This is a genomic window from Nonomuraea jiangxiensis, assembly GCF_900099965.1.
Taxonomy (GTDB): domain Bacteria; phylum Actinomycetota; class Actinomycetes; order Streptosporangiales; family Streptosporangiaceae; genus Nonomuraea; species Nonomuraea jiangxiensis.
This window is the reverse complement of the sequence record NZ_FNDJ01000035.1, coordinates 1-54,403: the sequence shown is the minus strand read 5'-3', so window position 1 is coordinate 54,403 and position 54,403 is coordinate 1. Positions and strand designations below refer to the sequence as shown.

At 68.6% G+C, this 54,403-nt stretch carries 55 protein-coding genes and 4 pseudogenes (1 of these 59 cut by a window edge); 27 read left to right on the top strand and 32 right to left on the bottom strand.

Annotation, left to right across the window (positions count from 1 at the left end; all coding sequences use genetic code 11):
• Positions 1-1,494: the 3' portion of an alkaline phosphatase D family protein gene (locus BLS95_RS46575; protein WP_090946040.1), read on the top strand. Its footprint begins 33 nt before the window's first position; 1,494 of the gene's 1,527 nt are visible here — the last part of the coding sequence; its start codon lies off the left edge, out of view; it ends in the stop codon at positions 1,492-1,494.
• 117 nt (positions 1,495-1,611) lie between these two features.
• Here BLS95_RS46575 and BLS95_RS60065 read toward each other — a convergent pair.
• The 3 genes and pseudogenes from BLS95_RS60065 to BLS95_RS46565 form a co-directional block, all read right to left on the bottom strand.
• A pseudogene (locus BLS95_RS60065) lies at positions 1,612-1,734 on the bottom strand (LysR substrate-binding domain-containing protein); the annotation flags it as partial.
• A 23-nt stretch (positions 1,735-1,757) separates the two neighbouring features.
• Positions 1,758-1,991 (bottom strand): LysR family transcriptional regulator, encoded by a 234-nt coding sequence (locus BLS95_RS46570; RefSeq protein WP_090946039.1) that lies wholly within the window; start codon positions 1,989-1,991, stop codon positions 1,758-1,760.
• A gap of 138 nt (positions 1,992-2,129) precedes the next feature.
• The gene (locus BLS95_RS46565; RefSeq protein WP_090946038.1) at positions 2,130-2,945 is read right to left on the bottom strand and encodes a tRNA(His) guanylyltransferase Thg1 family protein; all 816 of its coding nucleotides are present in this window, start codon (positions 2,943-2,945) and stop codon (positions 2,130-2,132) included.
• A 662-nt stretch (positions 2,946-3,607) separates the two neighbouring features.
• Here BLS95_RS46565 and BLS95_RS46560 point away from each other — a divergent pair.
• The 3 genes from BLS95_RS46560 to BLS95_RS46550 all read left to right on the top strand — a co-directional run bounded on the left by BLS95_RS46560 (position 3,608) and on the right by BLS95_RS46550 (position 5,694).
• The gene (locus tag BLS95_RS46560; protein ID WP_090946037.1) at positions 3,608-4,171 is read left to right on the top strand and encodes a dihydrofolate reductase family protein; all 564 of its coding nucleotides are present in this window, start codon (positions 3,608-3,610) and stop codon (positions 4,169-4,171) included.
• 143 nt (positions 4,172-4,314) lie between these two features.
• Positions 4,315-5,085: a class I SAM-dependent methyltransferase gene (locus BLS95_RS46555; RefSeq protein WP_218136325.1), complete on the top strand. Its 771-nt coding sequence runs from the start codon at positions 4,315-4,317 to the stop codon at positions 5,083-5,085.
• A gap of 24 nt (positions 5,086-5,109) precedes the next feature.
• On the top strand, positions 5,110-5,694 hold the full coding sequence (locus tag BLS95_RS46550; protein ID WP_218136324.1) for an IS5 family transposase: 585 nt from the start codon (positions 5,110-5,112) through the stop codon (positions 5,692-5,694).
• Positions 5,695-5,806: 112 nt separating this feature from the next.
• On the opposite strand, the gene BLS95_RS46545 is transcribed toward BLS95_RS46550, so the two are convergent.
• The 4 genes from BLS95_RS46545 to BLS95_RS55015 form a co-directional block, all read right to left on the bottom strand.
• Positions 5,807-6,145: a VOC family protein gene (locus tag BLS95_RS46545; protein WP_245765702.1), complete on the bottom strand. Its 339-nt coding sequence runs from the start codon at positions 6,143-6,145 to the stop codon at positions 5,807-5,809.
• Positions 6,146-6,413: 268 nt separating this feature from the next.
• Entirely contained in the window at positions 6,414-6,572 is a 159-nt protein-coding gene (locus BLS95_RS56365; RefSeq protein WP_176993752.1) for a hypothetical protein, read from the bottom strand.
• A 328-nt stretch (positions 6,573-6,900) separates the two neighbouring features.
• The gene (locus tag BLS95_RS46540) at positions 6,901-7,563 is read right to left on the bottom strand and encodes a DUF4097 family beta strand repeat-containing protein (RefSeq protein WP_090946087.1); all 663 of its coding nucleotides are present in this window, start codon (positions 7,561-7,563) and stop codon (positions 6,901-6,903) included.
• Positions 7,564-7,834: 271 nt separating this feature from the next.
• The gene (locus BLS95_RS55015; protein ID WP_143044191.1) at positions 7,835-8,029 is read right to left on the bottom strand and encodes a hypothetical protein; all 195 of its coding nucleotides are present in this window, start codon (positions 8,027-8,029) and stop codon (positions 7,835-7,837) included.
• Positions 8,030-8,041: 12 nt separating this feature from the next.
• On the opposite strand from BLS95_RS55015, the gene BLS95_RS46535 reads away from it, so the two are divergent.
• From BLS95_RS46535 to BLS95_RS46520, 4 genes are all read left to right on the top strand, one after another.
• Positions 8,042-8,491 (top strand): SRPBCC family protein, encoded by a 450-nt coding sequence (locus tag BLS95_RS46535; RefSeq protein ID WP_090946036.1) that lies wholly within the window; start codon positions 8,042-8,044, stop codon positions 8,489-8,491.
• Positions 8,488-8,826, top strand: a complete 339-nt coding sequence (locus BLS95_RS46530; RefSeq protein ID WP_090946035.1) for an ArsR/SmtB family transcription factor — start codon at positions 8,488-8,490, stop codon at positions 8,824-8,826. The genes BLS95_RS46535 and BLS95_RS46530 overlap by 4 nt, the downstream gene beginning before the upstream one ends.
• A 227-nt stretch (positions 8,827-9,053) precedes the next feature.
• On the top strand, positions 9,054-9,866 hold the full coding sequence (locus BLS95_RS46525; protein WP_090946034.1) for an SDR family NAD(P)-dependent oxidoreductase: 813 nt from the start codon (positions 9,054-9,056) through the stop codon (positions 9,864-9,866).
• Positions 9,867-9,873: 7 nt separating this feature from the next.
• The gene (locus tag BLS95_RS46520; protein WP_090946033.1) at positions 9,874-10,635 is read left to right on the top strand and encodes an isocitrate lyase/PEP mutase family protein; all 762 of its coding nucleotides are present in this window, start codon (positions 9,874-9,876) and stop codon (positions 10,633-10,635) included.
• Between the two features lie 159 nt (positions 10,636-10,794).
• Here BLS95_RS46520 and BLS95_RS55010 read toward each other — a convergent pair whose 3' ends face one another.
• The 4 genes from BLS95_RS55010 to BLS95_RS46500 all read right to left on the bottom strand — a co-directional run bounded on the left by BLS95_RS55010 (position 10,795) and on the right by BLS95_RS46500 (position 18,896).
• On the bottom strand, positions 10,795-11,013 hold the full coding sequence (locus BLS95_RS55010; RefSeq protein WP_143044190.1) for a hypothetical protein: 219 nt from the start codon (positions 11,011-11,013) through the stop codon (positions 10,795-10,797).
• A gap of 41 nt (positions 11,014-11,054) precedes the next feature.
• Complete coding sequence (locus tag BLS95_RS46515; RefSeq protein WP_218136323.1) at positions 11,055-12,353, bottom strand: M1 family metallopeptidase; 1,299 nt, start codon at positions 12,351-12,353, stop codon at positions 11,055-11,057.
• Between the two features lie 8 nt (positions 12,354-12,361).
• The gene (locus tag BLS95_RS46510) at positions 12,362-16,288 is read right to left on the bottom strand and encodes a Pls/PosA family non-ribosomal peptide synthetase (protein WP_218136322.1); all 3,927 of its coding nucleotides are present in this window, start codon (positions 16,286-16,288) and stop codon (positions 12,362-12,364) included.
• 1,423 nt (positions 16,289-17,711) lie between these two features.
• Positions 17,712-18,896: a polysaccharide deacetylase family protein gene (locus BLS95_RS46500; RefSeq protein WP_143044189.1), complete on the bottom strand. Its 1,185-nt coding sequence runs from the start codon at positions 18,894-18,896 to the stop codon at positions 17,712-17,714.
• 538 nt (positions 18,897-19,434) lie between these two features.
• On the opposite strand from BLS95_RS46500, the gene BLS95_RS46495 reads away from it, so the two are divergent.
• Positions 19,435-20,178, top strand: a complete 744-nt coding sequence (locus tag BLS95_RS46495) for a DUF6461 domain-containing protein (RefSeq protein ID WP_143044188.1) — start codon at positions 19,435-19,437, stop codon at positions 20,176-20,178.
• Positions 20,179-20,609: 431 nt separating this feature from the next.
• Here the strand turns inward: BLS95_RS46495 and BLS95_RS46490 are convergent, their stop codons facing one another.
• The gene (locus tag BLS95_RS46490; protein WP_245765708.1) at positions 20,610-20,969 is read right to left on the bottom strand and encodes an STAS domain-containing protein; all 360 of its coding nucleotides are present in this window, start codon (positions 20,967-20,969) and stop codon (positions 20,610-20,612) included.
• A gap of 31 nt (positions 20,970-21,000) precedes the next feature.
• Entirely contained in the window at positions 21,001-21,498 is a 498-nt protein-coding gene (locus BLS95_RS46485; protein WP_090946027.1) for a proteasome activator, read from the bottom strand.
• Positions 21,499-22,017: 519 nt separating this feature from the next.
• Here BLS95_RS46485 and BLS95_RS46480 point away from each other — a divergent pair.
• Both BLS95_RS46480 and BLS95_RS46475 read left to right on the top strand, forming a co-directional pair.
• A complete protein-coding gene (locus tag BLS95_RS46480) occupies positions 22,018-22,455 on the top strand; it encodes an Hsp20/alpha crystallin family protein (RefSeq protein WP_090946026.1) in 438 nt (145 codons plus the stop codon).
• An 85-nt stretch (positions 22,456-22,540) separates the two neighbouring features.
• A complete protein-coding gene (locus BLS95_RS46475) occupies positions 22,541-22,873 on the top strand; it encodes a MerR family transcriptional regulator (protein WP_090946025.1) in 333 nt (110 codons plus the stop codon).
• 81 nt (positions 22,874-22,954) lie between these two features.
• Here BLS95_RS46475 and BLS95_RS56360 read toward each other — a convergent pair whose 3' ends face one another.
• The 3 genes from BLS95_RS56360 to BLS95_RS46465 form a co-directional block, all read right to left on the bottom strand.
• Entirely contained in the window at positions 22,955-23,272 is a 318-nt protein-coding gene (locus tag BLS95_RS56360; RefSeq protein WP_176993751.1) for a hypothetical protein, read from the bottom strand.
• A gap of 466 nt (positions 23,273-23,738) precedes the next feature.
• A complete protein-coding gene (locus tag BLS95_RS46470; RefSeq protein WP_090946024.1) occupies positions 23,739-26,153 on the bottom strand; it encodes an ABC transporter permease in 2,415 nt (804 codons plus the stop codon).
• Positions 26,153-26,845, bottom strand: a complete 693-nt coding sequence (locus BLS95_RS46465; RefSeq protein WP_090946023.1) for an ABC transporter ATP-binding protein — start codon at positions 26,843-26,845, stop codon at positions 26,153-26,155. Before BLS95_RS46465 ends, BLS95_RS46470 begins: the two co-directional genes overlap by 1 nt.
• A gap of 87 nt (positions 26,846-26,932) precedes the next feature.
• Between BLS95_RS46465 and BLS95_RS46460 the strand changes: the two genes are divergently transcribed.
• On the top strand, positions 26,933-27,628 hold the full coding sequence (locus BLS95_RS46460; RefSeq protein WP_090946022.1) for a response regulator transcription factor: 696 nt from the start codon (positions 26,933-26,935) through the stop codon (positions 27,626-27,628).
• A gap of 10 nt (positions 27,629-27,638) precedes the next feature.
• A complete protein-coding gene (locus BLS95_RS46455; RefSeq protein WP_281250122.1) occupies positions 27,639-28,706 on the top strand; it encodes a sensor histidine kinase in 1,068 nt (355 codons plus the stop codon).
• Between the two features lie 86 nt (positions 28,707-28,792).
• Here the strand turns inward: BLS95_RS46455 and BLS95_RS60060 are convergent.
• The 3 genes and pseudogenes from BLS95_RS60060 to BLS95_RS46440 all read right to left on the bottom strand — a co-directional run.
• Positions 28,793-28,900: pseudogene (locus BLS95_RS60060) on the bottom strand (phosphotransferase); the annotation flags it as partial.
• Between the two features lie 202 nt (positions 28,901-29,102).
• On the bottom strand, positions 29,103-30,218 hold the full coding sequence (locus BLS95_RS46445; RefSeq protein WP_090946020.1) for a sensor histidine kinase: 1,116 nt from the start codon (positions 30,216-30,218) through the stop codon (positions 29,103-29,105).
• Complete coding sequence (locus BLS95_RS46440; RefSeq protein ID WP_090946019.1) at positions 30,215-30,877, bottom strand: response regulator transcription factor; 663 nt, start codon at positions 30,875-30,877, stop codon at positions 30,215-30,217. Before BLS95_RS46440 ends, BLS95_RS46445 begins: the two co-directional genes overlap by 4 nt.
• A 151-nt stretch (positions 30,878-31,028) precedes the next feature.
• Here BLS95_RS46440 and BLS95_RS46435 point away from each other — a divergent pair, with 151 nt between their 5' ends.
• Positions 31,029-32,549, top strand: a complete 1,521-nt coding sequence (locus BLS95_RS46435; protein ID WP_090946018.1) for a DUF1349 domain-containing protein — start codon at positions 31,029-31,031, stop codon at positions 32,547-32,549.
• Positions 32,550-32,840: 291 nt separating this feature from the next.
• Here BLS95_RS46435 and BLS95_RS46430 read toward each other — a convergent pair whose 3' ends face one another.
• Positions 32,841-33,275, bottom strand: a complete 435-nt coding sequence (locus BLS95_RS46430; RefSeq protein ID WP_090946017.1) for a MerR family transcriptional regulator — start codon at positions 33,273-33,275, stop codon at positions 32,841-32,843.
• Positions 33,276-33,369: 94 nt separating this feature from the next.
• Between BLS95_RS46430 and BLS95_RS46425 the strand changes: the two genes are divergently transcribed.
• On the top strand, positions 33,370-34,284 hold the full coding sequence (locus BLS95_RS46425; RefSeq protein WP_245765700.1) for an NmrA family NAD(P)-binding protein: 915 nt from the start codon (positions 33,370-33,372) through the stop codon (positions 34,282-34,284).
• 191 nt (positions 34,285-34,475) lie between these two features.
• On the opposite strand, the pseudogene BLS95_RS59670 reads toward BLS95_RS46425, so the two are convergent.
• Positions 34,476-35,001: pseudogene (locus BLS95_RS59670) on the bottom strand (transposase); the annotation flags it as partial.
• On the opposite strand from BLS95_RS59670, the gene BLS95_RS59665 reads away from it, so the two are divergent.
• The gene (locus BLS95_RS59665) at positions 34,997-35,164 is read left to right on the top strand and encodes a hypothetical protein (protein WP_342742833.1); all 168 of its coding nucleotides are present in this window, start codon (positions 34,997-34,999) and stop codon (positions 35,162-35,164) included. The pseudogene BLS95_RS59670 and the gene BLS95_RS59665 overlap by 5 nt on opposite strands.
• Before the next feature lie 9 nt (positions 35,165-35,173).
• Here the strand turns inward: BLS95_RS59665 and BLS95_RS46410 are convergent, their stop codons facing one another.
• Positions 35,174-36,001, bottom strand: coding sequence for a MarR family winged helix-turn-helix transcriptional regulator (locus BLS95_RS46410; RefSeq protein WP_218136320.1), 828 nt, complete (start codon positions 35,999-36,001; stop codon positions 35,174-35,176).
• A gap of 458 nt (positions 36,002-36,459) precedes the next feature.
• Here BLS95_RS46410 and BLS95_RS55000 point away from each other — a divergent pair, with 458 nt between their 5' ends.
• Complete coding sequence (locus BLS95_RS55000) at positions 36,460-37,086, top strand: hypothetical protein (RefSeq protein WP_143044187.1); 627 nt, start codon at positions 36,460-36,462, stop codon at positions 37,084-37,086.
• A gap of 507 nt (positions 37,087-37,593) precedes the next feature.
• On the opposite strand, the gene BLS95_RS46395 is transcribed toward BLS95_RS55000, so the two are convergent.
• Complete coding sequence (locus BLS95_RS46395; protein ID WP_245765698.1) at positions 37,594-38,817, bottom strand: MFS transporter; 1,224 nt, start codon at positions 38,815-38,817, stop codon at positions 37,594-37,596.
• A 50-nt stretch (positions 38,818-38,867) separates the two neighbouring features.
• Between BLS95_RS46395 and BLS95_RS46390 the strand changes: the two genes are divergently transcribed.
• Complete coding sequence (locus BLS95_RS46390) at positions 38,868-39,923, top strand: LacI family DNA-binding transcriptional regulator (RefSeq protein ID WP_090946013.1); 1,056 nt, start codon at positions 38,868-38,870, stop codon at positions 39,921-39,923.
• A 641-nt stretch (positions 39,924-40,564) separates the two neighbouring features.
• Here BLS95_RS46390 and BLS95_RS46385 read toward each other — a convergent pair.
• The gene (locus BLS95_RS46385; RefSeq protein WP_090946012.1) at positions 40,565-41,563 is read right to left on the bottom strand and encodes an NADPH:quinone oxidoreductase family protein; all 999 of its coding nucleotides are present in this window, start codon (positions 41,561-41,563) and stop codon (positions 40,565-40,567) included.
• Between the two features lie 109 nt (positions 41,564-41,672).
• Here BLS95_RS46385 and BLS95_RS46380 point away from each other — a divergent pair, with 109 nt between their 5' ends.
• From BLS95_RS46380 to BLS95_RS46365, 3 genes are all read left to right on the top strand, one after another.
• A complete protein-coding gene (locus BLS95_RS46380) occupies positions 41,673-42,290 on the top strand; it encodes a TetR/AcrR family transcriptional regulator (RefSeq protein ID WP_090946011.1) in 618 nt (205 codons plus the stop codon).
• 759 nt (positions 42,291-43,049) lie between these two features.
• Positions 43,050-43,970: an aminoglycoside phosphotransferase/kinase family protein gene (locus tag BLS95_RS46370; protein ID WP_090946009.1), complete on the top strand. Its 921-nt coding sequence runs from the start codon at positions 43,050-43,052 to the stop codon at positions 43,968-43,970.
• Positions 43,971-44,138: 168 nt separating this feature from the next.
• Positions 44,139-44,351, top strand: a complete 213-nt coding sequence (locus BLS95_RS46365; protein ID WP_218136319.1) for a MerR family transcriptional regulator — start codon at positions 44,139-44,141, stop codon at positions 44,349-44,351.
• A 138-nt stretch (positions 44,352-44,489) separates the two neighbouring features.
• On the opposite strand, the gene BLS95_RS46360 is transcribed toward BLS95_RS46365, so the two are convergent.
• Both BLS95_RS46360 and BLS95_RS46355 read right to left on the bottom strand, forming a co-directional pair.
• Positions 44,490-44,909: a hypothetical protein gene (locus BLS95_RS46360; RefSeq protein ID WP_218136318.1), complete on the bottom strand. Its 420-nt coding sequence runs from the start codon at positions 44,907-44,909 to the stop codon at positions 44,490-44,492.
• 282 nt (positions 44,910-45,191) lie between these two features.
• Entirely contained in the window at positions 45,192-46,139 is a 948-nt protein-coding gene (locus BLS95_RS46355; RefSeq protein WP_090946008.1) for a quinone oxidoreductase family protein, read from the bottom strand.
• A 92-nt stretch (positions 46,140-46,231) separates the two neighbouring features.
• Here BLS95_RS46355 and BLS95_RS46350 point away from each other — a divergent pair, with 92 nt between their 5' ends.
• Positions 46,232-46,711 carry a MarR family winged helix-turn-helix transcriptional regulator gene (locus tag BLS95_RS46350; RefSeq protein WP_090946082.1) on the top strand — a complete coding sequence of 160 codons (480 nt, stop codon included), beginning with the start codon at positions 46,232-46,234 and terminating at the stop codon, positions 46,709-46,711.
• 322 nt (positions 46,712-47,033) lie between these two features.
• On the opposite strand, the pseudogene BLS95_RS46345 reads toward BLS95_RS46350, so the two are convergent.
• The 3 genes and pseudogenes from BLS95_RS46345 to BLS95_RS46335 all read right to left on the bottom strand — a co-directional run bounded on the left by BLS95_RS46345 (position 47,034) and on the right by BLS95_RS46335 (position 49,023).
• Positions 47,034-47,564, bottom strand: a pseudogene (locus tag BLS95_RS46345) (DinB family protein).
• Positions 47,565-47,679: 115 nt separating this feature from the next.
• Positions 47,680-47,916, bottom strand: a complete 237-nt coding sequence (locus tag BLS95_RS46340) for an amidohydrolase family protein (protein ID WP_090946007.1) — start codon at positions 47,914-47,916, stop codon at positions 47,680-47,682.
• A 129-nt stretch (positions 47,917-48,045) separates the two neighbouring features.
• Positions 48,046-49,023 carry a phosphotransferase family protein gene (locus tag BLS95_RS46335; protein ID WP_090946006.1) on the bottom strand — a complete coding sequence of 326 codons (978 nt, stop codon included), beginning with the start codon at positions 49,021-49,023 and terminating at the stop codon, positions 48,046-48,048.
• Between the two features lie 839 nt (positions 49,024-49,862).
• Between BLS95_RS46335 and BLS95_RS46325 the strand changes: the two genes are divergently transcribed.
• The 4 genes from BLS95_RS46325 to BLS95_RS56355 all read left to right on the top strand — a co-directional run bounded on the left by BLS95_RS46325 (position 49,863) and on the right by BLS95_RS56355 (position 51,158).
• Complete coding sequence (locus BLS95_RS46325; RefSeq protein ID WP_090946004.1) at positions 49,863-50,282, top strand: hypothetical protein; 420 nt, start codon at positions 49,863-49,865, stop codon at positions 50,280-50,282.
• Positions 50,279-50,473, top strand: a complete 195-nt coding sequence (locus BLS95_RS46320) for a helix-turn-helix transcriptional regulator (protein WP_090946003.1) — start codon at positions 50,279-50,281, stop codon at positions 50,471-50,473. The genes BLS95_RS46325 and BLS95_RS46320 overlap by 4 nt, the downstream gene beginning before the upstream one ends.
• 293 nt (positions 50,474-50,766) lie before the next feature.
• Positions 50,767-50,949 (top strand): hypothetical protein, encoded by a 183-nt coding sequence (locus BLS95_RS46315; protein ID WP_090946002.1) that lies wholly within the window; start codon positions 50,767-50,769, stop codon positions 50,947-50,949.
• Between the two features lie 71 nt (positions 50,950-51,020).
• Positions 51,021-51,158: a hypothetical protein gene (locus tag BLS95_RS56355; RefSeq protein WP_176993750.1), complete on the top strand. Its 138-nt coding sequence runs from the start codon at positions 51,021-51,023 to the stop codon at positions 51,156-51,158.
• Positions 51,159-51,267: 109 nt separating this feature from the next.
• Here the strand turns inward: BLS95_RS56355 and BLS95_RS46310 are convergent, their stop codons facing one another.
• The gene (locus BLS95_RS46310) at positions 51,268-52,473 is read right to left on the bottom strand and encodes an MFS transporter (RefSeq protein ID WP_176993749.1); all 1,206 of its coding nucleotides are present in this window, start codon (positions 52,471-52,473) and stop codon (positions 51,268-51,270) included.
• Positions 52,474-52,489: 16 nt separating this feature from the next.
• Positions 52,490-53,377 carry an MBL fold metallo-hydrolase gene (locus BLS95_RS46305; protein WP_090946000.1) on the bottom strand — a complete coding sequence of 296 codons (888 nt, stop codon included), beginning with the start codon at positions 53,375-53,377 and terminating at the stop codon, positions 52,490-52,492.
• 152 nt (positions 53,378-53,529) lie between these two features.
• On the opposite strand from BLS95_RS46305, the gene BLS95_RS46300 reads away from it, so the two are divergent.
• Complete coding sequence (locus tag BLS95_RS46300) at positions 53,530-53,967, top strand: MarR family winged helix-turn-helix transcriptional regulator (protein WP_245765696.1); 438 nt, start codon at positions 53,530-53,532, stop codon at positions 53,965-53,967.
• Between the two features lie 118 nt (positions 53,968-54,085).
• On the opposite strand, the gene BLS95_RS46295 is transcribed toward BLS95_RS46300, so the two are convergent.
• Positions 54,086-54,403, bottom strand: a 318-nt coding sequence (locus BLS95_RS46295) for an integrase core domain-containing protein (RefSeq protein ID WP_143044186.1), incomplete at its 5' end; no start/stop codon positions are given.

Genomic DNA, 54,403 nt, shown 5'->3' with positions numbered 1-54,403 from the left:
AACGCCCGAGGTGCCGCGATCGCCGCAGGTGGTCTGGCCGTCGGCGCCCTGTGGCAGGCGGCCCCGGCCTCCGCCGCCACGTTGCCGTCCACCCCGTTCACCGTCGGTGTCGCCTCCGGTGACGCGCTGCCGGGCGCCGTCGTGATCTGGACGCGTCTGACCACCCAGCCGACCGAGGCCGGGCTGGGCATGAACGGGCAGGGCCCGATCCCGGTCGAGTGGACGGTCGCCGAAACGCAGGAGGACCTGGACACCCGCCCGCTTACCTCCGGGGTGTTCGTGGCCGAGCCGCAGTACGCCTGGGCCGTACACGTCGATGTCACCGGCCTGAAGCCCGGGACCGTGTACCACTACCGGTTCCGCGTCGGTGACTGGGTCAGCCCGGTCGGCCGCACCCTCACCGCTCCGGCCGCGCAAACGGACGACACCGTACGCTTCGCCGTGCTGAGCTGTCAGAACATGGCCAAGCCCGGCAGCGGCATCTTCTACTTCAACGGCATCGCCGACCTCGCCACCCGCGACGACGTCAACTTCGTGGTGCACCTCGGCGACTACATCTACGACTTCGGCCGGCCGGGCCACCTCCCGCCCCGGCAGATCGTGTCACTGTCGGACTACCGGATCCGGTACGGACAGTACAAGTCGCGCCTGGCCCTGCTGGACATGCACGCGCGGTTCCCCACCTACACGGTGCCCGACGACCACGAGTTCTGGAACGACGTACAGGGCCGTGCCCCCGGCATGACCGTCGCGGAGCGGGCCCAGCTCGCGGCGGCGTTGCAGGCGTACTGGGAGAACATGCCGCTGCGCGGCGGCCCGCCGGTGCTGGACACCGCGTCCGGGCTGATGCAGCTGACACTCCACCGACGCATCAGGTGGGGAACGAACCTGGACCTGCTGCTCACCGACGGGCGGCAGTACCGGGCGCCCGCCACGATCCTCGGGCGGGAGCAACTGGACTGGCTGCTCGACAAGGTCGCCACCTCGAACACCACGTGGACGGCGATCGGATCCGGCCAGCCGCTCTCCTGGTTCCCGAACGGAGGCGGCGGCTGGTCGGCCTACGACGCCGACCGCAGCACGTTGACCGATGCCCTCGCGGGGCGCCTGGCCTCCCGCACGCAGCGCCCGTTCAACCCGGTGGTGGTGAGCGGGGACATCCATCGCGGGATCGTCACGCACGTGCGCCGGCGCCGCAACGCGACGTCCGAGCTCGTCGCCACGGAATTCGTCGGCCCTCCGGTGACCAGCACCGGCGACACCGACTACGACCGCGGCGCGGACACCGGCGCCTACCGCGCCTCGTACGCCTACCTCCAGGACGGCACCCTGAACGCCTACCGCGGCTACCTGCTCTGCGCGGCCACATCGGCGAACTGGACATCGACGTATGTGCTCGGCAACCAGGTGGATCTCCCCAACGGCACGGTCAGCACGGGCGACCGCTGGCGGCTGGACGCCGGCGCCAAGGTCGGATCGGTGCGCCGGCTCTGACACCATGCCGTCCTGCCCCCGCTTCGTGGCAAGACGGGGGCACCCGGTCCACATCTCATCGTCACCCCGGAGGTGCCGGGGCCGCCTCGGCGAGCACCGACAGGACGGCCGACACCGCCGGAGACCGAGCCGCCCGGCCGACAACTCGGCGGCGACGGCGGCCCTGGGGAGCAGGGTGAGCCCGAGCCCGGCCTCGACGCACCGCTTGACGGTCTCCCCGCTGCCGAACCTCGGCGGCACGGCCCCGGGCGAGGCGGCGGCGATCAGCGCGGCAGCTCCGTCGTGCCCGTGGCACGTCCGCTGTCGGCGGCGATCTCGGCGAACATCCGCTCCTCCAGGTCGAGGAGCTCCTGCGCACGGCCGGCGAGCGGCGCCCCGGCCCGCGTGGGGGTGGTCCCGGTCGGGATCCTCTCCAGCAGCCGGGTGCCGGCGAAGCGGAAGTGCTTGCGCAGTTCGGCGACGAACCCGCCGAACCAGCGGCGCCAGAGCCTGATCATCGGCCGCACCTTGGGCGCTTCCCGTAGTTCGCGCACCGCTCCGGCTTGGGCTTGACGGTCATCGAGCCGGGCGCGCTGGCCGGTTCGGGCGCCGGCCACCGCACGTTCGGGATCTCGCCGGACTGCATCTTCGATTCTTCACGATGCCTCCATGCCGGCCGTCAGAGATGGCATGGCCGGGATGACGGACGCCAGCCACCCGTCAGAGGTCGCGGTGAAGTGCGGCGCAGCCTCCGAGGCCCACCGTGAGCGCACGGCCCGCGACGTGATTTGCTGGTCAACGTTGCGCTCGGTCCAGGTGGCGTCCCGCTCCTCGGCGTACCGGACGCACACCCGGCCGCGCTTGGCCCCATCGGGGTAGTCGTTCCAGTTGATGCGGTGCTGCGACCACAACATTTCCTGCATGTCGCCCGTGGACTTGCCGTGGAGCTGCTTGTGGGAGAACTTCGCCTGGGCGGCCATGGTGATGGAGTTGCGGACGCAGTCCCGCTGCCTCCAGAGGTAGTAGTTCGCGACCTCCACGACGTCCGGGATGGTGAAGACGCGGGCATCGAACGTGGCGTAGCCGTCCGCGGAGGACGGCTCGAAGCGCATCCCGTACGACCTGTTGAACGCCACTGTCGCGGTTGAGGCAGCGATGGACACGACCTTCTGGATCACGCCGCCGAACCATGGCTGCGTGCCGTGCGACTCGAAGTCCGTCAGCAGCACCGAGCACTCATCCGACTGGGCGAAGGCGAATACGGCTCCCGACATCTCCGCGCACAGGGCCTCCGCCACGGCGTCCATCGCGCGCATCACCGCCCCGTCGAACGGCCGCTCAGCGTGCCTCAGAAAGCTGTGGAACGCCCGGCCGTCCACCCGCACCACGGCGTATGTACGGCGCGGAAGCAACGTGCGCGTGACCACCTCGTACGCCTTCATCCGGTCACCCAAGGCCGTCTTGTCGCTCACGATGCCTCCCGGTTCTCGTAGTAGTGCGTCAACCTGCCGTCGGCCCAAACGAGCACGGCACTGCCGTCCAGCCGATTCTTCTCAATGTGAGCCCTCGGGCGCTCGCCGTTTTCGTCCAGGCAGGTCGGGTTCCTGCAGCGGACGCGGCCGGACTGCTGCGCCGGCCGGATGGAGAAGGTGTACCACGGTGACCGGGACCCTGCCCTGCGTTGCGAGCGCGGCGTCGGCGAGCAACGGCACGCTCGGCCAGCCGCCGTGCCCAGTCCGGCTGCCCTGGCCTTTCCCGCGGGTCACCGCTGCCGGGCGTCTCGGGCCGCTTGTCGGTGCTCATCTGGGTGCCGGGCGATGACCTCGATGTTGGCGTCCGGCAGCGCCACGCCGTGCACCCCGGCACCGAGATCGGTGCTCAGGTCGATCAGCTCGGGTAGCGCCGGCCCGGCGGCGGCCTGAGCGGCTTCCAGCCGGGCGGCGGTGACGGCCGCCTCCAGCGTTGCGTCGGTGGCCCGGCCGGTTTGGGCCTGGGCCCGTCAGGCAGGCACCGGCTGGTGTTCTCGCGGCGGACTGGCGTGGTGGTGAACCGGCCCTCGGTATGGCCTGACCGATGATTTTTCCGCGCCATGCTGGTCTGTACGCCGACTACCGACTCACAGGAGGCTGACGCCATGCGGAAACTGACCTTCGCCATGAACCTGAGCCTGGACGGCTACGTCGCCGCGCCCGGCGACGACCTCGGCTGGAGCGTACCGAGCGACGAGCTGTTCCAGTGGTGGTCCGACCGGGTGGGGGCGACCGGCCTGGCGCTGTACGGGCGCAAACTGTGGGAGACGATGAGCCCCCACTGGCCGACCGCCGACCAGAAGCCTGGCGCCACACCGGCGGAGATCGAGTACGCCCGCCGCTGGCGGGACATGCCGAAGGTGGTGTTCTCCTCGACGACCATCACGGTCGACTGGAACACCCGCCTGGTCACCGGCGACGCGGTCACCGAGATCACCCGGCTCAAGGCCGAGGACGGTGGCCCCATGGACATCGGCGGCGCCACACTCGCCGCAGCGGCCATGCGGGCCGGGCTGATCGACGAGTACGTGCTGGTCACCGCACCGGTCTTGCTGGGCAGCGGCATGCCGTTCTTTACGGCCCTGGACAACTGGGTGAACCTGACCCTGATGGAGACCCGGACGTTCCCCGACGGCGTACTCCTGACCAGGTACGAGACCAGGCGCTGAGTACCCGACCTCGGATCGGCCCGTGCTTCGGGCCACTTGACCAGCGTCAGGGGGCGGGCTCATCCGGCGTTCGCGAGCCGATTGAAGTGCTCAGCCACGGCAAACGAGCCGTATGTCTGTGCCACCGAGGCTCCTGGTCCACAATGGCCCGCATGCCTACCATGCCCGAAGATCACGTTGAGACCGCACAGCCCTCCCCGTTCAATGCCTACGACATGATCGCCGAGGGGTACTCGACCGAGAACGAGACGAGCCTCCTGAACGCGTACTACGAGCGGCCCGCGATGCTCGAGCTCGCCGGGGACGTGACCGGTCGGCGGATCCTCGACGCCGGCTGCGGCTCGGGTCCCCTCTTCTCCGCGCTGCGCGATCGAGGCGCCATTGTCACCGGCATCGACGCGAGTGCCGGGATGCTGGAGCTGGCCCGGCAGAGGCTGGGCGCCGACGCGGATCTGCGGGTCGCCGACATGGCTGGCCCACTGCCCTTCCCCGACGAGGCGTTTGACGACGTCACCGCCTCCCTGGTGCTGCACTACCTGGAAGACTGGGGACCGACACTGGCCGAGCTGAGACGCGTGCTGAAGCCTGGTGGCAGACTCCTCGTCTCGGTCGACCATCCTTTCTCCATCGCTCTCTTTCAGCACATGGCCGGGGAAAAGCCCAAGTACTTCGAGACCCGCAGCCGGACCGACGAATGGACGATGCATGGGCAGACCGCTCAGATGAGGTTCTGGGACCGGCCGCTGCACGCGATGACCGAAGCCTTCACCGCGGCGGGCTTTCGCATCAGCGTCATCAGCGAACCGCCGTTTGTGCCGGAAGCCCGCGAACTGTTCCCCGAGGAGCTCCGCGAGATCGAGCCCACCCGCACGAGGTTCCTGTGCTTCTTGTTCTTCGTTCTCGAAGCCAGCTAGGCGCCCCCGTAACGATCAATTGTCATGGCTAGCGCTTCAGTGGGCGAGTCCTGCCAACGCCGCCGGAGCGAGGAAAAGGGGGACCTGCAGAAGGAGCCGCCCGGCGGTGTCGCAGTCGAGCCCGACGACCACGGCCTCGGGCGCTCGCGCGGCGGCCTGACCACCAAGCTGCACCTCGCCGTCGAGCAGGGGCAAAAGCCCATGTCCATCGTGATCACCGCCGGACAGCGCGGGGACTCCCCGCAGTTCGAGGTTGTCCTGGGCCGCATCAGGGTACCCCGGCTGGGGTCCGGCAGACCGCGCACCCGGCCGAGGCGGGTGCGCGCTGATAAGGCGTACGCCTCCCGGAAGAACCGCGCCTATCTGCCCAGACGTGGCATTCGCTGCACCATCCCGGACAAGGCCGACCAGGCCCGCAACCGAAGGAAACGCGGCTCCCGCGGCGACCGTCCACCGAAGTTCGACCCGGAGGACTACAAGGCTCGGCACGCGGTAGAGTGCGGCATCAATCGCCTCAAAAGGCACCGTGCCGTGGCCACGAGGTACGACAAGCTCGCGGTCCGCTACGAGGCACCCGCCCTGGTAGCGGCCATCAACGAGTGGCTGTGACCAGCACATCTGACGCCATGCCCTCTCCGAGGCGGCCAGCAGCTGATGAACCGCTCGTCCAAGCCTTAGCGCTACGGCGTCTGACGGGGGATACCTGTCAACGCCGGTGATGTCAGGAAGACGTCAGGCAGAAGGGGTGGCCAGCCGGATCCAGGAGTACCCGCCAGCGTCCGTCGCCGGGCTGATGGTCCGGTTTGGTCGCGCCGAGTTCCAGGGCCAGCACTTCCATCGCATCGAGGTCGTCAGCGCGGAAATCCAGGTGGACTTGTTGTGGCACGTCCTGACCCGGCCACTGCGGAGCCCGGTATCCGTCAACCCTCTGGAACCCCAGATCACAGCCGGAGTCGTCCGTCAGAGCGACGAACTCGTCCGTACTGAATAGTTCGCGCATCCCGGTCAGTGCACCGTAGAAGCCCGCCAGCGTCTGCGGGTCGGCACAGTCCAGAGTCACCCCTCGCAGTACAGCGCCTGGCACCATTCGCTCCTTCGCGTCCGCGCGTCTGTCTCCGTGAGCCGCCGCTGCACGAGATCACCGGCCACAGCCACACCGTACTCGCCACATCCACCGCTGAAGTAGCGGTTTACCCCTGCCTCAGAGCAACGGGTGGCTGCGACCGGCGCTTTCGATACACGCCCTAAGCCACAACCGCCGGGTACGAATTGCCTGCGGCGGCGTCATCGCCCGCCTCTGGGGCCCGGCCGGAAAGTCCGCCATCGTGTCACGTCCCCGCCAGCGCGCCGGCGGCGGCCAGGTGGACGCGCCAGGCGCTCACCTCGCAGGCGATGACCGCGGACAGCCAGTGGTGCCCGAGCCCTTCGCTGAGCCAGGCCAGGAATCGGTGCAGGTGCCGGGTGATCGCCTCGGCGCGCGTGGCCATCGCTCTCCCTTCACGGCGAGGGTCGCTGGCCAGGTCGAGGGATCGAAGCCTGTCCCCGATCCGTGGCCCACACGCCGGTCGGCCGGGCAGTGTAGCCGCCACCGCCCTCCGGGTATGACCACCCACCAACAAGCCGCCTGGGCCCGGGCACGCCCTCCTCGCTCTGATCTGTGAGAACAGGCCAAGAACCCCAGATAACGATCGCGAGGCCCGAACTTGCGCAGGCTGAGCCGACGGTTCACGATTACGTCTTGACCTGCGACTTCTCTCACCACCGCCGCGTACCGGCCGCGATCTTGCGACTTCACCTCCCATCGGAGGCTGCGGGTCACAGGCTGCGCGCGGTGATGTCGCCGTTGGAGGTGGTGGCGTGGATGTCGAGTTCGGTGGCGCCGTCGTTCTTGAGGGCGTTGGTGATGCGGCCGTGGCTGGTGCCGGCGTCCAAGGCGGCCGAGACTCCGGCGGTGGCGGCGATCGAGATGTCGCCGGACTGAGTGCTGAGCACCACCTTGCCGCCCGTGGCCTCGGCGATTCGGATGTCACCCCGTGCGGTGCTGATCTCCGCGGGCCCGCCCAGGCGGCCGACCTCAACGTCGCCGTCGGTCGCGGTGAGACGCAGGCTCGCGGTCTCGTCAAGCTTGATCTGGCGGTACGCACCTTCGAAGGCGACGTCGCCGAGGCGGCCGACGGTCCGGAGTTCGGCGCCGGCCGTCTTGCCCTCGACCTGGGAACCGGCGGGCAGCTCGACCGTCACCTCGATGGATCCGGACGGGCCGAGATACTGGTTCTTCACCGGAGCCTCGATCCGCAGGACGCCGTCGGCGTACTCGACCGTGGTCTCCTTGGCTGCCGTCACGTCACGGCCCTTCGAGGCGTTCGCGGGCCGAACCTCGACCACGGTGTCAGCCCGCTCGGCGGCTGTGATCTGGACGCGCCCCGCGGGGATGTTCAGGACGACGGAGATCGGGGCGAGGGTGTCGAACTTCTGCATTGTGTGCTCCTTGTGCTGCGTTGTTTGGATCTTGCGGGATCCGTCCCGGCGCGAGATCGAGGTGATCTCGGTCCGGCCCAGTTCGCGGCCCCGAGGCCGCATCGCTGAACCGTTCATGCATCAACCATCGCCGACCGTTCTGATGCAGGACTGTCACCGCCCTTACGCCGTCGCTGACATACGGCGGGGAAGTAGCCAACCGCGCGTAGTGACGGCAGCCGACGAAAGTGGTGCTTGGCCCCAGAGGCGAAGCCGGCGAAGTTGTCGCCTGTCAATGCGGATCTTGATCCAATGCCGCGCATTCACACCCACCGGTCGACCGGCCGGGCTTCCACACCATGCCGCTGCGCATCGAGAGGGGATCAGCGATCTGTCCCCCTGCCTCGACCTCAGGGTCAATACGCAACACGAGGTTGCGGATCGTCGGCGCGACCGCTAACGTCATGCGCAACCGAAAGTTGCTCATTGGAGGTCGGCAGTGGAGTTCGGAACGTTGGAGCGCGAGATTCGCGTCGACGCAGCCCCGGAGATCGTGTTCGATGTGGTGAGTCGTCCCGAGCACATCAAGATGTGGTGGCCCGATGACGCGTCGTTCGAGCCTGCGCCAGGCGCGGTCGGCGAAGTGGTGTGGGGCGACCGCGCCGTGGTCGAACCGATCATGGTGGTCGACGTGGATCCACCCCGCAGGTTCGCGTTCCGGTGGATCGCTCCTGACGGTCAGCTGCCCGATACGGACAACTCTCTCCTGGTTACCATCGAGCTCGAGCCCTCCGGTGACGGCACGATTCTGCGCCTGACCGAGAGCGGCTGGCGGGAGAAGGGCTGGGAAGCCGCTGTGCTCGAGGAGTCCTTCCACGATCACGAGCGCGGCTGGGACATGTTCCTGCCCAGACTGCGGAGCTACGCCGCTTCCGTGGTGGCGCGATGACCGTCGCCGTCGACGACGAACTCTGGTCGGCGATCGGCGACCCGATCAGGCGCCGCCTGCTCGACCTGCTGCTCGCGGAAGGAGTCGGTACGCCGACCAGCCTGAGCGATCGACTCCCGATCTCGCGCCAAGCGGTCGCCAAGCATCTGGCCGTTCTCGATCGCGCAGGCCTCGTCCACGCGACACCGATAGGCCGCGAGCGCCGCTACGAAGTTGACGAGGCACAGCTCGCCCGCGCCGTCCGGCAACTGAATGAAGTCGGCAAGACCTGGGATGCACGACTGAACCGCATCAAGCGCATCGCAGAACAGATCCAGCGCCAGAAACACGGCTGACCAGCAGTCTCCCCTCTGGTGCTCCACCTCCTGTCGGCACCTTCACCGCCTCGCCCACGGCGATCACCGGCCTGATCATTGCGGTGACCACCCTCCCGGTCACCTGGCCCGCCGGCTTCCTGAAGCCTCCGGTAATCGCGGACGCGGACAGAACCCGCAGCGGGGACGGTATGACCATCGAGCCTGCGTAATCATCCGGAAAAATCAATCACCCTTGGAGAACTCCTATGAGTGGACTACTACTTGGCGACAAGAACGCTGTGATCTATGGAGGCGGGGGCGCCATCGGCGGCGCAATCGCACGGGTATTCGCCCGGGAAGGCGCGAGGGTCTTCATCGCCGGGCGGACGCAGGCGAAGCTCGACGCCGTCGCGCGTGACATCGCCGCCACGGGCGGAACAGTCGAGACCGCGCAGGTTGACGTTCTCGATCAACAGGCCGTCGACAAGCACGCCGATGAGATCGCGGCGACGGCCGGCGGCATCGACATCGCCCTCAACGCCGTGAGCGTCATGCACGACCAGGGAACCTTTCTGGCGGACCTCTCGCTGGAGGAATTCATGCGACCGATTGACGGCTTTCTGCGGACGCTGTTCATCACCAGCAAGGCCGTGGCACGGCACATGGGTCACGAGCGCCCTGGCGTCATCCTGACTTTGTCCGAGCCGGGTTCCAAACTGGCTGTCGGCGGCATCCTGGGGCACAGCGTGAGCGCGGCCGGCAAGGAGGCCTTCTCGCGGGTCCTGGCCGCGGAGCTGGCACCCCGCAACATCCGCGTCATCGGCATCCGTCCACACGCTGTCGTGGACGCGCCGGCCGCGGGTTCCTACACCAAGGACCTCTTCAAGCAAACCGCGGCAGCGGCCGGGCAGTCGGTCCAGGAATTGCTCGACGGCGGAGGGATGGCGCAGGGAACGCTTCTGAAGAGGCTGCCTACGCTCTCTGAAATCGCGGAGACGGCCGCGTTCCTGGCTTCAGATCGTGTTGGAGCCATGACCGGAACCATCGCCAATCTGTCCGCCGGCGCACTTGTCGACTGAGGCCGCCATGTCCGATCAGGCCGGCAAGGCCGAACTGCTTCGTTCCCTGCACGTCCCGGGCGCTCCGCTGGTGCTGCCGAACGCCTGGGACGTGGGCAGCGCCCGCGCCGTCGTCGACGCGGGCTTCCCGGTGGTCGCGACCGCGAGCAACGCGATCGCCGCCGCTCTGGGCTACGACGACGGTGAGGGTGCCCCGAGCGGGGAGATGATGTTCGTCGCCCGACGCATCGCAGCCTCCGTCGACGTACCGGTCACCGTCGACGCCGAGGCCGGCTATGGGATGACACCAGAGAAACTGGTCGAACTGCTGGGCGAGATCGGAGCCGTCGGCTGTAACATCGAGGACAGTGATCACGCCAACGGCGGCCTGATCGACGTCGATGTCCGCGCCACCTACATCGCGCAGATGCGCGCAGCCGCCGACCGCATCGGGGTGCCACTGGTCATCAATGCCCGCATCGACTCCTTCTTCCCCACCTCGCAGCTGGCCGAGAATCAGAAGCGCGCCGATGCGATCAGCAGGGCTGAGGCGTACAGGTCGGCCGGCGCAGATTGCGTGTTCCCTCCCGGAGCCGGGCCGGACGACCTCCGGGCCATCATCGCCGAGGTCGGCACGCCCGTGAACGCGGGTTTTCCGCTGAAACGCGGGTCATTGGACGAGCTACGTGCCATCGGTGTGGCCCGAATCTCCGTGGGCCCCCAGCTGTACCGCAGCGCACTCGACCACCTGCGGACCACTCTCCAGCCTCTCTCCGAGGTACAGAAGTAACGGACCAACTCTGCCCAGGCTGAGCCGACGGTTTACAGCGGAGTCCAGATACCGGAATGGTCAGGGGTAGACCCCTTTCCGCCCCCATGGGCGGTGTCTCCTGTGGTGGTGGAGCCCAGGACGTGCGCCCCGCGAATGACCGTGACCGCCCTCTGGTGATCATCCATTACGGCCCGCCGCTCGCCGGTCTGCCTTGGGCAATCGCGGCAGGAGTGCCACGAAGAAAATGCTGATGGGCCCTAGAGAAAGCGAGAGCATTCCCCAGGCGAGCCAGTTCTGTCCCTTGCGATGAGCCAGCCAGGTACTGAAGGTGGCCAGCCCTACAGACAACGCCGTCGTGAGGAGGCCGCCCAGGTAGGCGTACATCAGCGCGTACATGTGGAGAAGGCTCTCACGTACGTCCTCGTCCGCGACTGGCGTCAGTGGTCCGGCGGCGCGGCCGGCCGGGGCATCGGCTTGCCGTACAACCAGGCGGACAGCAGCGGCCCGATCGGTCGCGAGGTGTGCCGCTGGACGTGCCCCGCGAACTGCGCGGTGGTGACGCTCCCGTGCCGGTGCTCGGCCGTCCAGGCCCGCAGCGCGGGGAAGAAGGCCTGGTCGCCCACGGCCCGGCGCAACGCGTGCAGAGTCAGCGCCCCCCTCTTGTAGACACGATCGTCGAACAGCGCCGCAGGGCCGGGGTCGGCCAGGACGAAGTCCTGCGGCAGCAGCGCCAGCCGGCGGTGCCAGCGCTCGACGTGGTCGCCCGCGGACGGGCCGCCCGACGCCTCCGACCAGAGCCACTCGGCGTAGGTGGCGAAGCCCTCCTGCAACCAGATGTCGCGCCAGCAGGCCACGGTAAGGCTGTTGCCGAACCACTGGTGCGCCAGCTCGTGCGCGACCAGGCGTTCGAACCCGCGCGCGCCGTCGACATGGTTCCGGCCGAAGATCGACATGCCCTGGGCCTCGACCGGGATGTCCAGGTCGTCGTCGGCCACCACGACGGTGTAGCCCGTGAACGGATAGGCCCCGAACAGGTCGGTGAACAGCTCCATCATCTCGCCCTGCCGGCCGAAGTCGTGCCGTACGCGCGTGGCCAGCCGCGCCGGGTGGGCCACCTCGATCCCGGCGACCTCGGCGAGGCGGTAGCGCCCGATCTGCACGCTTGCCAGGTAGCTCGCCATGGGCTCGGGCTGGTCGTAGATCCACGTCGTGCTCCCCGCCGAGCGGCGCCTGGTCACGAGCACGCCGTTCGCGATCACCTGGTACGGCGAGGCGGTGGTCACGGAGATCCGGTAGGACGCCTTGTCGCCGGGCCGGTCGTTGCACGGGAACCAGGAGGGCGCGCCGATCGGCTGACCGGCCACGAGCGCGCCGTCGGTCAGTTCCTCCCAACCCAGGCCGCCCCACGGGCTCGGCACCGGCAGGGGGTTGCCCGAATAGCGCACCTCGACCCCGGCCTGCCCTCCCGCGGGCAGCGACCTGGGCAGGGTCACTCGCAGTTTGCCCTGGCCGTGTACGTATCGGGCGGGAACGCCGTCCACGGTGACGCCCGAGACCCGGAACTTGCCAAGGTCGAGATCGAGGACGCCCAGGGGTTCGGCGGCGGACACCGTCAGCCGGGCCGTGCCGGCGAGCCGGTTGGCCGGGACCCGGTAGTCCAGCGTCAGGTCGTAGTGGGAGACGCCGTACCGGCGGTCGCCGTGTTCGGGGAAGTACGGTGTCATCACAGGGGCCATCGCGGATGTCATCGCCAGGCCGCGATGGGGTTGCCGAACCACCGGCTGTGGCCGGGCACGCTCTCGCCGCGCATGACCAGTGAAGCGGGACCGATCGTGGTGTCGGTGCCCACTCGCGCGGCCGGCAGCACCACACCGTGCGGGCCCAGCGTGGCGCCGGCATCGAGCGTCACGGTGTCCATGCTCATGACCCGGTCGTGGAACAGATGTGTCTGCAGGACGCAGCCCCGGTTGACGCACGCGCCGTCGCCGAGTGTCACCAGATCCGCCTCGGGCAGCCAGTACGTGTCACACGTGACCCCATGACCAATGCGTGCCCCGAGCGAGCGCAGCCACACGTTCAGGGCCGCCGTCCCGAGCCACGGCTGCGCGAACCAGGGCGCCGCCAGCATCTCGACGAAGTTGTCCACCAGCTCGTTGCGCCACACGAACGAACTCCACAGGGGGCGGCTACCAGCCCTGATCCGGCCGACCAGGGCCCACTTGGCGGCCGTCGTGACCGCCGCCGCGAGCACACCCGCGGCCAGCATGACCACGCCGCCCAGCGCGGCCGCCACGGCGAAGCCATGCCGGACCGCGAGCGTCTCGAACACGGCGGCCACCAGGAGGGCCAGCGCGACCGCGCACATGGCGGGCACCACCCGGAACACCTCGACGAGCGCCCGAGCCGCCTTGTACCGCGCCGGCGGGTCGTAGGTGCGGCTCCGGTCACCCTCTTCCGCGGTACGGCGCAGCTTCATGGGCGGCATGCCCACGTACGACGAGCCGGACTTGGCCTTCTTCGGCGTCGCCGACAGCACCCCCACCAGGCCGTCCTTGGGCACCTTACGGCCGGGCGCGGTCATCCCGGAGTTGCCGAGGAAGGCGCGTTTGCCGATCCGCGCGGACGCCAGGCGCATCCAGCCGCCGTCGAGCTCGTAAGGGGCGACCATCGTGTCGTCGGCGAGGAAGGCGCCGTCGCCGACCGAGGTCATCGTGGGCAGCGCGAGCACCGTGGACAACTCGGCGCCGCGGCCCACTTTCATGCCGAGCGCCCGCAACCACACGGGGGTCAGGACGCTGGCGTACAGGGGGAACAACCAGACGCGGGCCGAGGCCATCAGCCGGCCCGTCGCCCACGCCTGCCACGCCTGGCGGCTGTGCACCGGGTGGTGGCCGGGGTGCAGGCCCAGGCTCAGTAGTCGCACGCTCACCAGCGTGACCAGGGCGAAGGCGGCCATGCCCGTGATCGTCGCGGGCGGCACTCCGGGCAGCGCGGCGACGAGTGCCTCGCCGACCGTGCGAGCGTCCCGGGTGAACACGGCCAGGACCGCCAGGCCGACCCCGGCGGCGGCCGCCGGGAGCGAGCCGAGCAGGATGGCGCTCACGCCGTACAGGGCGGCCCAGGACCGGGAGCGGGCGGCCCGCTCCCGGGGCCGCGTCCTGCGTGACTTGCCCTGCCTGAACGCCGGCGCCCCGGCCCAGAGTGTCCCCGCGGGCACCGTGCCGGTCACCGCCGATCCCGGGGCTATCTGGGCGTTCTTTCCGATGCGTACCCCCAGCAGCAGCGTCGAGCGGGATCCCACGGTGGCGCCGGCGCCGATCCGGATCTCGCCGATGTGCAGGCGGTCACCGTCGAACCAGTGGCCGCCGAGGTCGACTTCCTGCTCGACCGAGGCACCTCGGCCCAGTTTGAGCAGGCCCGTGATGGGCGGGGGCGAGTGCAGATCGGCGTCCGCGCCCACCTGGGCGCCGAGCAGGCGGGCGTACCACACCATCCAGGGGGCGCCGGCCAGGTCGGGAACGCCCAGCCTGCCCGCGAACTGCTCGGCGAACCACAGTCTCAGGTGGACGCCGCCGCCGCGCGGGTGGCTGCCCGGCCGCACGCCGCGCAGCAGCAGGCGGGCCACTGCCGCGGACAGCCCCATCCGCCCCATGGGGGTGACGAAGATCAGCCCGCCCAGGGCGACCCACCGCCAGGACAGAGCAGGCGCCCATGGCGGCGCGAGCAGGTTGCCGAGCGCGGCCAGCAGCACGATCCAGCGCATCGCGCCGACGGTGAGCAGTGGGAGCAGCAGCAGCGACTGTGCCAGCGCGGCCCGCCGAGGCATCGGTGTCATGGGGGGCCGGGCGGGCTCGGGCTCGCCCCCGGCGGTCAGAAGCCGTGCCAGCCCGGCGAACGTCGGCTGCGCGTACACATCGCCCACCGACAGGTCCGGATGGTCGGGGCGTAAGACGGACACCAGCCGGGCCGCGGCCAGGGAGGTGCCTCCGTCCTTGAAGAAGTCGGCGCCGGGCCCTTCCGGCGCCACCCCGAGGATGGCGCTCCACTTCTCGGCCAGCAGCGCCTCGGCCGGGGTCAGTGCGGCCACGGGCCCGAGGCCGGACGGCGTTGTGAACGCCGCGGCGGACCCCACGGCGGACATGGTGGTGGATGCCGCGGCGGACAGGCCGGGCTCGGTCGGTGGCCAGGGCAGCGCGGCCCGGTCGATCTTGCCGGACGTCCTGGTCGGAAGCGAGTCGACCGACGTCAGGCGGGGCACCAGCGCGGCAGGCACTAAGTCGGCGAGCAGTTCGCGCGCCTCGCCGGCGTCGAAGCCGGGCCCGGTGACGACGTAGCCGACGAGCACCTGATGCCCGCCGCCGGTGGTGCGGACGGCGGCGGCCGCGCCAGTGACACCGGGCAGCGCCTGCAACGCGGCGTCCACCTCGCCCAGCTCGATCCGGCGCCCGCCGAGCTTCACCTGGTCGTCGGCCCGGCCGGCGAAGATGAGGCCCTCGGGGTCGGCGCGTACCAGGTCGCCGCTGCGGTAGGCGCGTCCCCAGCCGAGCGAGGGGAGCGGCGCGTACTTCTCGGCGTCCTTCACCGGGTCCAGGTAGCGGGCCAGGCCCACACCCCCGATGATCAGCTCGCCGGTCTCTCCCATGGCCACCGGCTCGCCCGACTCGCCGATGACCGCCAGGTCCCACCCGTCGAGGGGCAACCCGATGCGTACGGGCTCCTCGCCCGTCAGACGTGCCGCGGACGCCACCACCGTCGCCTCGGTGGGTCCATAGGTATTCCACACCTCCCGGCCGGGCACGGCCAGCCGCCGGGCCAGCTCCGGCGGGCACGCCTCCCCGCCGAAGATGAGCAGCCGGACCCCGTCGAGGTGCTCCACGGGCCAGAGCGCGGCCAGCGTCGGTACGGTCGAAACCGCCGTGATGCGCTGGGCGGCCAGCCAGGGCCCCAAGTCCATCCCTGTCCGCACCAGCGCGCGGGGCGCGGGCACCAGGCAGGCACCGTGCCGCCAGGCCAGCCACATCTCCTCGCACGAGGCGTCGAAGGCCACGGAGAGCCCGGCCAGCACCCGGTCTCCCGGGCCCAGCGGACGCTCCCGTAAGAAGAGCCTCGCTTCGGCGTCGACGAACGCGGCCGCCGACCGGTGCGTCACCGCGACACCCTTCGGCCTGCCGGTGGACCCGGACGTGAAGATGATCCACGCGTCGTTCTCGGGCGCGGGCGGCGTGGCGGTCTCCTCCGCGCCGCCGGCCGCCGTGTCGCCGCGGACTGTCAGCTTGTCGGTGATGACAGCGTCGACCCCGGCTTCGGCGAAGACCAACTCCGCCCGCTCGTCCGGGTCGTCGGCGTCGACCGGCACGTACGCGGCCCCGACCGCGAGCACGGCGAGGATGGAGACGTACAACTCGGCCGTCCCCGACGCCACGCGCACGCCCACCCGGGCCCCGCGGCCGATCCCGGCCTGCGTGAGCTCGGCGGCGACCCGATCGATCTCGGCCCGCAACGAGCGATAGTCGAGACACACGGTGCCGTCATCCAGCGCGGGCGCCGCCGGGTACCGGCGCGTGGTCTCATCCAGAATGTCGGGCAACGTGCGAGGTGGCGGCGCCAGCGGGCCCGCAGGGTAGATCGCGGACTCCGTCCTGGGGAGTAGTTCGGCCGAATCGCTACGCAAAGGCTGCTCCTTGGTTTCGGGCAGGCGGTGTCCCTGCGAGGCTTGTGCCGCAGCACCCGACTCATCCGCCGCCGTCGTGACGTTCGCGCCACCCCGAGCCCAACGGCCGCGGCGGCCGATACTATTCCGCCCGGCCGTTCGCCCTCCCTCACCGCGATCCACGGGCGCCGGGCAATTCCGTCAGCGGCAGCCGTGAGATCGACGATGACGGCCTGGGGCCGGTAGAGGCAGGAGATCGTGTGCGCGGTGTCAGCTGTGGGAGATCGGCTACGCCCTAAGGACGGGCCCGATCGAGGTCGAACGTCACGCCGGCCAGCCGGATCGTGCGCACCTTCGGGTCCTTGAGCAGCTCCCGAGCTGAGCTGATCCACATAGCCGTAGGGGAGCCCGGCCTCGGCCGCCTTGCGCAGCCGATTCAGGAACAGGTCGAAGGAGCGCAGGTTCTGCCCGCCGACCTGAGCACGCTGGTCGGTGGTGGAGTTCGAGCAGCCGCTCGGCGAGGCCGGTTACCGCTCCTGCGCCGAACGGATCGTGTACGAGCGCAGACCCGGCTCCCTCCCGATCACCTGGGGCTTCGCAACAGCCTCCAACTTGACAGAGAAGACCTGGTTGAGATCGGCGGCCTCGACATCCGCGCCCAACCTCTGGGATCCCGCCAGCTGGTCCGCTCGCCTGTCCATGCAGTTGGAGAGAGATTGGGCTGGGAGCAAAGGACCTTCGGCGCAATTGTCGGTCGCGTCCGGCATAGTACCGCCGGGGCAGGCCGTCATCCCCAACAGCGCGGCCAGTCCTGCCGTTCGTGCTGCTGTCGCAGCGTGCGGCGTCGGTACGGTGCGGCGAGCGGCGGGTGACCGCTCGCACGATGACATGGAAAGGGCCTTATGACACCCGCTCAGCCGCTTCTGTGCCCCAGTTGCCAAGGGGTCATCGTCGGCGGTTCCTCCGAAACCTTCACCCCGTTGCGAGGCCGCATGATCGTTACCAACGGGTTTTGTCCAGGCAACTGCTCCAGCGAACACAAGCCAGACGCCAAGGACCACTCTCAGGCCACGTCGCCTTCTCCTCAGCGACGGACCGCGGCACCCTCCTGACCAACTCGACCGCACACCGGCGGTCCGCCCCCGACGGACCGCCGCAAGGGCAAACCCCGGGCATGAGCACGATCAGCCAAGCGCTGATTGAGCTCGCGGTCCTGCCACAGGCGGAAGGCGGCCAAGGTAGGCAGCGGCAGTCGGGGATCAATAGCGGAAACTGCTCCGCTCGTACCCAGCTCACGCATGGCCCTGAGTCAAGCACTACATCATGGACATGATCTTCATGACAGATGCCGGTGGGTCCGCCGTACTCACGCGGCTGGGCCGGACGGCGGAGCATGGCCCCGTCGCCCCGGTCACCTTCGGCGTCGTGGTTCTTACCGCCCGCGTCAGTCGAGGATCACGTACGGCTCCGGCGGCTCGCCGGGGAAGATCAGCGGCGCATACGGCACCGGGTTCTCGACCACCGGGATCGGCCGCTTCGTCGGTACCAGCCGGTCCGCCACCACGTCGCCGTGGCGATCGACGGTGCCGAAGCAGTAGCCCCGTTCGCGCGCGGCGTCGATGAGCAGCGCCAGCCCGCCGTTCGTGCCGGGACCGGCCGGGCTGTCGTACGGGCCGTCGTGCAGCGAGATGATCGCGCCCGGGTACAGCTGCTCGACGATCGCGTCGCTGATCTCCTGCGCCGTGCGCTCCGGCACCCAGTCGTCGGTGCCGATGCGGGTCATGTAGGCCGTGTATCCCATGTCCGCGATGATCTGCCGGACCTGCGCGTTCGCGGCGCCGAACGGCGGGCGGATGCCCTGGAACGAGATCGGCGCGCCGACACTGGCGAACGCGGCCTGCGCGGCCAGGATCTCGCGGCGGACCCCGTCCGGCCCTTCGCTCGTCAGCACCTGATTGAGGTTCGCGTGGCTGTAGGTGTGGTTGAGCAGCTCATGCCCCTCGGCGAGCTGGAACCTGGCGAACTGCGGGTTGGCCAGGACCCGGGTGCCGGTATCCATGAACACGCCGGTCACCTGCTTCTCGCGGAGGATCCGCAGCGTCTCGGTCCGGTAGTGCGACGGGCCGTCGTCGAACTGGATGGCCAGCCGCCGGTCGCAGGTGTTCGGGATGGATTCGTCGCGCGGGCCGCCGACGTGGGTGCGAGCGGCGGCCAGGACGATGCGGGCCCGGTCCCGGGCGCTGAGCCGACCGGCGGTGACGAACTCGTCGGCGGCCGCGCGCACCGCGAACACGAAGCCGGCGTGGCTGCTGAACGGCTCCCGCTTCCAGACACGGTCCAGCAGGGTGCAGCCGTCGGGGCCCCCGGGGTTGGGGATGCCGGTATCGACGCGCGGCGGGCCGAACCAGACCGTGGTCTCGGTGGACCAGCCGTTCGGGCAGGCGTCGGTCCCGGTCTCGGTTTCAGTCCTGGTTCCAGCCTCTGCCCCGGCCTCGGCCTCGGCCGATCCGGGTGGCCCGGCCGCCGGGTCCGCGGCGGGCGCGGCAGCCGCCGTACCTGCCAGCGCGGCGACGGCCAGCACCGCCAGCGCCGCAGCCGTCGCCAATCGTCCTGCCACCGTCTTGGCCATGGCCACTCCCTGGGGTCGAGGGCATGCCGAGCGCGAGATCTGCTCAGGACGAAGTGAAACGTCCGGCAGACCGCTGACCTCTGTGAAGCTACCTGCGACAGATCATCATCGGAACCCCTAAATGGAGGGCGGTGGACAACTTTCTCATCATGGTGATCCTGAACTCATGGCCGGCCAGGCCGCGACGGCGGCGGCCAGTGTTCCGGCGACCGGCGCGCGAGGGCCTAAATTGCTGGCCCTTACTTGAGGCGACCCGGCCTCGGTGACGGCCCGCCAGCGCCGGGGCGGCCGGCGTCTCCGGCCCGCGAGCCCATCCCGCCGCCCAGCACCAACGCCGCCGGATCGACGATCGCACTGACCGCCCGCGGCAGCAAGCTGGTGGAGTCACCTATTCGACTATCGCGAGTTCTCGATGCCGAGGGCTGTGGTAGTGACTTTCGTGATGTCGGCGGCAACAAGCCGGGCTCTCGGGCAGCTGGTGCGCGCGGATGGGCGAAGTGGGCCCAACTATGTCGGTAGGGCCTGCCAAGATCGCGACATGACAATCGATGCGCTGACGCCGTTCCGCTGGCTGCAACCGCCGTACGGCGATCGGGGCGACCTGCTCGGCGAGATCTACTGCGTGACCTTGCTGCGCGGGCTCGACCCGGACGAGGTGCTGCGCCGGTTCGGCGCCCGCACGAGCACGCAGATGAGCTTCGCCGACCTGGAGCTGGCGGTTTCCGACTTCACGGTGGCGACCGAGGGTGGCCGGGGAGGTGGTTATGTCGCAGTGGTCGCGACCAGCGATGGGTGCGCGGCGGTGGAGCTGTGTGGCTGGTCGGGGACGGGCAACCCGATGCTGGAGCGTCTGTCGGCCGGCACCGACGTGGTGTCCGTCCTGCGGCATAACTATGCCTGCGACTACTTTCATTACGCCGCGGACGGCATGGTGCTCACGGCTTTCGACCCGACTTTTCCCGAGCGTCGCTCCGGTGCCGACACCGACCGCCTCGCCAGCCTCATGCGCGAGTTCGGCCTGCCTCTCGAGGAGAGCTCAGATGAGGACTGGGACCAACGCTACGACGACCTGCCCGGACATGACCTCGCGCGGATGTTCGCGATGGCGGCCCGCCTCACCGGCGTGACGTTCACCGCCGACCTGCTGGACGGACCACTCCTGGTGGGCGCGATCGCCGACCTGCCACCGCCAAAAGAGCCTCAGCCCGGGAAGAGCCTCGGCGATTTACTCGAGCAGCTGAAAGCGGCAAGCGGCCCTGAGTCTGATCACGGCGCCGCTTAACCCCCATGCGCCTGCGGTACTGACTGGTGGGCTCGCCTATTCAGCTGTCATAAGTTGTCGTTCCTGTAAGGCCTTATGGTGACGTTCCGTGTTCCCCGGCGGCGTAGCGGTTCCACCGTCCGCCACCTTCTCGAAAGAGGCGGGCGGTGGTCTTGTCGCGGTAGTTGAACGCGTCGGCAACGACCGGGGCAGGCATCTCCAGGAGTTGTCGACCGACCCTGCCCGACGCGACTCTGCCCGGCAGCCGGGGGGTCGCCACCAATCAGGGCGATACCGGGCAAATGAAACATCGCATCACTGGACAGAGGGCGCCTGCCACTCCCTGACTGCCCGATCGCCGTCACCGGCTCCTACGATCACTCGGTACGGATCCGGGACCTGCAGGTTTCCTTCCTGGTCGAGTTCGGAGCTCGGCGGTTGCCGATATTCGTTCACCGCCTGTTCCGCTTGTTGCGGATGAGGAGCAGCCTGTCCAGATCGGTGATCTTCAATAGTCTGGCCACCGGCCCGTCGGGATCGACCTCTACGGTCAGGCGGCCCCGGGCTTGGTGAATCCGCCGCCACATCGCGATCATGACCCGCAGTCCTGAAGCGTCACAGAAACGCAGCCGGGTCAGGTCGAGGATCACCGCGGATGGGTGGACGCCGTCCATAGCGCGTTCCGCAGCGTTCTTCAGCAGGGGAGCGGTGCTGATGTCCAGTTCGCCGACGGCCTGCACGACGACGTCGGGACCGCGCGAGACGATCTGGACATCGAGCAGCGGCGAAGCGGATGGCCTTGGCGACTCCATGATCACCTCCCTTCAGCGCCCTGGGTGTTTGTCAGCGCGTCCGGGTTGGCGCGCCCGGGGCCCGTGTCCCTCGGCTTTGGGCGGCGTGAGGATGATCTGCTGATGAAGCGGCCGCCGCGTCACGTCCGGCCCTCCACGGGCGCCTGTCGATCGTTGTCTTGCGGTGACCCGGCAGGTCGATGGACGCGGCACTGGCGTTCAGCTGACGCCCGGTATCGGCCATGACGCTCTCGAGCCACCCTTTCAGTTGCGCGTGGGCGATACGCAACTCGGCGGTCGTCGGTGGCGCGACCTGGTTGTCCAAGCGCATGCGAAGAGCGGTCAGCTCTGCGTGCAGCTCAGGACGCAGCAGGTCGGCCAGCTCGTCGATGAGCTGGTGATGCAGGCGCAGCATTCGGGCGCGGGCCCCCTGGTTCAGTTCCACATAGCGCAACTCGGCGGCCATGGTGGAGGCCATCGCGGCAAGGCGTACTAGCTTGCCCGACGTGGGCACGCCTTGAACCGGGGCGTGGCCTTGGTCGATGTTCATCGTCGAGTCCTCCTGCCTGTGCCGTGATGGGAGTTCTCGTCTCGATTTGCTAGACGGTCGGCTCCGCGACCGGCGGCAGGTGATTCCGACGCCGGGACCTTCCGTGCAGGGACACCTGCTGGACACATGCTGCACGCACGTATCGCGCGAGCGGAGGAGCGCTCGTTCCGCCTGTGTATGGGTGGGGTGTGCGCCACTCCAGCAAGGCCGACCGGTCGTTTCCGATGTTCGAAAGCGCTACCAGGACAGCATCGCCGACAAGTTTGCTATAGCTCACAGCGCAGATATTTGTCAACTCGACCATTGGAGGTGAGCCTGAGAGGGTTGGGGCTGACCAGCGAAGGTCCCGTCGCTGTAGCTATGCCGCCCGACCGTCCGAGTCTGAGCAGCGCACGATCAAGGGTGCACGGCTTGACGACAAGCGCAGGAATGTTGTAACTGTAGTTGTAGGTTCTCTAGTGCGAAGGGAAGGCATTCCGGGCACCCAAGAGTCCCGGAGATCTTCGGAGGTGAAGCGCGATGCTGCTGACGGCGATCGACCCGTTTATCCAGGAGTTCGAGCGTCAGTTCGACAGGCTCACCCGCCAGGCCGCGGGGCAGGGCGGCGACGCGTTGATGCCGATGGACGGCATCCGCCGCGCCGACGACGTGGTACTGCGGTTCGACCTGCCGGGCATCGATCCCGGCTCCATCGAGGTCACCGTCGACCGCGGCGTCCTGTCGGTGACCGCCCGGCGCGAGGAGGAATTCGGCGAGAACGAACGCGTGTTCGTCCGCGAGCGGGTGATGGGCGCCTTTACCCGCCGGGTCTACCTGTCCGAGCACCTCGACCCTGACGCGATCGAGGCCGGCTACGACAACGGCGTACTCACGGTCCGCATCCCAGTCCTCGAGCGCGCCAAGCCACGCAAGGTGGCCATCCAGCGCTCCGGGCAGCAGAAGGCGATCAAGAGCTGACCGCCCCGCAATGATACTCGGCCCCTGCCCGGCGCAGCCGGGCAGGCGGCCGCGCCCACGGACAATCCGGGCGCCAGGAGGCTATATGAAACTGCCGATGGACGACGAACACGCCGCCCTGTTCACCGTCGGCCAAGTCGCCTCGATGCTCGACGTCCAGCAGTCGTTCCTCCGACGCATCGACAACAACCACATCATCTCCCCGCAGCGCTCCGCGGGCGGACAGCGCCGCTACAGCCGCCACGAGATCGTCCGCCTCCAGCAGGTGGTTTCGATGATGAATGAGGGCATGACCCTGCCAGCCATCCGCCGCATCATCGAACTGCAGCACGAACTCACCGAGATCACCCGCCAACGCGACGAACTCGCCCGGCGCCTGGCCGACCTGCAGCCCACGTCTGACGACAAGCCCTCCTGAGCCATAGCGACGGTCTTGGCTTGTCATTCAGGTTCTGAGCTTCATGCGTGCCCTGTTCGGCGCGGCCGACCTTGGCATTGCTCAGGTCGGCCGCGTCAGCCGGCCGGTCACGTCCTCGACTTCCACGGTGGCGCGGGCCGGGCCGGTCCGTATGCTGAGCGTGCCGGCCGCGTCGCCGTGATCGGGAATGTTGGTGACGGCCTCGCTGACCGCCAGCACCGGACCCTCTAAGGGGTGGCGGACGCATTTTCTGCGGATATGGTCCTGAGCTGCGGTTACGTGTCCGCGCTGAGGTGTCGGTAGATGGTGGGGCGGGTGACGCCGAACTCGTCGGCCGGGCGAGATGCGCGACAGGATCTCGTCCGGTACGTCACGGCCTTGGGAGCGCAGCTCCAGCATCGCCCTGGAATAATATTCTGTCGCCCACGCGACCCGGTGGCGGTCTTCGGCCAGGTCGAGGGCCAGGTCGAGGATGAAGGAGCGTTCGGTGTGCTCACCGGCCGCGATGCCCTACCGGACACGGCACACGGAGACCCCTGTTCGGTCGGGTGTCCTTGGTCGCGTTCGTCAAACGTCCGTTGGATGAACACCTGAACGTCTCCACCGATCCGCCCCGCGGTGTCTTTCTGCCGTACTCCGGCCGACCCCCTACTTGTGGGCGACTGGCCCATGACAGTGACGGCCCGAGCCGGTCTTCAGAGGTCGCTGCCGGGTGGGGAGGACTCCAACGTCACGTGGGCCAGGACGGGACTCTCTGATCAAGAACGGACTCGTCTATGCACCCGAGCATGGACACGTCGCGTACACGGTTCCGTGCATGGCCGGGGGCCTTCATCAGCCGCCGGCCAAGCGATTGAGGAAGGTATCAGTCGAGGGATAGCCCTGCGGCCGGAGTCACCCGGGCGGCCCTGCGTGCCGGGAGAACAGCGGCGAGGAGTCCGGCCAGGGCGGCGACGAGGACGACGACGCCGAGTGATGGCCAGGGGACCTGCATGCTCGCGTCCTTGAGAGCCGGCTTCACGACCGTCTCGTAGCCGGCCCAGGCGAACCCGACGCCGATCACGGTGCCGAGCAGGGTGGCCACCACCGACAGCAGCATTGCCTCAGTCGCCAGCATCCGCCGTAGCTGCCTGCGGGTGAGCCCGAGCGCGCGCAGCATCGCGTGTTCGCGGGCGCGTTCGAGGACGGAGAGCCCCAGGGTGTTCGCGATCCCGATCAGGGCGATCACCACGGCGATTCCGAGCAGGCCGAGCACCGACCAGGTGAGGATTCGCAGCAGTTGGTCCTCCGTCGCCCGGGCCTGCAGGTTGTCGTGGATCTCCGCGCCGGCCGCATTCGCCAGCCCGGCCAGATCGCCGACGAGCTCGAGCGGGTCGGCGCCTGCGGAGGCGCGGACCCAGATGACGTGCGGTTCGGGGGCGTCGGTGAGCTGTGCCAGGGTCGCGGGCGCGACCACGCCCGCCTGGCCCCAGCCGGTGCCGGCGGCGACCTGCAACTGGGCTCGCCGGTCGCCGACGCGCACCGTGACCCGGTCACCGGGCCGCAAGCTCAGGTTCTTGTCAAAGGCCGCATAATCGAGTCTGATCTTCCCCGGCTCCACCCGGGCGAACGACCCACCGTCGCGGGCCACCCGCTCCGCGTCCGGCGCGGTGACGACCAGGATCGGTTCGTCGAGCCCCGCCACCTGAGCCATGGCGCCCTCCACCGGTATGGCCTGCTCCACACCGGGAGTACGACGTACCTGGTCGAGGAGGTCGGTGGTGACCGGCGTCTCGGGCGAGGTGAGCGCGACATCGATGGGGTGATCCCTGTCGCGTTCCTCGTCCACGGCCGCACGTGTCGTGGCCGATCCGGTGAGCACTGCGGTCGTCAGGGTGACGCAGACCAGCAGGGAGGCGGTGGTGGCGGCGGTCCGGCGGGGGTTGCGCACGGCGTTCTTGGTTGCCAGCCGCCCGGCGGGGCCGAGCAGCGCGCCGGTGATCCGGACCAGACGGGGAACGAGCGCCGGCCCGAACAGGAGCACACCGGCGAACACCGATCCGCCGCCGGCCAGCATGAGCACCGTACTGTCCTGGACCATTGCCACCCCGAGCAGTGCCAGCCCGGTGACCAGGAGGAGTGCGGCGAGCGCCAGCCGTACCCGGCCGGTGGCCGTGTGTCCGTCGACCGCGGTATCCGGGCGCAGTGCCGCCAGCGGGCTCACCCGGACCACACGCCGGGTCGGCAACAAGGAGGCGAGCAGGGTGACGACCAGGCCGACGGTGAACCCGCCCACCAGCCAGGGCGTGGGCAGTTCGGCGGCGCCCATCGGGGTGGTGGGTGCGAGGGTGTTGATCAGGGGGATCAGCGCGTAGCCGAGGCCGACGCCGACCAGTGTCCCGGTCAGCGACGCGAGCACGCCGACGGCGGCCGCCTCGCGGCGTACCGAATCCATCACCTGCCGCCGGGTCGCGCCGACGCAGCGCAGCAGTGCGAAGTCGCGCAGGCGTTGCGCGAACAGGACGGAGAACGTGTTCGCGACGACCAGGACCGAGACGAAGACCGCGATGGCGGCGAACACCAGCAGTATCAATGCGATCATGTCCGCGTGGTTGCTGAGCTTGGCCTGGCCGTTCCTGACGTACTCCTCCGGCGAGTACAGCGCGGCGCCCTCCGGGAGCTGGCCCACCTTCCCGCGTACCGCCACCCTGCTCACGTGGAAGGAGGGTTGGTCGCGCCAGTGCAGGAACTGCGGCCAGGTGACGTACACCGAGGCCTGGGCCGTGGGAGAGGGCGACTCCACGAGGCCGACCACTTCTAGGTCGGTCGCGGTGGCGCCCTCGCCGAGCCGAATCCGGTCGCCGATCGCGATTTCCCTGGCCTGGGCGTCCCACACGTGCACCGCCGCCTCGCCCGTGCGTTCCGGGAAGCGGCCTGAGATGAGCTTCTGCCAGCGCATCTCCTCCGCAGGGGCGATCGGCCCCACGGTCATCTCGGAGGCCGGCCTGTCGCCCGTGCGCGTCGGCAGCAGGACCAGGCCGAGCCCGGATGCGTTCTTGCCAAGGCGCTCGACGATCTCGATCGCGACTGACGTGTCCAGGGTGTCGTCCACATGGACGGCGTCGACCACGTGGTCGGCGTTGCGGAACGGCGCCCCGGCGTTCTCCATGAATCCGGCGCGTGCCCCGGACGTGATCACGCCGATCACGACGACGAAGGCGACCGAGACGATGACCGCGATCGCCGCTGCGACGTACCTGCGGGTGTGGGTGCGCAGCGACGCGAGGAAGACGGTGCGCATCAGGCGATCCGCCCGTCCTGCATGGTGACCACGTCGTCGGCGTAGGTCGCCGCGTCCCGCTCGTGGGTGACCATCACGATGGTCTGGCCGAGCTCGCGCGCCGACCGGCGCAGGTGATTCAGCACCTCCGCCGACGTGGTGCTGTCCAGGTTTCCGGTGGGCTCGTCGGCGAACAGCAGGTCCGGCTGGGTGATCAGGGCCCGGGCGATCGCAACCCGCTGCTGCTGGCCGCCGGACAGTTCTGCGGGCCGGTGACCGAGTCTGTCTGCCACGCCGAGGATATCGGCGAGCATGTGCGCGCGCTCCCGCGCCGCGTCGTCGGTCCGGCGACCGCCCAGCTCGAGCGGGAGAACGATGTTCTCGCCCGCGGTGAGCATCGGCAGCAGGTTGAACGACTGGAACACGAAACCGATGTGCTCGCGGCGGAAGATCGTGAGCGCGTCGTCGTCGAGTGATCCGAGGTCGGTGCCGGCCACGGTGACGGTGCCGCCGCTGGCATGGTCGAGTCCGGCCAGGCAGTGCATCAGCGTGGACTTGCCCGACCCACTCGGCCCCATGATCGCGGTGAACCTCCCTCGGTGGAGGTCGAGGTCGATGCCGCGCAGGGCGTGCACCTGGGCATCGCCTTGGCCGTAGGTCTTGGTCAGGTCCCGCGCGCTGGCGGCCACGGTCGCCTGAGTGGTGGTCCTCATGACGCCAGTCAAGGCAGCGTGGCGTTGTCAGCACGTATGTGGTTTTCGATATGCCGACGATATGCTCCGGCTCCTAGCATCAAGAGCATGCGTGTGTTGATCGTCGAGGACGAACCCTACCTGGCAGAAGCCATCCGTGATGGCCTACGCCTGGCAGCGATCGCCGCCGACATCGCAGGTGACGGTGACACCGCGTCGGAACTGCTGAGCATCAACGCCTACGACATCGCCGTCCTCGACCGCGACATCCCCGGCCCCTCCGGCGACGAGATCGCCGAACGCATCGTCGCCTCCGGCAGTGGCCTGCCTATCCTCATGCTCACCGCTGCCGACCGGCTCGACGACAAGGCCTCCGGGTTCGAACTCGGCGCCGACGACTACCTCACGAAGCCCTTCGAACTCCGAGAACTCGTGCTCCGTCTCAGAGCACTCGACCGCAGGCGCGCCCACAACCGACCACCCGTGCGAGAGATCGCAGGGCTGCGTCTGGATCCGTTCCGCCGCGAGGTCTACCGCGACGGCCGCTATGTCGCGCTCACCCGGAAACAGTTCGCCGTGCTCGAAGTCCTCGTCGCTGCCGAGGGTGGTGTCGTCAGCGCCGAAGAACTCTTAGAGCAAGCGTGGGATGAGAACGCCGACCCCTTCACCAATGCCGTGCGCATCACTGTCTCGGCACTGCGCAAACGGCTCGGCGAACCCGGGATCATCGCCACCGTGGCCGGCGTCGGCTACCGCATCGACACAGCACCCGGCACGGGACGTGGGGGAGGGAACCGTGGATAGGGCGCCTGGTTTGAGCGTTCGTCTCAAACTTGCCCTCAGCTATGCCGGGTTCGTCACGCTTGCAGGTGCCTTGGTACTCGCGGTCGTGTGGGTGTTTCTTCGGCGTTATTTGTCCGACGGTGTGATCTTCACCTTCAGTCGTTTTGTTCCCGACCGGCCCGACCCGCTGCACGCCTTCGCTCCGGTGGCAGCCGCAGTGTTCGCGTTCCTGCTGGTGTTCGGTGTCGCGGGAGGGTGGATTCTCGCCAGTCGCATGCTCACCCCTCTGACTCGCATCACAGACGCCACACGCAGGGCCGCGAACGGATCACTATCCCACCGAATCCGGCTACGGGGCCGCAGAGATGAGTTCCGCGAACTCGCCGACGCCTTCGACACCATGCTCCTACGGCTCGAATCACACGTCGCCGAACAGCAGAGATTCGCAGCCAACGCCTCCCACGAACTGCGCACCCCACTGGCGATCACGCAGACGCTTCTCGACGTGGCCCGCAACGATCTGAACCGCGACACCGGCGAACTTGTCGACCGCCTCCACGCCGTCAACACCCGAGCGATCGACCTCACTGAAGCATTGCTCCTGCTCAGCCGCGCCGACCAACGGTCCTACGCCCGAGTACACGTCGACCTGTCCCTGATAGCGGAAGAAGCCACTGAAACGCTCCTGCCCCTCGCAGAAAAACGCGGCCTCACCATCGAGACCTCCGGCGACATCACCCCCGCCATCGGTTCACATGCGCTCCTGCTGCAGATGACTACGAACCTCGTGCACAACGCGATCGTCCACAACCTCCCTGAACAGGGCACTGTGTGGGTCACGACCACCGTTCACCCCGAGACTGTGGTGCTCACTGTCGAGAACACCGGCGAGAGGCTCGCCCCACCATTGGTTTCCACGCTTGTCGAGCCGTTTCAGCGCGGCACCGAACGCATACGCGCCGACCACGCAGGTGTCGGCCTCGGCCTGGCAATCGTCAAGAGCATCGCCCAAGCACACGACGGAACCCTCACCCTCACCCCCCGCCCCGCGGGCGGGCTCCGCGTCACGGTGCAACTACCCGCGGCACCACCTCGGTAGGTCTCCTCGTCGATGGCGCGGAGGACGTCCCAGCCGTGCCAGGTCGCGATGAGTGCCGCGTCGATCGCCGGGTCGGAAAGGATCGCCATGTCCCAGTCGAGGACGCCGGTCAGCTTGCCGTCCTTGCCGAAGTGGGCGTTGCCGGCGCCGAGGTCGCCGTGGACGAGCCTGCCCGGGACCTCCTCGAGCGCCAGCAGCGCGTCCAGCCACTGGCGGACTCCGTCACGCCACCTCGACCGCAGGTGTGGAACGATCTGGTCGTTCAGGATGTCGGTGAGAAGTAGCAGCGTCCAGAAAACGGCTTCTTACTCTTCGCGATCAAACAGGCACCTATATGGAGGATGTCGGCGTGCTGCTCGTGTGGGGTTCGCACTTCCTGTACGCCGACCCTTGGTGCTAGGGACGGTCGGATGAGATTCGGTGCGCGAACCGCACGGTGATGGACAAGCCGCCTTCTGGGCGTGCGCTGGTGGTGAGGGTGGCGTGGTGAGCCTGCGTGACGGCATTGACGATGGCGAGACCGAGGCCGTAGCCACGGTGCCGGCCGTTACGATCGGGCGCCAGTTTCTGGAAAGGGTGAAAGAGGCGCTGGATCTGGCCGTCGGGGATGACGGGCCCGCTGTTGGTTACCGTGAGGACTGCCTGCGTGCCGGAGGCCTGCGTAGTGATCTTTACGTGCCCGTCCGCATGGTTGTGGCGGATGGCGTTGTCGATGAGGTTGGCGACGAGGCTTTCGATCAGTCTCGCGTCGCCGGCGGTGGCTGCGGGCGTCAGGTGTTCGACGAGGTCGACTCCTGCCTCCGTTGCTGGGCCGCGGCGCGTGGCAAGCACTCCTTCGACGACGCGGGCGAGGTCGAAGATGTCCCAGCGGGCGACGCCGCGGTCGCTGGTGGCCAGCGTGAGCAACGCTTCGACGAGCCGCTCCTGGTGTTCGCCCAGAGCGAGGGCCTCCTGGCAGGCCGTGCGCAGGGCATCGGCGTCGGCATCTGGGTCGGCTAGGGCGACTTCAAGAAGGGTGCGCAGGCCGGCGAGAGGAGTGCGCAGTTCGTGAGAGGCGTTGGCGACGAAGTGGCGCTGGGCATCGAAGGAAGCCTGAAGGCGGGCGAACAGGTCGTCGAGGGTGTGACCGAGCTCGGTCAGTTCGTCCGCAGGCTCGCCGAGGTCGAGGCGCCGGTGGAGATCTTCGGAAGAGATGATTCTGGCGGTGGCGGTGATGGCGCGCAGCGGGCGCAGGAACCGGCCCGCGACGAACCAGCCCAGAGCCAGCGCGACGGGAATCAGGACGATCAGAGCGACGGCGGAGCCGGCGAGGAGTTGGGGCAGGCTGATCCCGGGCCCGGTTTGAGTGATCGCTCTCGCTGAGGGGCGGCCCTTGGGTATGGCCGCATCGATGTTGGCGAGCGGGACGGCGACGAGGGCGAGCACGAAGAGCCCGGCGGCGTAGAAGCCCGCTGCGTAGGCGAGCGCAAGCCGCGTCTGCAGAGATCTTCTGGCGAGCCGCTGGAAGGTCATGACAGTCCGATGCGGTAGCCGCCTTGACGGACGGTCTCGATCACGGGCGGGTCGCCGAGCTTGCCCCGCAACCGGTGCACGGTGTGCTTGACGGCACTGCTGAACGGATCGGCGGCCTCGTCCCAGACACGTTCGAGCAGTTCCTCAGCGGAGATGACCAGGCCGGGCCTGGCGAGCAGGCATTCGAGCAGGGCGAACTCCCTGGGGCTCAGCTCAAGGCGCCGCCCGGCCCGCAACGCGACACGACGGGCCGGATCAAGGGTGATGTCCCCGCAGGCCAGGGTGGGCGGTAGCGGCGGGGTGGCGCGGCGGGCCAGGGCACGGACGCGGGCGACCAGTTCGGCGAACGCGAACGGCTTGGGCAGGTAATCGTCGGCGCCGAGACTGAGTCCGTCGACGCGGTCCTTGATCGTGCCGGAGGCGGTGAGCATCAGGACGCGGGTCTCACAGCGGCCGTGGGCCAGCCACCGGCAGATCTCGTCTCCGTGGACGCCGGGCAGGTCGCGGTCGAGGATCACCACGTCGTAGCGGATGGCGGCCAGGCGGTCGAGGGCGGCGGTCCCGTCCAGGACGACGTCGACGGCCATGCCCTCCCGGCGCAGCCCATTCCCGATGGAGCGGGCGAGGACCTCGAAGTCCTCGACGACGAGGACCCTCACCCCCGCTGCCCGCCAGTCGTCGTGCGGGCGGGGCGGCTGGATTGGCCGCTGGGTCGAGGTGCCATGTCTCAACGATGCCAGATCCCCGGTCGCAGCCGGGTCGCAGCGGCTGCGACCCGGCTGCGACCGGGTGCCGCGTACAACCGTCGGAATGAGTTCGTCAACGCCTTACCGATCCAGTCAACAGGCCGAGCAGGACCGTTTTCCTCAGTTGCTGTACGCGGAGTGGACCAGGTTTCGTACCGTGCGCGGCTGGGCGCTCGCCATGGCGGCCTCCGTGCTGGTCACCGTGTCACTCGGACTGCTGATCGCCGGGAGCGCCCGCAGCACCTGCGTGACCGGGAAGGGAGAGGGCCCCTGCCCCGCTCCCTTGGTGGGGCCCGATGGCACGGCGGTCAGGGACAAGTACTACTTCGTGCATCAGCCGCTCAAGGGGAACGGCAGCATCACCGCCCGTGTGTCGGACCTGACCGGGCAGGTGCGGTTGCCGGACGCCGTACCCGGGGTGCGCAACGTCAAGGAGGGAGTGGTGCCATGGGCGAAGGCCGGGCTACTGGTCAGGCAGAGCCTCAGGCAGGGCACACCGTACGCCGCCGTCATGCTCACCGGAGCTCACGGCGTGCGAATGCAGTACAACTTCACCCACGACGTGCCCGGCGGTCCACACAATGGCCCGCAGTGGCTGCGGCTGACCAGATCGGGCGACACCATCACCGGCTACGAGTCAGACGACGGCAAGACGTGGACCGAGGTCGGCACGGTCAAGCTGACCGGGCTGCCAGAGACGGTTCAGATCGGGCTGTTCGCCACCTCACCAGGCGCCCTGTGGGACATGGCGCGAGCCTTCGCCCAGGTCACCGCCACCTTCGACCAGATCACGCTGCAGGGCGCGAACGGTTCGTGGCGCCGCGACGATGTCGGCGTCGTTATGGAGTCCGACGGTAAGACCCCGCATCATCCTGGTGGGGTTGTCGAGTCCGGCGACAAGCTCATCGTGACCGGGGGCGGTGACATCGGGCCCGCTTCTTCGGTGGAGGGCGGTATGCGCGCCGACCTCACGCTGATCGGCGGGGCCGTGGGACTGATCCCGGTGCTCGTGGCGGCGGTCACGTTCTTCACGGCCGAACACCGACGTGGGCTGATCGGGACCAGCCCGCCGGCCGAGCCGCATCCAGTGCGGCGACTGGCGGCCAAGGCCACGGTGATCGGCGCGGTTGCGTTCGTGGCGGGGGTGGTGGCCTCGGGAGTCGTGGTCCCTGTCGGCCTGGCGCTGTTGCGTGCGAATCAGAACCCGGTTCAGCCAATCACCTTGGGGACCGAGTTGCGGGTGATCGTCGGCTACGCGGCGCTGACCGCGGCCGCCGCCGTGCTGGCGTTAAGCGTCGCCGCATTGGTCAAGCGGGGCATCGTCGCCGTCGGGCTGACCATCGCGCTGGTCGTCGTGCCCTACCTGCTGGCGACCTCGGGCATGGCACCATGGCTGCTGGCGATCACCCCTGCCGCCGGGTTCGCGATCACGCAGAGCGTCCCCACGTTCTCGCATGTGGACGTCGGCCCGTCACTGCTCGGGGGCTATTACCCGCTCCCGCCATGGGCAGGTTTGACCACGACCTGCGGATACGCCGCCCTCGCCCTCGGGGCGGCGATAGCCGTGCACCGCAGGAAGGCTTAACATCAAATTCCGCTCGCTTGAGGATGCGGAGACCTGGCCGGCACGATCGGCACTCACCACGGACGTCCACGCCCTCTAGGCCGTGTCTTCAAAGTGATCTAGGTCCGCCATCGTCTCCGACGTGATCCGGCGTCATGAGTTGACTGATGAGGAGTGTGGGGAGAAGCTGCAGCCGTTTCTCCCACCTGTCAGCTGCCGGGCGAAAAGAGGAATCTAGATTCCAGCGGTTGGACGCGGGGGTTGCTCCGCCCTGACGCTACCGGGCGGGGCCGGGGCCGACGCCCGGTAGCGTCAGGCGGACCGGCGGAGGTTAAGGGTGGGCCCGCCTTCGGCGGTGCCCCACTGTGGCTGCTCGCCCGGGCGGCCGCCGGGTCCCGCGTCATGCCCGCGGCGGATCACGTCGTCGAGGGCGGTACGGGCGTCCTGCAGTTCCTCGATGGCCCGGTCCAGGCGGTCGCGTTCGCCGCGCAGTCGTTCGACGACTCCCGAGCAGGCCGGGGCGGGCAGCACATCCTCCCGTAGACACGAACTGACTTGGGCGATGGTGGCGGTGGACAGCCCGGCGGCCAGCAGCGTCCGGATCTTCAGCACGGTGCCGACGTCCGTCTCGGCATACTCGCGGTAGCCGTTCGGGGAGCGCTCGGGCGCCAGCAGCCCTTGCTTCTCGTAGTAGCGCAGTAGCTGCTCGTCGACGCCGGTGCGCCTGGACAGTTCCCCGATGCGCATGCGGACCATCTTCCCCCTTGACCTTGTAATCGGTTATAGACCCTACCTTTGCGATGAACCACCCGATCAATAGAACTGAAGGGAATTCATCACTATGTCGACACTGCAGGAAGTGTTTCTGGTGGGTTCGACCGGACTCCTCGGCAACCGGCTTGCGTCGGCCCTCCTGGATCGGGGAGCCACCGTGCGCGCCCTGGTGCGTCCCGGGGCCGCCGGGGAGAAGCAACGCGTGCTCGACGCTCTGCGGGCCAAGGGTGTACAGCTGGTCGAGGGCGATCTCACCGATTCCGTCGACCGGTTGGCCGCAGCCGTCGGCGGGGCGTCGGCGGTCGTCTCGGCTGTCCAGGGCGGACCCGAGGTGATCGTGGAGGGCCAGGCGAACCTGCTGAGGGCCGCGGAGCGGGCCGGGGCTGCTCGGTTCGTCCCGTCGGACTTCGCCATCGACATCACCCGGCTCGACGACGGCGACAACTTCATGATCGATTGGCGGCGGCAGGCAGCGGCCCGGTTCGCCGGGTCCCCGCTGGGTGTGCTGTCGGTGCTCAACGGCGCCTTCATCGAGGTGATGATGGGTTTCATGGGGCTGGTCGACTGGGACAATGGGACCTTCTCGCACTGGGGCGACCTCGACCAGCCGCTGGATGTGACCACCGTGCAGGACACCGCCGACTACACCGCGGCCGCCGTCTTGGACCCCGCATGGGCGGACGGTGGGACGGTGCGGTTCGCCGGCGAGGTCCTCTCGATGCGCGGGTTCCACGAGGCGGTCGAGCGCGGCAGCGGCCGCAGGCTGCAACTGCGGACCCTGGGCACCGCTGACGATCTGCGGGCCGAGATCGAGCGCCGGGCTGCACGGAGCCAGAATCCGTTCGACTATGTGGCCCTGCAGTACCAGTGGTGCATGGTGACCGGGAAGGCCAAGTTCGATGCCCTCGACAACGACCGCTACCCGGAGGTCAAGCCGACCACCGTCGAGCAGTTCGTACGCGATGTCGACTCGGCGGCCTGATACCGCAGCCGATGCCCTGGCATTCCTGGGCGCCTTTGTTCTTGCCTGCGGATGTTGGCCGCCGGGAGTGACCGCAGCGTCAACATCTCGGTGAACGAGTCGACCATATAGCGAGCGGGGTTCATACCCAAGGCCGTGCCTTAAGGTGATCTGGATCCGAGACCGTCTCTGGCGTGATGCGCCGTCATGAGTTAAGCGGCATTCCAGAAGTTCCGCTTGTAACCCCGCGGGCAGCCAGGGACTGGTCCATGGGGCTGCCGCGGTCAGCAGCTGGCTCGGTGAGCGAGCGCGGAAGACGGCGTGAATCTGTCTCAGGCGGCCGGGCCGGCTGACCGCGGTGTTGGCGATGAACGCCTTGAGCGCGGCCCAGATGCGTTCCACCGGGTTGTCATGCGGGCTGTAACGCGCCCCGAACAACAGCTCCATGGTGGGGTGCTCGGTCAGGTAGGCGGTGACGGCTTTGGCGTGGTGGATGCTGTCGTTGTCGCAGATCACCACGATCGCCTGGGCGGTCGGGGCGGCCAGGCGGATCTGTCCCAGCAGGGCGATGAAGTCGGCGGCGCAGCCGATACACCCATCGGCCGGTGGTCATCTCCAGCGCGCCGAGCACCGTTGTCTGCCGGTTTTGCCGGGTGTGCCGATCTGTGGCCGGCGGCCGCGCAGGGTCCAGGTGGCGCGCACGTGCGGCAGCAGGTGGACGTGGGTCTCATCGGTGGCCCTTGACGGACTGCCGCCGGCGGGCGCCGTCCTTGATGCCGACGCCGGCGGCCTCGCGCCGCTTGGCGGCGACGCCTTCGGTTACGCCAGGCGGGTGATCCCGCGCAACGACCTGCTCACCTCGGTGGCCGGGCTGGGGGTCGTGGCCGTCCCAGCAGCTTGATGCGCCCGCTCAGTTGTCGAAGGCCCATACCGCGGCGGCGATCGGCTCGAGCCCCGCGGCCAGCTCGTCGAGCTCGTCCGCACTGAGCACGTCGTACGCCGGCGCGGCCAGCTCGTCGGTGAGCGCCTCGATCCGCTGCCTGGTCTCCCGGCCGGCGTCGGTGAACCCGCCGGCGGCGTCCACGAGGCCGCGGCCGCGCAGCCCGTCGACCACGGCGGTCAGCCGTGCCTTGGGCAGGTGGTGGATCCGGCCGAACTCCTCCGCCCTCATTCCGAGGGAAACAGCCATGAGGACGTGGGCCTCGGTGCCGCCGATGCCGTGGGCGAGAAGGGCGGCGTTGTGGCCGTCCCCGCGGTGCTCCCGCAGCAGCGTCGCCGCGTGCCAGAGCCTGGCCACCGGCTCCTCGGGCACGTCGAGCGCCCGCAGCCCGGCGTACAGTGGTCGGCCCTCGGTCGGCGCGCTGACCGCTGCTCGGGTGGCGAGGTCGGCGGCCCGCACCAGACCGGGGGAGTCGGCGAGCTCTCCGATCATCTGCCGCAGGGCGGCGGTGCTGCCCCGTTCGCGCACGGTGATCGCCTCCTGCGGGGTGATCTTTCCCCACACCCAGGGGATGTGGCGTGCCACCTCGCCGTCGGCGAAGTTGTAGAAGACCGCGTGTACCACCGCGGCCGGTGCCGGCCCCAGCGGTGCGGCCCGGCCCGCGAAGTATCCGTCCCAGTAGTTGCGCATGCCGACGGCCAGGAACGCCTCGTTCGCCACCTCGGAGAAGGTGACGGTGGCGATCGGCTCGACGAGCTCGAACATGCGGTGGATCTTGGCCTGTGGGTGCTGCTGCATCGGTCGGCATCTCCCTTGGTCGTGACAGCTGGTCGTGACAGCGCCCTCGTGGGCGACCGTTCACCCTGGCTACGAACGACGCGGCCCAGATACGACAACTCCGGTCGATAATTTCCGGGGCGGTCTCGTCGGGTGTGGGCGTGAACCCCTCGACTAACTCCCGCGCCGATACGTTCCCGCGGAACCGCGGATAGGCGGTGCGGTCGATCGACGTCAACACACACCTCGGCGATCAGCGGAGGCCAACAGAAGTGGCAGAATCCTAACGATCCCGATCAGGCCTCGACACACCGGCCTCTACCAGCGGTGGAACCGGGCCGTGGCAGGCTCGCTCGTACTCCGGTCTCACACCCACTAAACCCTCATAGCCGCAACCGAGGGCACCCCAACGACCAGCCCCTCCGACTCCCTGAGGAGAACACCGGGCCGCTGCCCAAGGCCCCCTCGACGACCCGCGCGTGCCGGCCCTGGACAAGGCCCGCCGGCAACTCGCCCACGACTGCACTTACCTCCCGAGGTGGGAGGAGTTGACCGACGAGGAGCAGAAGAGCGGGCTGCCCGACGCCCGCAACTCCTTGGAATGGGCGATCAACGCCGGGCTCGTCCCCGCCGTAGAGCTCTACCGGTTCCGCACCGCCCCCACCGTCGGGATGAGCGTCGGGACCGTGCTGAACAAGCTCGCCCAGACCGCCGAGCACATCGCGGAGTTCGCTCGCGAGTTCGGCGACCAGAACTGGGTCGACATGAACGAGACCGAGGCCACCGACTGGCGAACCACGATCGAGGACCTGAAGACCGCCGCCACCCCCTTTCGGCCTGGCAAACCGCCGAACGGCGGATGCATCCGCGCCACCTTGGCGACGGAACCGACGCTTGCGATCTGCACACGGCCTTTCAAAACTGGCGACGAAGGTCCACTTCGCTCGTCGTCAGCGAGAGGGCTTCGGGTGCATTGCCCGGATCGGCGGCGTGGGCGTCCTGGTCGGCATCCAGCGGGCGTGAATCTCCTTCTTGTGGGTGTTGTTCTTCTTGGTCATAGGCTCTCGGGGAGAGTGCCCAGGCCACCCCGGCCGGAGTGGTCATGACCAGCCAGAGCAGGAGTCTTGTCAGCGCGATTCGGGGGACCTTGTCCGCGGCCGTGTCTGGCGTATTCCGGATCGCCGCTACCGTACCCTGCACTACCGGCTGCCCGAGGGCGCGCGGCGAACCGACACACCCTTCTTCAGCCGCCTCACCTGGCGCCATCATGGTGCACCCCGGGGAGTGCGTGGCGTGCCAAGCGGTTGAGTGGCTGACGGCAACGCGGCCAACGTGAAGCTCTTGATCTACATTGTAAAGGCGGTGGGATGGTGCAAAAATCCCCTTCCAGTCATAACGGCACGGGCTTCGCCCGTACGCCTTAACAAGGGCGGTCCTTCATGGGCGAGCGGACCCGCCTGGTCTATGGCCTGCGCCGCATCCCGGTGACCGATCCCGCGCCCGTCTACCCGCAATCCCTCCTGTGGCACCGCGACCCCGCCCCTGGTGGTCGTGTCGAACGTCACCGTGACCGGGCCGGCCAGCCCTGGCCCGGTCGGCCTCCCGGCGCCCGGCTACCCGTGGCCTCTCGCGCCTGCTTCGGCGGTGTCGCGTTGCGCGGGGGAGGGGACGACGGCTCTGAGCGCGGGCCACGCCAGTAGCGCCAAGGCCGTGGCGAGTGCTGCCACGGCCAGCATGGCGCCCGGCAGCCCGGTCGCCTGCGCCCAGTGCCCCACGTACACCGGCCCGGCGAGATAGCCGAGATAGGCCAGGGTGGACACCACCGAGGTGGCGGCACCGCGGGCGGCGGTGGGGACGTTGGCGGTGGCCAGGCCGAGCACGGTGGGGAAGAGCACGGCGGTGCCGACGGCGGCCAGGGCCAGCCCGAGCAGGGCCAGGGGGAGAGACGCGGTGAGGGCGAGGAGGGACGTCCCCGCTGCGGAGATCACCGCGCCGGCGGTCAGGACGATCCAGGCACGGCGGGTCTTCACCGCGCTGATCGCGAAGCGGGTGAGTGCGACGGCAAGTGCGAAGACCGCGGGCCCGGCGCCGACGAGCGCGGGCCCGGCCTGCACGGTATCGGCGAGGTAGACGGCGCTCCAGCTCTGGTGAGCGTTCTCCACGGCGAACCCGATCGCGCCCAGTCCGCCCGCGACGAGCAGGAGCGGCATATGAGCGCGCAGACCCGGCCGACTGTTCGCGGCCGGGGTTCGGGCGTGATCATGGCGGCCGGGATCGGCCGGCGTACGATCGCTCGTGGCGATGGCGGCGCTCACAGCGCCGGCGGCGAGCGCCACCAGCAAGTACGGCGCGACCACGGGCAGTCCGGTGGCGTTCAGCAGGCCGGTCACGAGGCTCGCCGCGACGACGGCCAAGGAGAAGAAGCCGTGCGCCCGGGTGATGACCGGACGGCCGCTGGCCCGTTCGGCGGAGCCGGCCGCCGCGTTGATCGTCACGTCGGCGGCGCCGGACGACGCGCCGAGAACCGCCAGCCCTACGGACAAGGCAGGCAGGTCGCGGGCGGTGACGGCCACGGCGACGCCGGCGATTCCTAACGACGTGAGGGTGATCGCTGTGACGCGCTGCCCCCACCGGTCCACGGCCCGGCCCGCGAGAGGCATGGCGGGCAGGGCGCCGGCGGCGATGAACAGCAGCGCGGTGCCGAGCTGGCCATCGGTCAGCCCCGCCTGGTCGCGGATGGCGGGAACGGACGCGCCCCACACGCCCCAGAACGCGCCGAAGACGGTGAATCCCGCGTACGGCACCCAGGCCCGGATGTGGCCGTGATCGACGCCCATTTGTGTAACGATACACAGCTTGTGTAACGATACACAAGGTAGGGTGAGGCATGGCCAATGACCCTTCACGGCCCCGGCCGACCATGGCGGAGGTGGCTCGCGCGGCGAAGGTATCGGTGATGACCGTCTCCTACACCTACGCCCAGCCCGATCGCGTCTCCGAACCCACCCGGGCCAGGGTCCGCGAAGCCGCCGCCCGGTTGGGATACCCGGGCCCTCATCCGGGGGCCCGCTCGCTGCGCCGGGGACGGGCCGGCAGCCTCGGGGTGGTGCTCGGCGAGCACCTGACCTACGCTTTCGAGGACCCCCAGGCCACTCGGTTCCTGGCCGGCGTCGCCGAGGTCTGCGCCGGTCACGGCCTGGGACTCACGATCGTGCCCATCACCGGGGCGCCCTCCGACACCGACCGGGTCGCCGAGGCCGCGGTGGACGGTTTCGTCGTCTGGACGACCAGCGACGACGACCCCGTGGTGCCGGCGGTGGCCGCCACCGGTCTCCCCGCCGTCGTGCACGGCGGACCGCATCACCGGGACGTGCCGTTCGTGGCCATCGACGACAGGGCCGCGGCCCGCGCCGTCGCCGCCGAGGCCCTCGCGAGCGCCCGGCGGCCGATGGTGCTCAGTTTCCCGCTCGATCGTGCCCGTACATCCGGGGTTCGCACCGGGCTGGATCCGGCCGAGGCCACCTTTCGCGTGACCCGTGAGCGCCTGCGCGGAGTTCGTGACGCTTGGGAGGCGGCCGGCGGTCGATGGCAGCAGGTGCGGGTCGCGGTGTGCGCACGCAACAGCGCGTGCGAGGCGGATTCCCTGGCCACCGCGTTCCTTGCGGGGCCGGACGCCCCGGACGCGGTCATGGCCATGAGCGACGAACTCGCCCTGGGCCTGATGCGAGCGGCCGGCCGCGCCGGTCTCGCCGTACCCGGCGACCTCGCCGTCACCGGCTGGGACGACACCGACGCGGCCGCGGCCGCCGGGCTGACGACCGTCGCGCAGAACCTGCGCGCCCAGGGAGCCCGCTGCGCGCAACTGGTCCTCGGCGAGGAAGCAACGGATGAGACCGACCCGATCGAGTGGCGTCTGGTCCTGCGCGACTCCACCCGGCGCTGACCACGTTCAAGCGCGCGGATCGACCTGGGAGTGGTGGCCGCCGCGGCCGGAATGAGCGCATCTGCGCTGGCCCGCTGCCACCCATTTCGTCCCGGCTTGGACGAGCCCACCGCGGTCACGCTGTTGTGCGGCCGCACCGAGTGAGTGTGGCGAGGGGGGGCCGAGACCGGCTACCGCGAGGCGCTGGACATCCTCGCGCCCATAGGGGTGCCGCAGGCGGAGGACATCGCCGAGCGGCTCCGTTGACAGGGTCGAGGAGGTAGTCCGCAGAAATTGGCGGGAGGGCGGGACGCAGGAGGCTATGTCGTGGTGGCTGGGGTGGATGGCGGCTTTCGCCAGGGAGCTTCGGGGTCAGCCAGCGTGGCGGCGGACCCGCCGTGGCCAGGCGATATCGAGGGAGATATCGAGCACCGCAACCTGCGAAACGTCGAAGGGTCGCATTATCGCGCCGGACTTATCCCACCGTGTTCGGGGTGTCGGGTTCGGTCGCAAAGTCCGATCTTCTGAGGCGCGGAGAGCCTGGTCGGCGGAGGTGTCGGGAAATACACCTAATCCCGACACTGTGGACCTCCCGGCTGGCGAACTCGCATACCTAACGGTCGTGGATTCGCCGCTGAGTGCCCCCTGGCATCACCGCCTGTTCAGGGCCGCAGCGCCAATTTGCCCACAGTGGCCCGCGCTTCCAGTTCCGCGAGTACTTTCGGCCCCTCGGCCAGTTCATAGGTGGTGGGCTGGCCAGGGCCGAGCACCCCGGCCGCAAGGAGCCCGGACATCTCGCCCATGACCTCGCCGAAGATCTGCGGTGCGGCCTGGATCAGGATGCCGATGTTCAGGCCGATGAGGTGGATCTGGTGCCTGTAAACCAGGTCCCAGTTGGTGATCGCGGCTTCGCCGCCGACCACACCGTAGACGATGACCCGGCCGGTGACCCGCTTGGTCGCGGCCAAACTGGCGTCCAGGGTGGCGCCGCCGACCGACTCCAGGACCAGGTCAGCGCCCGTGCCGCCGGTCAGCCTCAAGACCTCGGCGGCAAGGTCGGCGGCGCGGGAGTCGACGACGTGGTCGGCCCCCAGCGCCCGTACCACCTCGTGCTTGCCTGGCGAGGCCGTGGCGATCACCGTCGCGCCGTAGTGCTTGGCCATCTTCACCGCGGCCTGGCCGGTCCCGCCCGCCGCGGCATGGATCAGCACGGTCTGCCCTGCGGTGAGGCCGCCCAGTGGCTTGAGCGCCGCCAGCGCGGTCGGCCAGTTCACGACCAGGCCCAGGGCCTGCTCGTCGGCCCAGCCCGCCGGCACCGGGACCGCGCCGACCGCGGGCAGCACCATGTACTCGGCGAAGGCGCCGCCTGTGATGCCGACGCCGATGACGTGGGCGCCGAGCTCCAGGCCGGTCACCCCCTCGCCAACCGCGGCGACTTCACCGGCGCCCTCGATGCCCGCCAGATACGGCGGCTGCGGGCCGCCCGCAAACGTGCCCCTGGCCTGCGAGATATCGACGAAGTTCACGCCGGCGGCGGTGATCCGGACCAGGATCTCCCCCGGGCCCGGCCGCGGAACCGGCGCGTCATTGATGAGGCGCAGGTCCTGCGGGCCATTCAGCGACGTCTGCTGCAAGGCGCGCATGGTGGAGGGGATGCTCATGACAATCGGCTTCCTTTGTTTATCGAACGACAAACAAACCGTGGCATGCCCCTGTGATCCAGGTCAAGGTAAAGTTGATCGAACGACAAACAAATCTGGAAGGACTTGGATGGTTGCTCGCGGCAGGCCGCGCACCTTCGATCCCGACATCGCCCTGCGCACAGCACTAGACCTGTTCTGGGAACGGGGCTACGAGGGCACCTCGCTCAACGACCTGGCCCAGGCCATGGGAATCGCCTCGGCCAGCATCTACGCCTGTTTCGGCAGCAAGGAAGACCTGTTCCGCAAGGTCATGGCGCTCTACGGCACGACGTCAGGCGAGCCACCCAGACGCGCGCTGCGCGAACAGCCGACCGCGCGCGCCGCGATCCACGCCATGCTGCGCGCCACCGCCGATGAGATCACCCGCCCCGACACCCCGCACTACTGCATGCTCATCCTGGTCGCACCCACCGGCGCCGTAGAAAACCACGCAGTCCGCGAGTTCCTCGCCGACCGCCGACGCGACATGTACACCACCATCAAGGACCGGCTCGCCCGCGGCGTCGCCGACGGCGACCTCACCGCGTCCCCCGCCGATCTCGACGCCATCGCCCGCTACTACACCACCGTCGTGCAGGGCCTCTCCGTCCAAGCCCGTGATGGCGCCACCCGCGCCGAGCTGGAAGCAGTCATCACCTGCGCGATGGCCGCCTGGGACACCCTCACATCTCCCGCCACCCAGTAAGGCGGGCAAGCCGACTCACGACCCTTATCCAGAGGGGCGTCAGACCTACTTTGGGGCTGGGGACGGCATTGGGAGCGGAGGGCCGTCTCCAAGGGCAGCGCCATCGAGTACGTGCACGGGGCCACTCCCACCGCCCGGCTGCTGACCGGCCGTACCACGGGGCCTGTGTTCCTGGCCGACCGGCGCGCTCCTGCTTCCGGCCCGCGCGCGCAGGTCAGGGACGATAATCGTGGGGTCGTCGGTGAGCCTCGCCGCGACGTGGCACCACATGCAGTGGGTCTGCGGGAACCCATGCAGGAGGACCACGGCCGGCCCGCTCCCGCCGACGACGCCACCTTCCGCCACGTCCGCAGCTTCGCCGCCATGATGCGCGACCTACGCGGCGATCGTCTCCCCTCCTGGATCGACCCAGTTCCTGAAGAGGACCCGCCCACCTCTACCGTTTCCCCCATGCCTGCGCTACGACCTCGACGCCATCATCGCCGGCCTGTCGGTTCCCTGGAACTCCGAACAGGCCGAGGTGCAGAACACGCGAGTGAAGCTGGTCAAGCGGCAGGGGTAGGGGAGAGCCAACTTCGATCTGCTTCGGAAGCGGATCCTGCTCCGAACATGATCCTCAACCCGTCCCAAGATCAGCGACAGAGCCCGCTTACCTGTACCTGACTCTGCACATGGGCGCGTACGCCGACAAGCCTTGACCTCAGCACCTGTGTCCCCCTTGCTTCCGCTGGGTTCGGCGCCTATGGCACAGTCCTGAGCGTGCCCCTGGACGAGTTGCCGGACTGGTTGCCGGCTTGGTGTCTTGACCATCTGGGCGGCGAACCCGCCGACGTGCTGTTCCGGTCACAACAGGTCTCGATGGTGTTCGGTCTGCAGTTGGCCGGTGGCCGGGACGTCGTGGTCAAGGCGCGTGCCGACGACGGCCGGGCGGCGTCGTGTGTCGCGGCGCAGGCCCGGCTGGCCGAGCGCGGGTTTCCCTGTGCCCGGCCGCTGACACCAGTGGTCGGTGTCGGTGCGCTGGCCGTGCACGCTGAGGAATTCCGGCCCGGCGGCGAAGTGCTGCACGGCGACTCACCGGACATGGCCGTGCGTTGCGCGGAGGTGTTCGCGCGGCTGATGGCCGAACTCGCCGACGTGATCGTCACGCCGCCATTGCCGAATCCGCCCTGGGTGCGGTGGGACGAGACCGGTTCTGGGACGTGGCCGGCGATCGGCTTCCTCGACGGCCTGGACCAGAGTGTCGTGTCCGAGCACATTGTCGAGGCGGCTGAGCGGGCCCGGGGGCGACTGCTGGCCGCCGGTCTGCCATGCGTGCTGGGCCACGCCGATTTCGAGGCGCAGAATTTGCGGTGGCGGGGTCGACAGGTGTGGGCGGTGCACGACTGGGACAGCCTGGCGTGGCAGCCGGAGGCGGCGCTGGTGGGAGCGGCGAGCGGGTCGTTCGCCAGCGCCGGGCCGCCGACGCTGGCGCCGATCGAAAGCTCCGAGGCGTTCCTGGCGGCTTATCAGGACTTTCGGGAGCACGTGTTCACGCCCGTAGAGGTGGAGATCGCATGGGCGGCCAGTGTGTGGATGGCTGCGTACAATGCCCGGGAGATGGCACTGTGTGGTGGCTCCCCAGCGGGCGGCGATGCGCTGCGGGCACAGGCAACCGAACGCCTCCGCCGGGCGAATGCCTAGCCCCGCAGGCGAGCCCGGAGAACGTCCACCCCAGACCAGCACCGGCGGGCGAGCGCCTTCCCGATCTGATCTGGGGGTCAGAGACACCTCTGAGGTCTCGGACTGTGATCTGACGCTGGTGGGGCAGGGTAGGCGGGCCCGGCAGGTTCGGGGTGCCGCTCGGTCAGCATGATCCGGCAGGCGATCATCGTGCTGACTCCCCACGGTGCGGGCTTCCTGGGCGTCACAGTGAAGACGGTGCGCCACTACCACAAGCTCGGCCTGGTGAAGGAGCCGGAACGCGACAGCTCCGGCTACCACAGGTACGGATCGGCGGGCGCGGAGCTTGGCCTCTACGAGCGCGACCCCCGGGCCGTGGCCGATCCCTGTTCTTCGCCGTAGTGGGCGATTAGGTGGTACCGGGCCGCGGCGTCGGTGCGGGCTTGCAGGCCGGTCACGATCTTCGGGTGTGCGGGGTTGGCGAGGAAGTGGTCGGCCAATGGCGGTGGCGAGTTCGGCCAGGCGCGGGTCGTCCGGTTCTCATGCCATGGCTCCGGTGGCGCGCTTGATCAACGCGACGAAGCAGGGATCGTCGAGGGCGTGCTCGACATGGGTGAGGAAGTCGTCGAAGCCCTCGGGGACCAGAGCCCTGGCCAGCACCCAGCCCTCCCTGGTGGCCGCCATCTCCTCCGCGGGGAGGCCGAGGTCGGACAGCCGCTCCAGCAGCGCCACAGCGCGGTCGGGCAGGAGAGCCTGGTCTCCGTCGGCGAGCCGGTGCAGCGAGTCACGGCGCGCGGTCAGCTCCTCGATCCGTTCGGTGAGTTGCCGCTCGACGTCGATGAGCGCGGCTGCGAACTGGGCGGGGTCCGCGTCGAGCAGAGGCCCGACTTCGGCCAGTGAAACCCCGGCGGCGGCCAGCGTCCGGACCTGCACCAGCCGCAACAACCCGCGAGCATCCATATCCCCAGACCAGACACCCACTGACCGCGCCGGTCCCCGCCGCAGGACCGGGGACAGGCCGGGATCTGCCGGCAGACGCCGCTGGAGCGGCTCGTCCCAAGGTGCGCGACACCCTCTTCTGACCTGCCAAGTCGGCCAAGACGCTGTCGTTCGGGCATCTGCTCAAAGGAAGAGTCGGGCAGCCGATTCTCCATGATGTCCATGTCGGTCTTCATCGACCCCGTCCGGCGGTCCGAGGTGCTTGTGGTAGCCGACAGCGCCCCGGGCAGACCCGGACTGGCGTCATCCGATGCGGACGACGCTCTTGCCGCGGGTCACTCCGCCGGCGAGATCGGCGATGGCGGTCTCGACGTCGGCCAGCTCGTATTCAGCGGTGATATCGATGCCGACCTTGCCGTTCCCGACCAGTTCCAGCGCGCGGCGTGCGCTGTCGGCGAGCCGCTCGGGATGGGTCTGGCTGAGCAGGTTGCTGTTGTAGGTCAGCATGGACGTGCCATGCGTCAGCAGATCGTTGGCCGAGACCAAGACCGGCTCGAAGGTGGCGATGTTGCCGTAGACCGCGATCCGGCCGTGCGGTGCCAGGCGTTCCAGGTTGGCCAGCCGGGTCTGGCCGCCGATGGGGTCGAGAATCACATCGAAGTGCTCCCCGTCCAGTGCTTGGGGGAAGTCCTCGCGGCTGAGCGCCTGGTCATAACCGAGTTGCCGCGCGTAGTCGACCTGCCCTGGGTTGCCCACGACGCCCACGACTCGCCCCGCGCCGGCGGCCCGGGCGAACTGCCCCGCGAGCGTGCCGACCCCGCCGGCTGCCGCGTGGATCAGGACGCTCTGGCCCGGTCGGACCCCCGCGACGGTGTTGATCAGGTCGTAGGCAGTGGAGGTGACCCAGCCGAACGCGGCGGCGGTCCGCGAGTCCACGGTGGGCGCCGCGATCGCCAGCACCGAGGAAACGACAACGACTTCCGCGAAGCCGCCCGAACTGGTCAGCGCGATGACCTGCTCACCGACGCGTGCCGGATCGACACCCTCGCCGACCTCGATGATCTGCCCGGATGCCTCGAAGCCGGGCACGAAGGGGCGAGGAGTCGGGAAGTGACCGTCGCGGATCAGCACATCCCCCCACTGAACACCCGCGTAAGCAACGCGGATTGCCACCTCCCCGTGCCCCGCGGTGGGCTCAGCGATCTCGGTCACGCGGAACTGGTCGTCGGCGGCGAGCACTGCAGCCTTCATAATTCACAACCTTCTTGGTCGACTCAGTATCCTGATACTCAGACGCTAGCGAGTCTCAGGATGTTGAGTCAAATGAGGAAGCTGTGACAGAGATGCTCGACGTGCCCGCCGAGGAATACCTGTGCACCAGGATCCGCCGCGCCGAACAGGCCCTGATGGCCCATCACGAAGCCGTCCTGCGGACCTATGGGCTGACCATGACCCAGTACACGGTGCTGCTCACCCTCTCCCGCGAGAACGGCATGTCCGGTGCCCAGCTGGCCCGCGCCTGCGGCGTCACTCAACAGAGCATGGCCACGGTCCTCACCGGTATGCAGGCCAAGGGCATCATCGACCGGCAGTCATCGCCCATGCACGCCAAGGTCATGATCGCCACCCTCACCGACGCCGGCCAGCACCTCCTCGACAGGGCCTACCAAGAAGTCAACGCGCTCGAGAAGGCTTTCATCGACAAGTTCACCCCAGCCGAGCACAGGCAGTTCTGCGACCTTCTCGATCGAGCCACCGAAACTCTGATCGAACAGACCCCCCGACCCGGTAAGTCGACATCCCATCGCCCTTCATCGACCTGAGTCGAGCCGGGGACACCCCGTGTCCACAGCTGGGGAAGGTCTTCGGTTCTGATCCACTTGTTGTGAGCCTGTACACGGGGAGTTACCGGTGATCAGTCAGCGTGGAGAATCTGCAGGCGGAGGAGATCGAAGGACGCTCGCCCATAGCCGTCCCTCTTGATTCGCGCTGTGTGGTGCCGTCACATACGGTGAGCCGGGAGGTTGGTCCCGCAGGTGGTCCGGCAGGAGGACACCAGCCTGCACGCAGATGATCGCCGATCTGGAAGCCCGGCTCACCGAGCCGGCGGCAGGCTGATCAGATCGATCCCGGGCTGGGAAGAACTCACTCCGGGAACGCGGCTCGCAGCATGCGAAGCTGGCCTATTTCGCTGACGTTCTTCATCAGCTCGGCGTTGACCCAGGCGATCACGTGGGCGACGGTGTGCTCAGAGTCCTGTGGCCAAGGGAAGGGGGGCGCCGGGGCGTCCAGGTCGGCGTCGGTGAGGCGATCCAGCTCGGTCAGCCACGTGGTGCGGAGATCACGCAACCATGCGACGGCGCTCGTTCCATCACCCGGCCAGGTGATCTCGGTCCTGTCCCGGGGTTCGCGTCCCTGAGCGTGATCGATGGTCACACTCCATCACCAGCCGATATGCCAGCTCAACCAGCCGATGGTGGGAACCGGGACGGGATCGAGCTCGGTCTCCGCCCAGTCGGGCACCCATGTTCCCGTGGCGTCAGGGCGCACCGTCCAGCAAAGAGCGGCGGGCTCCCACAGAAAGTCCGCAGGTTGCAGGCGTTCCAGGTGATAATCGAACAACGACCAGGTGAAGTCGAACTGCCAGCGCAGCAAATCGCATCGAGATACGTTCATCCGGACATGTTGACAGACTCCGCCGGCTCCGGTGGGAATCACGGGTCGATGCCGTAGCACGGGGTGGATCAACTGACCCCTCAACAGTCCACCGGCGCCATCGCGGACAGCCCTACTATGCAGCGGCGGACTTGTTCAGGCCCAAGAGCTTCTCGGAGTTGGTCCGGCCGATCTTTTCGCGGTCGTTATTGCTGATGGGGCAGGTGTCGAACCAGGGGGAGAGCTCGTCCATGGACTCGTAGGGGTAGTCGACAGAGAACAGGTTGCGGTCGAAGCCGACTTCCATGAGAGTGTCGAGCAGGGTCTGTGTGCGAAAGATGCCGCTGGTGGTGAGGTGGAAGTTGTCAGACACGGGCACCGAGTCCTATCGGCTTGCCCAGGCTCGCGCCCGAACCGACGTCTTCGCCACCGGCAAGAAGGTCGTTGACTGATGGCGTCCTCGTTCGCGCTGCTGTTCTCGGCTCTTCATAGAGCTGAGCCGTCAGGCGTCGGCGAGCGCCTTGGTGATGTTCCACTCAGCCAAGTCCAGCATCCATTGCCGATCGGGGAAGTCAGTGTCCGCAATCCGTAGCGGACCCTCGATCAGGGATAGCACCTGCGCGTACCGGTAGAGCTCCAACCTGTGGGGGTCGAGATCGACCTGATGCAGCGCCGGGTATGCGTCGCCGAAGCGCATCTGGAGCCAGGCGTGCTCCCACTCGACGTCGAAGTACGTCAGGCCCTCGAAATCAATCAGGACGGGTTCGCCCACGGGCGTGACGAATACGTGATCTGGTCCAAGTTCGCCATGCACCAGCCCGTATCTCTCGCGTGCCGTAACCGCGCTACGAAGATGGCGTACGTGTTCAGTGATCCGGTCATACGCCTCGCCCAGCCGGGCGTCGCGGGTCGCCACGGCGTCGAGGTGGGCAAGCGCCCGGTCCACGATGATGTCTTCAGTGCGTCGGGACTGGGGTGCCTCACCGCGAGTGATAGCGGCGAGCTTGCCGTATTTCGGGCCAAGCGTGGTGTGCATGCGGCGCAAGGCGTCACCGAGCGTGGACAGCGGCATGGCGGCCGCGGCCGGGTCGTGGTCCAACAACGCCTCGAGCTTCACCGCACCGACGTCCTCGACCAGAGCGACGTCGGCATCGAGATAGCGGCCGCCGTGGTCGAGCATCAGCAGCTGTGGGGTCCGCACGCCGGCGGCAGCAAGAGCCGAGTGGTTGATAGCGAACAGTTCCACCCCCGAAGCGTCGGTGAAGGGGTCGTCCGGGACAGCCAGCGACGGCGGCCAATAGTTCTCGCCAGTCGCCCAGACGTAAAGGATCACGGTCGTCTCGTCGTCCAGACGGAGCCGGTAGACGCCCTTCTTGCTGCCGCCGGTCAGCCGGTCCAGCGCGCTCAGCCGCCGACCGGTTCCGAACTGTTCCGCTACCAGGTCGCGCACATCGTCTGGCTGCAAGAACGCTCGTTTCATGATCGCCTTTCGTTAGATCAGTCGACCATATTGCCTAAGCCGGCGATAGCTCGCAATCAAGTTAGCGGGGTAGTGGAATCGAATCCCACAGCTCTGACGGGCCCCTGGAGGTGGGACCGAAACTCGCGTTCAGCCACTGACACTTGATCCCCGTTCAGAGCGCCGAAGCCAACAGTTCGCCCGCAGTAAGCAACACCTGTCGGCGACCGGCATGCGCAACACCCAGCCCTCGCCTTCGCATCCTTGCGGCAGCGGCGGGAAAACGTACCCTTTCACATCGGTGCTGTGGCCGCACCCCGAGTCGCACTCATAGATGCCACGCTGAGGGACCTTTGTCCCTGAATGGTGCACTTGTTCTTTTCTGCCATATAGCGTTTTTCGTCCGCCATGATGCCGGTTCCGCTGGCCACCCGAGAGTGGTCGGCGTCCTGCCCCGCCGTTGAGGGGCGGTTGGCGTGTGCACGGCAATCGGGAACACCGCAAACGACCTTGAAAACAGGAACCCCGGGCGCACGAGGGCCAGGGTTCGCTCGTGTCGCACCTTGTTTTCAGGCGGTGTTGCAGGTGATCCAGCGGGCGCCGGGGGGATGTCGGGGCGGGGGAGGCGACGGCCGAGCCCGTGGGGGATCGGCGTACCGGAGCTGCGCCGGACGGGCCAGCCGCAATCAAGATCCTTCTCAGCGCCAACGGTTGTCCGCTGGTTCCTCGCCCCCGTAATGACCGTCCCATGGCGCCCTGACCAGGGGCCGACCCGGCTGATGTAAAGTACACTTTACATCACGGCGACCTCCTCCTATCGTGTCAAGTGTCCTTTACTTCTCGCCACAGGAGGGCGACCCGTGCAAGCACACACCACCACCGGGGACTACCGGGAGTCGACCAAGGCAACCGTCCGGCTCGTACTATGGACACTCGCCTGGACGGCGACCCTCGCCTTGGCCAAGTTCGGTCCCGACCTCTTGTGGGACCCTCAGCAACCGGTGGCAAGCTGGGCCGCGGTCGCCGTCAACCTGACCGTCGGCATCGGATGGATCGTCGCCTTCACTCGCTTTCTTCAGAGAGTCGATGAGTTGCAGCGCAAGGTCATGCAGGAGGCCCTGGCCATCTCCCTCGGAGCAGGGTGGGTCGGCGGATTCGCCTATGTCGTCGCGGACACCGCCGGCCTCATCACGTACGACGTCAACACTGCAGTCCTGCCCGCGCTCCTGGGAGTCGTCTTCTTGATCGCCTTCGCCGCTGGCATGATCAGATACCGATGAAAAACCGCATCACGGAACTCCGGGGCGAACGCGACTGGACACAGGCTGATCTGGCTCAGCGGATCAGCGTGTCGAGGCAGACGATCATCGCGATCGAAAAAGGCAAGTTCGACCCGAGCCTTCCCGTCGCCTTCCGCCTCGCCAAAGTGTTCGGCCTGACGATCGAAGAAGTTTTTCTCGACGAGCAGTAGAACGTCATCGGCATCCTGACATTCCGTGAAATCGCGAGCGAAACGATCATCGGGAACGAACGCCCAAGGCCTTGACCCGGCTCAGCCGGGTTCCGGTGGGGTCTACTCAGGACACCGATCGCGTGTCACGCATACGGCCGCCTCTTACTCCCACCGGTTCGGTCCGGAGACCTCGTGCCCCCGGCGGCGCCTGTTGACGGGACATCCTGATCCTTGCACGGGTGCACCCAAGGCAGCGAACTGATTCTCCGACCAAGATCAGACTGAAGTTCAGAGAATACATCAACACGCTGATGCTCCAGGACGTTCCGGCCGATCCGGAGTCGGCCGAGCTGCTCAGGCCCGCCGACCGCCGCGGACTGACTCCGCTGTTCTGGCAGCACGTCCAGCCCTACGGCGAGGTACGGCTGGACGTGGCCAAGCGTCTGCCGCTGGGCGGCGGCGAGGGTGCTGCCCAGCGGCACCAACCGGGGTAGCCCAGATCCTGTGGCTCTTTCCGACACGGGCGGGGCCGGGTGGGACCTGCGCGGCGCTCGCGCTGTTCGCCGTGCCGTTCCCGCTCGTGGTCGCCGCCGCGGTGCTCCTCGGCTGGCTGGTGCACCGGCTGGCCCCGCACGTCTTCAAGCGCGGCAAGACACGTCGGCGACGGCGGGGCGTCGCCGACGATCCTGGACGACGCCCTTAGTGACTGAACTGCGCCGATCTCAACCCCCGCCAGACCGCTCAGGCTGGGCTGCGCGGGCTGGAGCGCGCCGGACCCCGCCGCCGTACATCGAGCGGTCCGGCGCGCGAGGTCATCCCGCTCGCCGCAGCAGCAGCGCCCCGGTGGTCATCGCCGCTCCTGCGGCGACGGCGGCCACGGCGGCGACGAGGGCGGTAGCCGGGAATCCGAAGGCGCTGGAGAGGGCCCCGAAGGTGAACGGTGCGATGGCGGCGCCCGTGTAGAGGCCGATCTGCACGGTGTGCCCGGCGTCCTCGGTCCGGCCGGGTACCAGGCGCAGCGTGGTGGCGAGCAGGAGCCCGGTCCAGCCCCAGCCCGCGGAGAAGGCCAGGATCGCACCGAGAACGAACGTTGTTGACGTCCCGATCGCGATCAGTGCCAGCCCGAGCCCGCCGGTGAGCATCATCGTGACGATCACCGCAGAATTGCGGCGAGGAGCCCGGTCGGTGAGCGCCCCAGCGGTGATCCGTACGGCGATGGCGAACAGGGCGCTGAGCGACAGCAGGTTACCCGTGACGGTGGTGCCCAGCCCGGAGTGGGTGCCCAGTTCGACGAAGTACGTGGCCACCGCGTTGTTGCCGGTCGCGGAGAGCGCCGCGGCCAGCGCCCAGAGCCCGAGTACCCGCCCGACCGTCCGTTGCTTGTCGCCGGCCTCGCCGGCCTCCTTCGGCCTTACAGGCGGCGGGCCGCCGGGTGCCCGGGCCAGCGGGGCGAGCGCGGCCGGAACGAGCGCGGCGATACCTGCTACAAACAGGGCGGTCCGCCAGCCGTACGCCGGGAGGACCAGGGCGACGAGCAGTCCGGGGACGAGGGTGCCCGCCCCCAGCGCCGCACCGATCATGCCCGCGGCCAGCGAACGCCGGTGTTCCGGGACGCGCGCCGCGATCAGCCGGCCCGCCACCGGCTGGACGAGTGCGTTGCTCAACCCGCCCACCAGCAGTATCGCCGTCAGCATCCCCGGCCCGGTCACCCGCGCCGCCACCAGCATGACCGCCGACGCGACCAGCGCCGCGACGGCGAGGACCGTGGGGACCGGCAACCGCGCCGCCACCCGTTTGGCGACAGGCGAGCCGAAGGCGGTCGCGGCGTAGAAGAGGCTCATCGCCAGCCCGACGGCGCTGCGGGAGGCGTGCAGGTCTGCTTCGATCGTCGGGGCCAGCGCCCCGACGGTGAAACCGGGCATCCCCGCCACGGTCGCGGTCAGCGCGGTCGCGATGATTCCCGGCCAGTGCCGTGCAGGCGAGCGGGTGGGCAGGCCGCGGTCGATTGTCGTTGTCATAGCCGACCCGGGCGGGTCAGACGTCCAGGGGGCGCCAGGCGGAGCCGGCGCCGTCCCGGCGGACCTGCCCGAAGACCGCATCGGCGAAGTGGATGCCAAAGCCGATCGTGTCAGGCTCTTCCAACTCGGCAACGAGATGATGACGATGCTCGGCGGACTGGGCAGGGTCATGGTCGTAGAGGCAGGACCATTCGGGGTGGTCCACCTGGATCGGTGAATGCAGGGCATCGCCGAAGGCGATCAGCCGGGTTCCGCCCCCGGTGATGACGTACTGCGTGTGTCCGGCCGTGTGTCCACCGGTGATCTGGACCCGCACGCCGGGGAAGACCTCCTGCCCGTCCATCACCGTACGCACGCGGGGTGTCAGCGCGGCGGCTTCCTCCTCGGTGATGCCCTGCGCGAACAGGTCGCGTTGGGCCCATTCCGGTTCGGCCACTAGGTACTCGGCCTGGGTGAACACGGGCTGGTCACCGCCCGGGGCGGGATGCCAGGCCCAGCCGAGGTGATCGATGTGCAGGTGGGTGAAGGCCACCGCCTCGATCTCTTCCGGCCTGCGGCCGAGCTCGGCCAGACTGTCCAGCAGTGCGCCACCGCAAACGGCGCCGTTCGGGTTTCCTGGCTCGGCCGGCAGCGACACCGGCCCCCATCCTGCATCGATCAACAGTGCGCGGTCGCCGTTCTCCACCAGGAGACCACCGATACTCGCCACAAGATGGCCGGAGTCATCCAGGTACTGCGGGTGGGCGGCCCAGATCTCATCGGTGGTGTCCGGCAGCCAGCTGCGCGGCCTGCCCTGTATAGCCCCGTCCGGCACGAAGGACACCCTCGTGTTGCCGAGCCATACCGCGCGGATCCCCGCTGGCCGCCGCAGCCGCTCGTCCTGGTCAACCGCGGACTTCGCCATGGTCGCGTTCCCTTCATCGGGGTCAGGTCATCGCCTCGTCCCTCGTCGGCGACCAGGCCACCATAAACATCAAGCTTGAAACAGTCAAGGTTGAAATATGCTGGCTTGAAACAGTCAAGCTTTGAATATGCTGGCTTGATGGACTTGCTAGAATGGGACGCATGACGACGTCCCCAGAACCGCAGGCCATCGCCGAGCGGGTGTTGTGCGGTCTGGTGAACGGACTGGCTCAGCAGATCGCCGATCACCTACGCGAACGCGCGGTCACCTTGGGCCTCACCGCGGCCCAGGCAACCGCCCTGCGGGAGATGACCGGACCAATGACCATGCGAGAGCTCGCCGAACGCATGAGCTGCGAGCCCTCCAACGCCACCTTTATCGTCGACAAGCTCGAAAAACAGGCCCTGATCGAGCGCCGCGCGCACCCCACTGACCGCCGCGCCAAGCAACTCGTCCTCACCCCGGAGGGCAACGCCCTCCGTGAACGGCTTCTCGAACTCCTCGTCCAGGACTCACCGCTGGCCGGCCTCACCACCCAGCAGCAGCGCGCCCTTCAGGACCTGCTCGAACAAGCCATCATCCGCTCATGAGTTGACGCCGACACATCCTGTCGGCCCCCCACTCCGGTCCGCGTGACCAGTCTGGCCTCGCCGCTCATCGCCGGGGCCTGAGCTTGTTCCGCTTTGACGGACACCATCGTTGTGGTGTTCAGGCCACGGTGGCCTCGAAGTCGGCGGGGCTACGGTAGCCCAGGCTGCTGTGCAAGCGGTGCAGGTTGTACCAGCCCTCGATGAATTCGAAGATCGCGCTGCGGGCGGCAGCGTGGGTGGGCCAGGACTGGGCGTCGAGGAGCTCGCCCTTGAGCGTGGCGAAGAACGACTCGGCCAGCGCGTTGTCCCAGCACTGGCCGGTGCGTCCGACCGACAACCGCACCCCGAGCCGTTCAGCCAGGGCGGCGTAAGCGGCGCTGGTGTACTGACAGCCCCTGTCCGAATGAAAGATCACCGGCCCGGTGGGGCGGCGGCG

Excerpts from the sequence above, each read along its gene's own strand:
- BLS95_RS46500 (WP_143044189.1), bottom strand. The coding sequence starts at position 18,896 with ATGGCCAAGACGGTGGCAGGACGATTGGCGACGGCTGCGGCGCTGGCG.
- BLS95_RS46390 (WP_090946013.1), top strand. The coding sequence starts at position 38,868 with ATGGCCAATGACCCTTCACGGCCCCGGCCGACCATGGCGGAGGTGGCT.
- BLS95_RS46490 (WP_245765708.1), bottom strand. The coding sequence starts at position 20,969 with ATGGAGTCGCCAAGGCCATCCGCTTCGCCGCTGCTCGATGTCCAGATC.
- BLS95_RS46300 (WP_245765696.1), top strand. The coding sequence starts at position 53,530 with ATGGGACGCATGACGACGTCCCCAGAACCGCAGGCCATCGCCGAGCGG.
- BLS95_RS46350 (WP_090946082.1), top strand. The coding sequence starts at position 46,232 with ATGCTCGACGTGCCCGCCGAGGAATACCTGTGCACCAGGATCCGCCGC.
- BLS95_RS46445 (WP_090946020.1), bottom strand. The coding sequence starts at position 30,218 with ATGACCTTCCAGCGGCTCGCCAGAAGATCTCTGCAGACGCGGCTTGCG.
- BLS95_RS46515 (WP_218136323.1), bottom strand. The coding sequence starts at position 12,353 with ATGGCCCCTGTGATGACACCGTACTTCCCCGAACACGGCGACCGCCGG.
- BLS95_RS46470 (WP_090946024.1), bottom strand. The coding sequence starts at position 26,153 with ATGCGCACCGTCTTCCTCGCGTCGCTGCGCACCCACACCCGCAGGTAC.
- BLS95_RS46380 (WP_090946011.1), top strand. The coding sequence starts at position 41,673 with ATGGTTGCTCGCGGCAGGCCGCGCACCTTCGATCCCGACATCGCCCTG.
- BLS95_RS55015 (WP_143044191.1), bottom strand. The coding sequence starts at position 8,029 with ATGAGCAACTTTCGGTTGCGCATGACGTTAGCGGTCGCGCCGACGATC.
- BLS95_RS46425 (WP_245765700.1), top strand. The coding sequence starts at position 33,370 with ATGTCGACACTGCAGGAAGTGTTTCTGGTGGGTTCGACCGGACTCCTC.
- BLS95_RS46360 (WP_218136318.1), bottom strand. The coding sequence starts at position 44,909 with ATGGATGCTCGCGGGTTGTTGCGGCTGGTGCAGGTCCGGACGCTGGCC.
- BLS95_RS46485 (WP_090946027.1), bottom strand. The coding sequence starts at position 21,498 with ATGAACATCGACCAAGGCCACGCCCCGGTTCAAGGCGTGCCCACGTCG.
- BLS95_RS46310 (WP_176993749.1), bottom strand. The coding sequence starts at position 52,473 with ATGACAACGACAATCGACCGCGGCCTGCCCACCCGCTCGCCTGCACGG.
- BLS95_RS46465 (WP_090946023.1), bottom strand. The coding sequence starts at position 26,845 with ATGAGGACCACCACTCAGGCGACCGTGGCCGCCAGCGCGCGGGACCTG.
- BLS95_RS46320 (WP_090946003.1), top strand. The coding sequence starts at position 50,279 with ATGAAAAACCGCATCACGGAACTCCGGGGCGAACGCGACTGGACACAG.
- BLS95_RS46435 (WP_090946018.1), top strand. The coding sequence starts at position 31,029 with ATGAGTTCGTCAACGCCTTACCGATCCAGTCAACAGGCCGAGCAGGAC.
- BLS95_RS46560 (WP_090946037.1), top strand. The coding sequence starts at position 3,608 with ATGCGGAAACTGACCTTCGCCATGAACCTGAGCCTGGACGGCTACGTC.
- BLS95_RS46305 (WP_090946000.1), bottom strand. The coding sequence starts at position 53,377 with ATGGCGAAGTCCGCGGTTGACCAGGACGAGCGGCTGCGGCGGCCAGCG.
- BLS95_RS46480 (WP_090946026.1), top strand. The coding sequence starts at position 22,018 with ATGCTGCTGACGGCGATCGACCCGTTTATCCAGGAGTTCGAGCGTCAG.
- BLS95_RS46395 (WP_245765698.1), bottom strand. The coding sequence starts at position 38,817 with ATGGGCGTCGATCACGGCCACATCCGGGCCTGGGTGCCGTACGCGGGA.
- BLS95_RS46335 (WP_090946006.1), bottom strand. The coding sequence starts at position 49,023 with ATGAAACGAGCGTTCTTGCAGCCAGACGATGTGCGCGACCTGGTAGCG.
- BLS95_RS46315 (WP_090946002.1), top strand. The coding sequence starts at position 50,767 with ATGCTCCAGGACGTTCCGGCCGATCCGGAGTCGGCCGAGCTGCTCAGG.
- BLS95_RS46460 (WP_090946022.1), top strand. The coding sequence starts at position 26,933 with ATGCGTGTGTTGATCGTCGAGGACGAACCCTACCTGGCAGAAGCCATC.
- BLS95_RS46570 (WP_090946039.1), bottom strand. The coding sequence starts at position 1,991 with ATGATCAGGCTCTGGCGCCGCTGGTTCGGCGGGTTCGTCGCCGAACTG.
- BLS95_RS56360 (WP_176993751.1), bottom strand. The coding sequence starts at position 23,272 with ATGCTGGAGCTGCGCTCCCAAGGCCGTGACGTACCGGACGAGATCCTG.
- BLS95_RS55010 (WP_143044190.1), bottom strand. The coding sequence starts at position 11,013 with ATGTACGCGCTGATGTACGCCTACCTGGGCGGCCTCCTCACGACGGCG.
- BLS95_RS46410 (WP_218136320.1), bottom strand. The coding sequence starts at position 36,001 with ATGCAGCAGCACCCACAGGCCAAGATCCACCGCATGTTCGAGCTCGTC.
- BLS95_RS46520 (WP_090946033.1), top strand. The coding sequence starts at position 9,874 with ATGTCCGATCAGGCCGGCAAGGCCGAACTGCTTCGTTCCCTGCACGTC.
- BLS95_RS46475 (WP_090946025.1), top strand. The coding sequence starts at position 22,541 with ATGAAACTGCCGATGGACGACGAACACGCCGCCCTGTTCACCGTCGGC.
- BLS95_RS46430 (WP_090946017.1), bottom strand. The coding sequence starts at position 33,275 with ATGCGCATCGGGGAACTGTCCAGGCGCACCGGCGTCGACGAGCAGCTA.
- BLS95_RS46525 (WP_090946034.1), top strand. The coding sequence starts at position 9,054 with ATGAGTGGACTACTACTTGGCGACAAGAACGCTGTGATCTATGGAGGC.
- BLS95_RS46540 (WP_090946087.1), bottom strand. The coding sequence starts at position 7,563 with ATGCAGAAGTTCGACACCCTCGCCCCGATCTCCGTCGTCCTGAACATC.
- BLS95_RS46555 (WP_218136325.1), top strand. The coding sequence starts at position 4,315 with ATGGCCCGCATGCCTACCATGCCCGAAGATCACGTTGAGACCGCACAG.
- BLS95_RS46365 (WP_218136319.1), top strand. The coding sequence starts at position 44,139 with ATGATCCGGCAGGCGATCATCGTGCTGACTCCCCACGGTGCGGGCTTC.
- BLS95_RS46550 (WP_218136324.1), top strand. The coding sequence starts at position 5,110 with ATGGCTAGCGCTTCAGTGGGCGAGTCCTGCCAACGCCGCCGGAGCGAG.
- BLS95_RS46385 (WP_090946012.1), bottom strand. The coding sequence starts at position 41,563 with ATGAGCATCCCCTCCACCATGCGCGCCTTGCAGCAGACGTCGCTGAAT.
- BLS95_RS46530 (WP_090946035.1), top strand. The coding sequence starts at position 8,488 with ATGACCGTCGCCGTCGACGACGAACTCTGGTCGGCGATCGGCGACCCG.
- BLS95_RS56365 (WP_176993752.1), bottom strand. The coding sequence starts at position 6,572 with ATGGCCACGCGCGCCGAGGCGATCACCCGGCACCTGCACCGATTCCTG.
- BLS95_RS46495 (WP_143044188.1), top strand. The coding sequence starts at position 19,435 with ATGACAATCGATGCGCTGACGCCGTTCCGCTGGCTGCAACCGCCGTAC.
- BLS95_RS46355 (WP_090946008.1), bottom strand. The coding sequence starts at position 46,139 with ATGAAGGCTGCAGTGCTCGCCGCCGACGACCAGTTCCGCGTGACCGAG.